Here is a 41,365-nt window from a genome sequence, read left to right as displayed (position 1 = left end):
ACCGGCGCCGCTGTCGCCTCCGGCGCCGCCCTCACCTCGACACCGCCCGCTCGGCCGCGTCCAGCATCCTGCCGTAGTCACCGGTGTGTATCCGGTCGGCCGACATCACATAGGCGTCGGCTCCGGACGGCTGATAGTAGCCCCGGCGCACTCCGAGCTCGACGAACCCCAGCCGCCGGTACAGGGACTGGGCCACGGCATTGTCGGTGCGTACCTCCAGCTCGCAGCGGCGGGCGCCCCGGGCGCGGGCGTGGCGCAGCAGCGCGACCAGCAGCCGGGTGGCGACACCACCGCCACGGGCGTCCGCGGCGACCCCGAGAGTCTGTATGTAGGACTCGTCGTCATGGATGGCGAGCCCTCCGTAACCGATGACCCGGTCGTCGCGGACGGCGGCCAGATAGTGCCGCGCCGCGCCCTGGGCCAGCTCGGACCAGAACAGCTCGGGCGTCCACGCGTCCTCGGCGAAGATCTCCCGCTCCAGAGCGACGACGTCGCCAAGGTGCCACCAGCGCAGCGGCTCGAACTCGACATGGCCGGCCTGGCCGCGCCGGACGGCGTCCGCGGCGGAAGCGGCCCGCGCGGGAGGCAGCGTCTCCCCAGGAGGCACTGTGCCCGCGGAGGGCACTGCGTCCGCGGAAGGCACTGTCCCCGCTCCCCCGGCGGGAGCGGCGCCGTCCCCGGGAACGCTGTCTCCGTCCCCCGGGACGGAGACATCCCCGGGAACGCCAACTCCGTCATGGGGGCCGGCAACTCCGTCATGGGGGCCGGCAACGTCCTGCGGGCTTCTCGCGTCCGGACGGAGACCATCGGTGGCGGGAACGTCGTTCCCGGTCTGCTGGACGTTGTCCGCGCCGTCCGGCGGTACGGGGGAGTTCACGATCGTTCTCCGGGTGGGGCCCAGGCGAGGGCAGGCCGATGATCGGACAGCCAGCGCGTCAGGACCGCCGCATCCGCCCGATGATCATTCATGCTGTCCGGGCAGCGCGCACGGCCGCTCCTCACCCGGGCGCTCGGATGGCCCGCCCGGGCGCTCATACGGCGACCGTTTTCGGTGGGTGCGGCTCGGCCGCGTCCGGCCGGCGCAGGTACAGCGGGACCAGCGGTGCCGGTGGCCGGCGGGCGAGGACATCGGCGGCGGCCAGCCGGGCGAGAACGACCGGTGAGGGATAGCCGGGATCGGCCGTCCGTGGCGGCCCGCAGCCCTGGGGCGGATCCGCGGCGACGCGGACGCCCACCGATGACGTCTCGCCGGACAGGACGCGGCCGGCTGCCGTCCGCGCACCCAGGTCCGTACCGGCCCGCGTGCCCGCTGCCGGGGCCGTTGCGGGAGCCGGCGGCGGCTGAGGGCCGGCGAGACCGGTGAACACATCCGGGTACAGCACGGCTCCCGGGCCGACCAGCCGGCTGACGGACATCTCGCGCAGCGTGTCGACGACGGCCTGTGGCCGGTCCACGAAGGGCCCGGCGACGCGGGCGCCGTCCTCATAGACCGCCCAGTAGACCTCACGGCGTCGCGCGTCGGTCGCCACGGCCACCCGGCCCGCGAGGGCGGCGCCGACACCGTCGAGCGAACAGACGCCATAGGCGGGCCTGCCGAGAGCGTCCGCGAACGCGCCGGCGGTCACCACCCCCACCCGCAGGCTCGTGAACGGGCCGGGCCCGATGCCCACCACCACACCGTCGAGATCGGCGGGACGTACCGCCGCCTCGTCGAGAACCTCCCGGACCAGCGGTACGAGCAGTTCGGCATGCCGCCGCGGATCGACGACCCGGCGCGCCGCCCGGCCTGTCACGACGACGGCCTGCCCGCCCGCGGCCGCCCCCGCCGCGGGCCCGCTGGCCGCGGCCGCCCCTGTGGGCTGCCCCACTCCGGCCGGCACGACCGGCACAGCCGCCGCGGCCGACGTGCCGGGCGAGTACCCGTGAGCCACGTCGACGAGCGCGACGGAGCAGGCGGGTGTCGCCGTGTCAAGAGCGATGAGCAGCACGTCCGCCAGCCTAGCCGGTCACCAACCGCAAGATCGCCCCTTGATCCCTCACAGCCAGCCCGGCTCCGGCCGGTGCGGCCGGGCCGGCGAAGCCGGTGGAGTTGACGAAGCCGGTGGAGTTGGTGGAGCCGGCGGGCTCACGGTTGTCTGCGCTGATGATGGCAATGGCACCAACAACGACAGGCGCCGCGGCCAGTCCCCGCCGCTGCCGAGCAGACGGATCACGCGCCGCCCCCCGGCATCGGGCACCCCGCCCGTACCGGCGACGCCGATGGCTTCCGCCCGGCCGGCGGTATCCACGCTGCCACCGGCATCCGCACCGGTGGGGGCGTCGCTGACGGAGGCGTCCGCGCCGGCGGGAACACCCACGCTGGCGCCGATATCCGTGCTGATATAGGTGCCCGTGGCGGGAGCCGCCGGCGCCGCGTCCTCGGGACGGGCGATCTCCACCCGCAGATGTGTGCCGGCCAGCCCCTCCACCAGGCCCGAGCCCCATTCGACCACGGTCACGGACTGCTCGACATCGGCGTCGAGATCGATGTCCTCGACCTCGGCGAGCCCGCCCAGGCGGTAGGCGTCCACATGCACCAGGGGCACCCGGCCGCCCGGGTGTACCCGGGCGATCACGAAGGTCGGGGAGGTGACCGCCCCGGCAACGCCCAGGCCCACGGCAACGCCCTGGACAAAAACGGTCTTGCCGGCGCCGAGCGGCCCGGCCAGGATCACGAGGTCGCCCGCGCGCAGCACGGCGGCCAGCTGCCTGCCCGCCTCGCGGGTACTGTCGGCGTCCGCGGCCTCGACCACCAGACCGCCATCCTCGGCTCTGATCGCAACGCTGGCGCGAAGGGACTCACCAGTGCGCAGCCAAGGGGGCAGTGGTGTATCCGGGCCACTCACAACGTCCACCTCACGAGATCACGTTCATACCTGTCGCACGCACGCCGTCACGTGCAGGCCGTCACGTGCAGGCCGTCACGTGCAGGCCGTCACGTGCACGCCCGCGGGCCACAACTTCGTCCCCACGGATGCTGTGGGTGCCGCCCGCCGCCCGCGTCCTGCCGGTTTCGTTCGTTCCCATTACACACAGACATCAACATCAGGGCTGGTCAGGACCGCCTGGACGACGTCGCTGTCGTGCCCACGGGCGTCCGCCGCGGAGCGCTCATGCGTGGATGTCGTCTATGCCGTGCTCCCGAGGGGCGGGCACGACCGGGTTGTCCGGGGGTGGCCGATGGGCCCTCGCCCGCTGGACGAGGGTACGTAATGCCGCGTTGACCTCGTCCGGACGCTCCAGCGGGACGCTGTGGCCGGCGCCGGGTACGACCACCAGATCCGCCTCGGGGAGCGCCGCGGCGAGCGTGCGGCTGTGCTCCACCGGGGTCATCACGTCGGCGTCACCGACGAGGATCAGTGTCGGCGTCGCCACCAGCACCGCCGCGGCAAGCAGCTTGTCATAAGAGATCAGCGCGGGCAGGAAGGCCGCGACCACGTGCAGTGGCGTGGCGGCTATCGTCTTCTCCAGGAACGACACCACGGCCGGCTCCACCTCGTTCGAGCCGAAGCCGATCCGGCGGGTGATGACCCAGGCGAGGTCACCGCCATGGCGGCGTCCCCGTTCCAGCAGCGACGGAGCGTAGCGCATACCGATCGCGAGGCCGGGCAGGCAGGCCCGCAGTGCCAGCGTGGCCGTCGCGGGCAGACCGAAGGTGACCGTCGCCAGGCCGCCGGCGCTGGTCGACACGAGCGCGACCCCGACGATCCGGTCCTCGAACAGCTCCGGATGGGCGTCGGCCAACGCGAGGATCGTCATCCCGCCCATCGAGTGCCCGACGAGCAGCACCGGGCCGGTCGGCACCACCTCGCCGAGCACCCGGTACAGATCGTCACCAAGCTGCTCGATCGTGCACCCCGCGAGATCCGAGGGGCCCGAGGCACCATGCGCCCGCTGGTCGTAGAACACCAGCCGGCCGCAGCCGGCCAGGTCCCGGCGCTGGAACGTCCAGCAGTCGAGGCTGACGCAGAAGCCGTGGACGAACACGAGGGTGAGCGGCGCGTCGGCGTCACCGACGATCTCCACATGTAACGGCACCCCGTCGGAGGTGATCACCGTGGCCGGCCGCCCGCCGACCGGGTCGACCGGGTCGACCGGGTCCTTCTCGGCCGCGCCGGCCCGCTCGGCACGGATGCGTGCCAGCCGCCGTTCCGCCGCCGTACCTATGACGGCCGCCGTGACCAGGCCCGTGACCCCCGCCGCACGCACTGCCCGCGTCCGGGTGACGGCACGGCTCGCCCGGACGACACCGCCGCCGATGCCGAGGAACCGGCCGGCCATCATGGCCCGCGCGGCGCCGCCCGCACCGTCCGCTCCTACATCCTCTGTTGCCTGGGACGTGCTCATGACGGAAGCCGTCCTGACGCTGACGGGCCGGCGCCGGGAAGACCCGGACCGGACGAACCGGCGCCGAACGAACCAGCGCTGGACGAACCGGCGTCAGACTGACTGACAGCGGGCGGCGGGCTGCCGGTCACCCCGGGAGCGGGCCGGCCGGTGTCCGGCATGCCCGCGCCCCACCGACCGGTGTCCCGCGGCCCGCCGGAGGCGTTCAGGTGAATGCGGGGCACCCGGGCGCCAATCCTGGTGACGATCTCGTAGCTGATCGTGTCGAGAGCGTCCGCCCAGTCCTGCGCGGTGGGCTCGCCGTGCTCCCCGGGCCCGAACAGGATCACCTGGTCGCCGGCCTGGACCGGATCATCGCCGACGTCGACCACGAACTGGTCCATGCAGACGGTTCCGGCTATCCGCCGGCGCCGGCCCGCGAGCAGCACCTCGGCGGTGTTGCCGGCCGCCCGCGGGACGCCGTCGGCGTACCCGAGCGGCACCAGCCCAAGGGTCGACGCCGTGGCGGTGGTGTACCGGTGGGCATAGGACACGCCGCTGCCCGCCGGCACCCGTTTGGCCAGCGCGAGCCGGGCGGTCAACGTCATGGCCGGCCGCAGGCCCAGGGCCGCGGGCGGACCGACCTGCGGCCCCGGTGACAGCCCGTACACGGATATCCCCGGACGCACCATGTCGAAATGGGCGTCCGGGCTGACCAGGGTCGCCGCCGAATTGGCCAGATGACGCACCTGCGGACGCAGACCGGCCTTCTCGGCGATGGTGACCGCGTCGGTGAAACGCCCGATCTGGCCGCGGACGGTCGGATGGCCGGGCGAGTCGGCGAAGGCCAGATGGCTCCACACGCCGGTCACCTCGATCAGGTCCTCGGCGACCAGCGCCGCCGCCGCGTCGCACAGGGACGGCCAGTCCGCCTCGGTGGCGCCGCTCCGGCCCAGGCCGGTGTCGGCCTTGAGGTGGACGCGGGCTCGCCGGCCGGTGTGCCGGGCAGCCTCGGCGATCTCCGCCAGCATCCAGGGAGCCGACGCGGAGAGGTCGATGTCGGCGGCGAGCGCGTCAGCGAGCGGTTCCCCCGGGGCGGTGAGCCAGGCGAAGACCGGGACGCTGCAGCCGGCGGCGCGCAGCGCGAGCCCTTCTTCGATGACGGCGACCCCGAGCCAGCTCGCGCCCGCCTCCACGGCGGCACGCGCGCACGCGGACATCCCGTGCCCGTAGCCGTCGCTCTTCACCACCGCCATGGTCGCGGCGTTCCCGGCGCGGGCGACCAGGGCTGCCACCGACTCACGGACCGCGTCCAGGTCCACGATGGCACAGGCGCGCAAGCCTTCACTCTGCGTTGTCATCCGGAGCCTTCCTGACCTGTCCGGCCAGTTGTGCCGACCCGTGTCGGGATGTCGCGGCGCGCCGCACCTCGACGGTAACAAGATCTTCCGAGTCGCCGGTGCTCCGGCAGGAGACCCTGAGATCATCTCACCTCACCTCGTCGCGGCCGGTGGGCCGTGGCGTGTTGCGACGCTCGGGCCCGGCGGCTGGGCCCGGTGCCGGCCACCGGGCTCGTCGTCGGTAGCCCCGGCCGGGTGGCCGGAATGCCAGCGCCGGGATGTCGATGACAGCACAGCCGACGGCACCGTGCCGAGGCCACCGGCCGGGGCTGTGGACAACTGCCGGCTCGCTGCTGGTTATCCACAGATACGCCGCGAGGCTGGCGCGCCAGGGACGCGGAGCGCACCGTCGAGGCACGCCCTGGGCGGCTCGCCCAGGCGGCAACGGACAGCACGAGCGCTTTTCCACACCCGGGATCCCCGCCGGCCACCGGCTGCCCTCCGGCGCTCCGGCTGCCGGTCCGATACGCCACAGGAACCGGGCCACGAAGTCGCGGCAACCGGAATTCACTGATCACCAACAGGAGGGATCATGCGACGGACAGGACGGCGGGCAGGAGAAGCCACGGCCGTCGACGCCGACGGCCGGCCGTCACCGCGTCCGGCGCTGCCGCAGCAGCGCGGGCAGGTCGGACGCCGCCAGCGGATGGCCCGCGCGCGCGGCCGCTCGGCCGTGCAGGTGGGCGCCCACGCTGCCAGCGTCCAGCGCGTCGCTGCCGCCGGCGAGCAACGAGCCGCACAGGCCGGTCAGGACGTCCCCGCTGCCGGCCGTGGCAAGCCATGGCGTGCCCGTGGTGTTCACCCGCGCCCGCCCGTCCCGGTCGACGACCAGGGTGCGGCTGCCCTTCAGCAGGACGGTCACGCCGAGTTCGGCGGCGCAGCGGCGCACCACCGCGAGCCGGTCCGCGGCCAGTTCGCCCACGGTCGTCTCCGCGTCCCAGCCGAGTGCCGCCGCGAGCCGGACGAACTCGCCTTCGTGCGGTGTGAGCAGGGCCGGCGCGGCGCGCTTCCGCAGCGCGCGGGCGCTGCGGGCATCCTGGGCCAACACGCCCAGAGCGCCGGCGTCGAGCAGCACGGGAACGTCGGTGGCCAGCAGGGCGGCCACTATCCGGGCGGTGTGTCCGTCCGCGGGCAGCCCCGGGCCGACGGCCCATGCCTGTACCCGTCCGGCCGCGAGGACGGCGTCGGCGTCACCGGGGCCGATCTCGGTGACCACCGCTTCGGGATGCGCCCGGCGCACGTGGTCGGCGGCCACCCTGGTGCTCACCACCCGCAGGTAGCCCGCGGCCGCGCGCAGCGCCCCGCCGGTGGCGAGCACGGCCGCGCCCGGGTAGCTGTCGCTGCCCGCGACCAGGCCGAGCACCCCGCGGGTGTACTTGGAGTCCGTCGGCACGGGGACGGGCCGGAGGCGGTCCGCGTCGGCGTCGTCCAGCGCGACAAGGTCCGCGGCCGGGAGAGTGAGGCCGATGTCGACCAGCTCCACCTCGCCCGCGTGCTCCGCCCCGGCCCCGACCAGCAGGCCAGGCTTGTAGGTGCCGAAGGTCACCGTGCTGCTCGCGCGGACCGCCGGGCCGACCACCGCCCCGGTGTCGCTGTCCACCCCGCTCGGGACGTCCACGGCGACGGTCCGTTCCCGGGGGGCGCGTACCGCCAGCCGGGCGTGCCCGGGCCGCAGGCCGCCTCTGCCACCGATGCCGAGCAGGCCGTCGAGGACGAGGTCGGCCGCTGCGAGCAGCCGCGCGGCCGTGTCGTCACCGGCCGGCGTCCCAGGTCCTGGTGGCTGCTCGTCAGCCGCTTCTGGCCCGGGCAGCGTGTGCAGGCGGCCGCCCGCGGCGAGCAGCGCCGCCGTCCCGGCGGAATGTGTCCGGCCCGGGGCGAGCGCGTCCACCCGGGCGCCCCGGGCGGCCAGCCGCGCGCCCGTCCACAGCGCGTCGCCGCCGTTGTCGCCGCCACCGGCCAGCACGACGACCCGGGCGCCGTACACCCGCCCGAGCCGGCGGGCCGCGTGGGACAGCAGCCCGTGCACGGCCCGCTGCATCAGCAGGCCCGGAGGCAGGCTGGCGAGCAGCCGCGCCTCGGCCTGACGGACCTGAGCGACCGTGTGCGCAGACCTCATGCCGCCATGCTCCCGTCTTCCCCAGCGGGCCGTCCCGCCCATCCCGTCGATACCTGCTGGTACCCATGGAGGCGATGCCTTCGGCAGACGGCCGGTGGCCACGTCACGGCGCCCGCGGCCGGCCTTCCGCGACGGCGGGCGCCACAGCCGCGCGCCCGAGCCTCCCACGCACGATCACGACGGCGGTTCGTGCCACGGCCGGTCACCGGCCGCGGCCGTGGCGCGGGCGCACGGCCGTCGCGAGACCACGTCGGCCGTCAGCCGCGGCCGCGGGCGCGGGCCAGGACGCGCACCATGGCCGTGAGCTGTGGCAGACCGCCAGGGCCCCGCACCCGTAGACGGTATGTCTCGTAGAATTACCCGATGATCGTCAACCAGTCGGGGCCAAACGGACATGACGACATCGCCATCACACCGTTGCACGCAGTCTTCGACGAGGACGAGTGCGCACGCCTCGCGGGCCTGGGCGAGTTCACCCGTGGCGTCGCTCTCGCGCTGCAGGGACGGGTCGGCGACCTGAGAATCCGCCCGAGCAGCGCGTCCGGCACCGTGGACGGCGACCAGCTCACCCACACCCAGCTCTCGGTGATCGACGGAACACCGGGCTCGACCTGCACCTGTCCGACCGGCGCCGTCGAACAGTTCTGCGCGCACGCCGTCGCGCTGGCGCTGGTGGCCACGGGTGCCATCGACCCCAACGAGGACAGCGACGACGTCGACCACACCGACGACGGCTTCTACGACGCCGACGGCCAGCCCATCGACCTGCGTGACTTCCTCGAGAGCCTGGACGGGCCGGCACTGGTCGACCTGGTGGTCGACCTCGCCGCCGTCAACGACATTCTGGCCATGGACCTACGCGAGGCCGCGGCGCGCTGGCGGCGTCCGCACCCGACCGGATGAGCCCGAGGGCCGGCCCGGCCCGAACCAGGCCCACCGGCCACGGGCTGTGGCGGGTTCATCGACATCCGCCGACAGCGACCTCCTACCCGGCAGGCCCAGCAGACGACCGGACAGATGACCAGAAGGGATGCTTTCTCCCGGCAGCCCATCGCCTTCGGTGGCAGCCTGTCGCCGCGGACGCGGGGTCACGGCGCCCGCGGCGACGGTCGGCAGTCCCGCCGGACACGGGACCTGGACCGCCAGGGTGGGGCGTGCGCGAACGGCCGGACGATCCAGCCGTATGACCCTGATGATCATCGGCTGGCCGGGCCACCCGCGGACACGCCCGCGGCACGGACGGCGGCAGCGGCCGTTGGCCTGCCATGGGCCGGACGCCCGCGGCTGACCACAGCCAGCGAAGCAAGCGGCGGCGCGATCACGTCCTTCCCGCGCCCGCTGAGCCCGCCGGATCCGCTCCACCGGCAGGGCGAGCCCGGGAACCGGCCCGGCCGCCCCGGGAATCCGCGGGAGCTGGGCCGCCCGGGCCGCTCGCGGGAGCCGGCGCATCTGGTTCTGTTCCCCTTACGGCCCTCGGGCGGCGCTCCTCATGCCCGGGGAGCCGGCCAGTCCGTCCGTGAGCCTGGAGAAAGTTTCTTAGCCGACACTGTTTCAGGTCAACAGAAGAACATCAATCGACGCGATTTGTCGCCGAACTCACTCTGAAAACCAAATATCCGACAACTTGTCGTGCGGCTCTCGGCGATCCCTTGATGAATCCTCAACAGGACCTCAGCAGGCCAGCGGAACGGATCAGCGGCGAGGCCCGGCGAAGATATGCCCTCGAGCACCTGGATGCGCCGGGCCAGCATATCCGCCGCCCCGGCGCCGCATCTCCCACCATCCGGAGCCTCACCACCCGGAGCCTCTCGTGGCCCGGCCGGCATGGGCTTCGAGAGGCTCCGGATACGGCGGCTATTCGACGGTGACGGACTTGGCGAGGTTGCGCGGCTGGTCGACGTCGAGGCCGCGGGCAAGGGCCAGCTCGCAGGCGAAGACCTGCAACGGCAGCGTCGTCACCAGCGGGGCGAACAGGGTCGGCGTCGCCGGCACCCGGATCAGGTGCTCGGCATAGGGCTCCACGACGGTGTCACCCTCCTCGGCGATGACGATGGTCCGGGCACCGCGGGCCCGGACCTCCTGGATGTTGGAAACAATCTTGCTGTGCAGGTGCGAACGCCCCCGCGGGGACGGCGCCACGATGACAACCGGCAGCCCCTGCTCGACGAGCGCGATCGGGCCGTGCTTGAGCTCCCCGGCGGGGAAGCCCTCCGCGTGCATGTAGGCGAGCTCCTTGAGCTTGAGAGCGCCCTCGAGAGCGACCGGGTAGCCGACATGCCGGCCGAGGAAGAGCACGGCCCTGGCGTCGGCGAGGGTGCGCGCGAGCGCCCGCATCGGTTCGATCGTGGCCAGGGTCTCGCCCACCAGGGCCGGCATGGCCTGCAGCTTCTCGACGTACCGGGCGACCTCGTCGCCGTAGAGCACCCCCCGGACCTGCGCCAGGTACAGCCCGACCAGCAGGCACGCGGCCACCTGGCCGAGGAAGGTCTTCGTCGAGGCCACCCCGACCTCGGGGCCGCAGCGGGTGTACAGGACGGCGTCGGACTCCCGCGGGATCGTCGACCCGTTCGTGTTGCAGATCGCCAGCACCCGGGCCTTCTGCTCCCGCGCGTGCTTGACCGCCATCAGGGTGTCCAGCGTCTCACCGCTCTGGCTGATGGCGATGACCAGCGTGGAACGGTCCAGGACCGGGTCGCGGTAACGGAACTCCGAGGCCATCTCCACCTCGCAGGGCAGCCGCGTCCAGTGCTCGATGGCGTACTTGGCGATGAGCCCGGCGTGGTAGGCCGTGCCACAGGCGACGATGAACACCTTGTTCACATCACGGAAGTCCTGGGCGGACAGGCGCTCCTCGTCGAGGACGATCTCGGCGTCGCCGGACAGACGGCCGCGCAGGGTGTCGGCGAGGGCGGCCGGCTGCTCGCTGATCTCCTTGAGCATGAAGTAGGGGTGGCCGCCCTTCTCCGCGGCGCTGGCGTCCCAGCCGACGTGGTACGGGCGTCCCTCGACCTGGTTGCCGGCGAAGTCGGTGATGGTCACGCCGTCGCGGCGGGCCTCGACGATCTGGTCCTGGCCGATCTCCACGGCGCTGCGGGTGTGCGCGATGAAAGCCGCGACGTCACTGGCCAGGAAGGCCTCGCCGGCACCGACACCGACTACGAGCGGGCTGTTACGCCGCGCCCCGACCACCACGTCGGGATGGTCCCGGTGCACCACGACCAGCGTGAAGGCGCCTTCCAGGCGGCGGCACACCCGGCGGAATGCCTCGGTCAGCCGGCTCGCCCCGGCCGCTGCGGCCTCCTCGCCGGGCCCGGCGGCCCCAGCCCCCCCGGCCGCTGCCGCGGGCCCGTCCGAGGCGTTCACCGTGGCGAGCTCGTCCTCCAGCAGGTGCGCGACGACCTCGGTGTCGGTCTCGCTGACGAGCTCGTGTCCGTCGCGCTCCAGGCCGGCCCGCAGGCTCGCGAAATTCTCGATGATCCCATTGTGGATCACGGCGATGGCACCGGTGCAGTCGGTGTGCGGATGCGCGTTGCCGTCCGTCGGCCCGCCGTGCGTCGCCCAGCGGGTATGGCCGATACCGACGGTTCCCTGTGGACTGGTCTCCGATTCGGCGAGCGCCTTTTCCAGGTTGGCCAGTTTGCCCGCTCTGCGCAGAGTACGCAGCCCGCCGTCGACGACCACGGCCACGCCCGCCGAGTCGTAGCCCCGGTATTCCAGCCGGCGAAGCCCGGCCAGAGCCACCTCGAGCGCGGGCTGTCCCCCGATGTACCCGATGATCCCACACATGCGGTCAGCGTACGCAATCAGCGGCCCGCGCCCACCGGGGAGGACTCATTACACGCCTTTGCGTCTACTGGTGGTGATAGCGGTGTTCGCTGCCGGTAATAACGCTTCGGACGCAGGCAGGGCCCGCGGGCACCACGCCGGGCATCCCGGCAGGCGCCTCGCGGGGTGTCTCAGCCCAGGGCGCCGCGGACGACCGCCGCCAGGCGGGTGGCGACCCTCCGGGCCTGCTCCCCGGTCGGCGCCTCCACCATGACCCGGACCAGCGGCTCCGTGCCGGACGGGCGCAGCAGGACCCGGCCGTCGTCCCCGAGTTCGGCCTCGGCCGCGGCGACCGCGGCGGCGAGCTCCGGTGACGTGGACACCTTCGACCGGTCCACACCCGGGACGTTGACGAGCACCTGCGGCAGCCTTGTCATGACCTTGGCGAGCTCCGCGAGCGGACGTTGTGTCTCGGCCATCCGGCCGAGCACCTGCAGGGCGGTCAGCAGCCCGTCCCCGGTCGTCGCGTGCTGGAGGAAGACGACGTGCCCGCTCTGTTCCCCACCTAGGGCGAGCCCCCGTTCACGCATGGCCTCCAGGACGTAGCGGTCGCCGACCGGGGTCGCGACCACGTGGATCCCGGCGTCCCGCATCGCGTGGTGGAAGCCCAGGTTCGACATCACCGTCACCACGACCGTGTCGTCGGTGAGCTTGCCGTGCTCGCGCAGCCCCAGCGCGGACAGGGCGAGGATCTGGTCGCCGTCGACCATCTCGCCGTTGGCGTCCACGGCCAGGCAGCGGTCGGCGTCGCCGTCGTGCGCGATACCGACGTCGGCGCCGTGCTCGAGCACCGCCGCCTGGAGCGCCTGCAGATGGGTGGCGCCGCAGCCGTCGTTGATCCGGGTGCCGTCACCGTCCGCGTGCAGGGCGATCACGTCGGCCCCGGCGTCCCGCAGCACGCGCGGCGCCAGCGTGTACGCGGCCCCCTGCGCGCAGTCGACCACGACCCGCAGGCCGGTCAGCGCGACGGGAACGGCCGCCAGCAGGAACCGCGCGTACCGTTCGACAAGGTCCTGATCGTCACGGATCCGGCCGATGGCCGCACCGGTGGGACGGTTGGGCACCGGCGCGGCGAGGCGTTCGGCGATCTCGTCCTCGATCTCGTCCGGCAGCTTCTGCCCGCCCGCGGCGAACAGTTTGATGCCGTTGTCCGGCATCGGGTTGTGGCTCGCCGAGAGCATCACGCCGAGGTCCGCCCCCGAGCTGGCGACCGCGTGCGCCACCGTGGGCGTGGGGACCACCCCGATGCGCAGCACGTCCGCACCGGCCGACGCGAGCCCCGCGACGACCGCCGCCTCCAGGAACTCCCCCGAGGGACGGGTGTCCCGCCCGACCACCACGGCCGGGCGCCCGGAGCCGGCTGGACGGTGCTCGGTGAGCACCCTCACGGCCGCTGCCGACAGCCCCAGCGCCAGTTCGGCCGTAAGATCGACGTTGGCGACTCCGCGAACGCCGTCGGTACCGAAAAGCCTCACCATAGTGGTCACCGCCGTCAGTTCATCCCGTGTCGGACGCCGCCCGCGGACCGCGGTCCCGCCGGATTCCCCGGGACCTGCCGAGGGCGTGAGAAAGACCATGGCCGCGCGCTCTTGCGGGCCACCGGCATCGTGACGGCCCGTGGGCACGCGAGGAAAAGCACGAACGCGCTCTTCGTACACGCTCCTTCGCCTGGCGGATGCCCTGGGACTCCCGGATGCGCGCGAAAAGACTCGATCACGCGTTCGCCATCCTGGAGAGACGCTCCGGAGTACGCGACCACGTGATGAGAAGCATAGCCGCGCACTCCGCAGCCCGGGCGGATGCCACGCGGGCTACGGAGCGCGCAAACAATATTCCGAACGAACAGGACGAAGGCGGGTGGCGGTCCGTCCCGGAACGTCAGCGCTTGCTGTACTGAGGTGCCTTCCGGGCCTTCTTCAGGCCGTACTTCTTCCGTTCCTTGACCCGGGCATCCCTGGTCAGGAAACCGGCCTTCTTCAGCACCGGGCGGGATTCCTCCTCAGCGGTGATCAGCGCCCGGGCGAGCGCGAGCCGCAGTGCGCCGGCCTGGCCGGAGACCCCACCGCCGTGCAGCCGGGCGACCACGTCGTAGGACTCGGCCCGGTCCACCGCCTTGAGCGGCTCGTTGACCAGCTGCTGGTGCACCTTGTTGGGGAAGTAGTCCTCCAGGGAGCGCCCGTTGAGAATCCACTTGCCGCTGCCCGGCAGCAGGCGTACCCGGACAACAGCCTCCTTGCGCCGGCCGGTGGCGCGGGGATTGCCCTGGGCGTCGGTCACGACAGCCACGTCGTCTGTCCTTCCTGGTCAGATGGTCCGCGGCTTACTGCGCGACCTGGGTGATTGCAAACGGCTGGGGCTGCTGGGCCTGGTGCGGATGCGTCGGCCCGGCGTAGACCTTCAGCTTGGTGCCCTGCGCCCGGCCCAGCTTGCTCTTCGGCAGCATGCCCTTGATGGCTTTCTCGATGATGAGCTGCGGCCGGGTGTCCAGCAGCGACCCGTAGGAGACGCTGCGCAGACCGCCGGGATAGCCGGAGTGGCGGTGGTATTTGGCCTGCTCGCGCTTGTTGCCGCTGAGGGCCACCTTGCCGGCGTTCACGATGATGACGAAGTCGCCGGTGTCGATGTGCGGAGCGAACGTCGGCTTGTGCTTGCCACGCAACAGCTGGGCGGCCTGGCTGGCCAGCCTGCCGAGCACCACGTCCGTGGCATCGATGACATGCCAGGCACGCTGGACGTCTGTGGGCTTGGGCTGGTACGTGCGCACAGGTCTGCCTTTTCTTGTCAGCGGATGCGTATCGTGCCTGCGAACCGCTCAGATGAGTGGCTCAGAAGCCGCCGGCTGCGCCAGGACGCGCGGCCAACACAGGCCTCGCCACCTGACAGGAGCGGCAGTCCTTGAGGCTACCAGGCGATCGGCACGACCGGCCGGGGACCCCCATGCACCGATCCATGCACTGATCATCCATACACTGATCATTCATGTAATGATCATCCAACACTACAAAGATCTGTCGGACATCGTAGTCTACGGGGGATGGACGAGAAGCCAGAGCAGCCGCCAGGCGCCTCGGGGGACGCCGTAGAGGCTGTGGATGCAGCCGAGGATCCCGCCGAGACAGCGGATCCCGCGGATCCCGCGGATCCGTGGGTCCCGGCAGCAGACGACCCGCTGTTCGGCCCCCTGAACACGCTGCCGGCCTCCATCCGCAGACCCGTGTGGACGTCCGACGCCGGGATCTTCGACCGGGCGGCCACGGTCCAGCCGCTGGACAGCGCGCTCGTGCCAGCCGCCACCCCGCCCACGGCCCGCGAGACCGGCTCCGTGCCACGGGAGAACCAGCCCGCGGACGAACAGCCAGCGGACAGCCAGCCGGCGGACAGCGCACCGCCGACCATCCCCGGCGGCTCACCGGAGCCGCCGGCCGGCACCCCGCCGGAGACGCCGAGCACCGGCACAACGCTGGAGACACCGAGCACCAGCGAGGCGCCGGAGACGCCAGACGACGGCGGGGTGACGCCAAGCAGGGATACGGTGCCGGTCGGCAGAAAGAACGGCGCCTCCGGCAAGCCGGCACCCGCCACGGCCCAACCGCCGGCCGGGGAGCCGAAACCGTCCGAAATCTCGGCGGCACCGCAGGCCTCGGCGGCACCGGAAACCCCGACGGCACCGAAGACCTCGGCGACGGCCTCGGCATCGTCAGGGTCCTCAGCGCCCTCGCCCCCCTCGAAGATCGCGGCGCTACCGACGGTCCCGAACTCCTTGAAAGCCCCGGCGTCGCCGGGGAACCCGGTGCCCTCGCCGGAAACCTCGACGGCGCCAGTGGCCCAGGCGTCGCCCGAGAGCCCCGCGGGCATGCCCTCCGTCGGCGGGGACGCACACCGCCAGCGCAACCAGACCGTCCCGTCTGTCCCGCGGGCAGCCGCGCCCGGCGTCGACGGCACCGGCCGCGGCCCCTCCGGCGGCACCGCTCCCAGCGGACGGCTCCTGTCCGCGGGCCGCCTCACCAGACCGGCTGTGATCATCGGTGTCGTCGTGCTCGTGGCCGTCGCGGCCATCGCCGTCCTGGCAGGCCGTGACCAGGACGACGCCAAGGGCCCGTCAGCCACGCCCGCCACCGTGTCGGCGGCCAGCCCCACCTTCGTCAACAGCGCCCGGACGGACTCCGACCCGGTCACGGCCGCCGAGTTCTTCGGCGCTCCCCGGGCCACCCTCAACCTGCACACCTACACCCGGCTGGCGCAGAAGCTGGACACGGGCTGCCCGGGCCTGACCGGCGAACTCGTCAACACGCTCCCGGGTGACCGGTGCCGGCAGCTCGTCCGGGCGGTCTACCTGTCCGAGCCGGACACCTCCGGACGCCGGGTGCTCGCGGCCACTTCGGTACTCGTCCTGGACGAGGCGAGCACAGCCGCGAGCGCGGCCAAGGCCGTCACCGAGGGCCGGGGCGGCGTACCAGCCCTGCCGGTGCCGGCCGAGTCGCTTCCCGGCGCGGCGGTGACGAACCCGACCGCTGACAACTCCTGGCGGACCGCCCCCGTGAGCGGGCACTACCTGATCGTGATCCAGCTGGCCTACACGGACGGGGCCGAGGGCGCCCCCACCGACCCGGCGCTGACCACGGCGCGCCGCGACCTCGCCCTGTTGGCCAGCCAGCCGATCTCGCAGCGGGTCCTCGTCGGCCACGGGCCACGCTGACCCCGCCTTCCCGCCCCGGGCCGCTACCCCGCCAGGCGCCGCCGGCCGGGAGGGACGGCCGTGCGGACAGGCAGCGCCGCACGGACAGGCAGCGCCGTGCGGACAGGCAGCGCCGTGCGGACAGGCTGTATGGACGGCCGCGCGGGCAGGCCTGTGCGGGCCAGGGTCATCCGGACGAGCTCGTCGGCACCCGCACCGCCCGGGTCACCGCCGCCCGGGCCGCCAGCTCTGCGTCGGGCGGGTAGCGGACCTCGACGAGGGTCAGGCCGTGGGGCGGGGCCACCGTCACCGCCGGGTCACGGGCACCGCGAGCGAGGACGTCCGCCGGCCAGTGGCGGGGGCGCCGCCCCTCCCCCACCGCCAGCAGCGCACCGGCCAGGGCCCGCACCATGGAGTGGCAGAAGGCGTCCGCCTCCACGTCCGCGACGACCACACCGTCATGGCCGTCGGGCACCCGTGCCACGTCCAGGCGCAGCAGTGTGCGCACCGTGGTCGCGCCCTCCCTGCGCCGGCAGAAGGCGGCGAAGTCGCGCTCCCCCACCAGGGCCAGGGCCGCGTCGGCCATCCGCTCGGCATCCAGGGGACGCGGCCAGGCCAGCGTGTCGTGCCGGCGCAGCGGATCGACCCCGTACGGTGCGTCAGCGATCCGGTAGACGTAGCGGCGGGACAGCGCGGAGAAGCGGGCGTCGAAACCCGGCGGTGCCGGTGCCAGGGCCGTGATCCGCACAGCACGGTCGAGCACGCCGTTGAGCCTGCGCGCAAGCCCACCGAGCGGGACGTCGTCGGGGATGTCCACGTGGGCCACCTGGCCGCGGGCGTGGACGCCGGCATCGGTACGCCCGGCCACGGTGAGCCGGACCGCCGGCAGCCGCGCCACCCGCATCAGCGCGTCCTCGACGTCACCCTGCACGGTGCGCTGCCCGGGCTGACGTGCCCACCCCGCGAACGGGGTGCCGTCATAGGCGAGGCCGAGACGGAGCCGGAGCAGGCCGTCGACAGCGCTCACCGCTTCCTGACGATTCGGGTCACACAGTTGTCGATCATACTTCGGGTCATATCGTCCCGCAGGACACAAAGAAGATGGTGTAAGCACATCGGATATCACCGGAATCACGGCGGCACGCGAAACATGAGGTCCACCATCCTCCGCCAGATGGTGGACCGGTGCGATGCGGGTCCCGTCGAGGCGGCCGGAGCCCCTCCCCGAAGCAATCCCAGGACAACCATTGCGCAACCATGGGCCACCCGGCGCAACGCGGCGGACGTTGGGACGTACGAGCCGACGGGAGGAGCGTACGAACCGTCGGGAAGATCGCGGGAAGACCCTGTCAGCCTGTTGGCCTGTCGCCGGTAGGCCTACCGGCCTGTCGGCCGGATCAGGCTCCCCCTGGAGCGGGGCTGCGCACGGGCTCTGACCGCGGACGGGGCCCATGCTGTCTGACCGATGCCAGCAGGCCAGTAGCTGACAACGACCAAGCCGGACGAGCGGCCCGGGGACGGACCCCCGATGCTCGTCCGGCTTCAGCTGGTTCCGGCCTGTCGGCCAGGCTCAGCCAGCCCGGTCGGTCCCGGAAAGCCGGCCCGGTCGACCCCTGAAAGCTCAGTCGGCCCTGGGGCTCTTCGGCGTGTCGTCGGCGTTCTCCTCCACCGGCTCCTCCACCGGCAGCGCCGGTGCCGACTCGGTGCCGGCATCGGTGTCAGCGGGCGTGGCGACGGCCTCGACAACGGGAGCGTCGGCCTCGGCGGCCGCCTCGGCTTCGGCGGCAACCGCTGCCGCGGTGGGCGACTCCTTCGCCAGGTCGGCCGCGGCCTCGGCCGTCGCGCCGGTGGGGCGGCGACGGGGGGCGAAGCGGGTGCCCCGGGCCTGCTCGGCCTCCCGGACCGCCTGCTGGGCGAACGTCAGCGCCTCGACCAGCTCGATGCGGGCCAACGGGGCGTTGTCTCCCCTGCGGGGCCCGAGCTTGACGATGCGGGTGTAGCCACCGTTGCGGTCCGCGTAGCGTGGGCCGATCTCGGTGAACAGGACGTGCACCACCGACTTGTCGCGGACGAACCTGAGCACCCGCCGACGGGCGTGCAGATCGCCGCGCTTGGCGAAGGTGACCAGCCGCTCGGCGTACGGACGCAGCCGCTTCGCCTTGGTCTCGGTCGTGGTGATGCCGCCGTGCTCGAACAACGCGGTGGCGAGGTTGGCCAGCAACAGCCGCTCGTGCGCGGGGCTGCCACCGAGCCGGGGGCCCTTGGTAGGCGTGGGCATGACAGGTGCTCCTCGATCCTTCTATCCCGCCGGATGGCTTCGCCGGAATCCCTAGGAAGACCCCGAGCTCGTGGGCGGGCCACCGCCTGGGGGCCACGCAACCGCCGTCGACGATCACGCAAAAACCAAGATCAGTAGACGCGGAGCATCGGGCGGCGCGGCAATGATACCGCGCCGCCTTCAGCCCGAGCGCCGCTGCTTCTTCGGTGCTGCCTGCTGGGTGCCGCTGTTCCCTGGTGCCTGTTCATCAGTACCGCTCCGGCTGGTACCGCTCCGGCTGGTACCGCTCGGTCAGTACTGCTCGGTTTCGACGAACTCCGAGCCGTCGTCGGCAGAGTCGCTGAACGGCGCCGACGAGTAGGTGTCGGTGCCGTAGGTGTCCACCGCGTGCCGCGGGTCGAACCCGGGCGGGGAGTCCTTGAGCTGGAGAGCCATCGCGGCGAGCTTCGTCTTGACCTCGTCGATCGACTTCTGCCCGAAGTTGCGGATGTCGAGCAGATCCGCCTCGCTGCGGGACACCAGCTCACCGATGGTGTGGATGCCCTCGCGCTTGAGGCAGTTGTAGGAGCGGACGGTGAGGTCCATCTCCTCGATCGGCAGCGCCAGGTCCGCGGCGAGCGCGGCGTCCGCGGCGGACGGGCCGATGTCGACGCCCTCCGCCTCGGCGTTCAGCTCCTGCGCGAGGCCGAAGAGGCCGACGAGCGTCTTGCCGGCGCTGGCCATCGCGTCCCGCGGCGAGATCGACTGCTTCGTCTCGACGTCCACGATGAGCCGGTCGAAGTCGGTGCGCTGCTCGACACGGGTCGCCTCGACCTTGTAGGTGACCTTGAGCACCGGGGAGTAGATGGAGTCCACCGGGATCCGGCCAATCTCCTGCCCCGGCTGCTTGTTCTGGGCGGCGCTGACGTAGCCGCGACCGCGCTCGACGGTCAGCTCGATCTCGAGCTTGCCCTTGTCGTTGAGGGTGGCCAGCAGCAGGTCGAGGCTGTGGACCTCGACGCCGGCCGGCGGGGCGATGTCCGCCGCGGTCACCGCTCCCGGGCCCTGCTTGCGCAGGTACATCACGGTCGGCTCGTCGTTCTCCGAGCTGACGACCAGCTCCTTCAGGTTCAGGATCAGGTCGGTGACGTCCTCCTTCACGCCGGGAACGGTGGAGAACTCGTGCAGCACCCCGTCGATACGGATGCTGGTCACCGCCGCGCCGGGGATGGAGGACAGCAGGGTCCGGCGCAGCGAGTTGCCGAGGGTGTAGCCGAAACCCGGCTCCAGCGGCTCGATGACGAACCGCGAGCGGAACTCCGAGATCGGCTCCTCGATCAGCGTCGGACGCTGGGCGATAAGCATGGTGTACGTCCTTCCGAACACGACGACCGCTATATGACGCCGTGACTACGGCTCCAGTCGGAGCCCGTGGGCGGGACCTCTGTCCGTCCCGTCCACGTCGTACCCGTTCCAGTGTGGACCATCCGGAACGGGATGTCCGCACCGGGCCCGGCGGTGGGCCCGGTGCGGTGCGGCCTGCCCGAGGCATGGCCTGCCCCGGTATGGCCTACTTGGAGTAGAGCTCGACGATGAGCTGCTCCTGCACCTGGGTGTCGATCACCTGCCGGGCCGGCAGCGAGTGCACCAGCACCCGCAGCTGGCTGGGAATGACCTCCAGCCAGGGCGGCGGGGTGCGCTGGCCCGCGGTCTCCCGGGCGATGATGAACGGGGTCAGCTCGCGCGCCTTGGGCGCGATCTCGACGATGTCGTTCTCGCTGACCCGGTAGCTGGGGATGTCGACCTTGCCACCGTTGACCACGACATGGCCGTGGCGGACGGCCTGGCGCGCGGCGTCCCGGGAGGGAGCGAAGCCGGCGCGGTACACGACGTTGTCCAGCCGCGACTCGAGGATCTTCAGCAGCTCGTCACCGGTCTTGCCGGTGCGCCGGTTGGCCTCGTCGTAGTAGCCGCGGAACTGCTTCTCCAGGACGCCGTAGATGCGCGCGCACTTCTGCTTCTCACGCTTCTGCAGCAGGTACTCGGAGTCCTTGGTACGGCCGCGGCCGTGCTCACCCGGGGGGTAGGGGCGGATCTCGATCGGGCACTTGGGCGATTCGCACTTGCTGCCCTTGAGGAACAGTTTCGTCTTCTCACGGCGGCAGCGCTTGCAGTCCGCGCCGGTGTAGCGGGCCATGCTTGTCCTTCTCTCCTTTTTCGGCCAGGGGTGGCGCGAGGATGTGCTTCTTCGCGCCACCGGAGGCCTTCGAGGCCCTGGTGCTGCTGGCGCGAACCCGACCGGAGGTGGCGCGGTCATGCTCCGTGTCGCGCCACCGACAGCCGCGGTACTGCTCTGTTGTCAGATCCTGTCTGTCACCGGATCCCGCTGGTCAGACCCGGCGCCGCTTGGGCGGCCGGCAGCCGTTGTGCGGGGTCGGGGTGACGTCCTGGATCGCGCCGACCTCGAGACCGGCCGCCTGCAGGGAGCGGATCGCGGTCTCCCGTCCCGAGCCGGGGCCCTTGACGAAGACGTCCACCTTGCGCATTCCGTGTTCCTGCGCCTTGCGGGCGGCGTTCTCCGCGGCCATCTGGGCGGCGAAGGGGGTCGACTTGCGCGATCCCTTGAATCCGACGTGGCCGGCGCTCGCCCAGGAGATCACGTTCCCGCTGGGGTCGGTGATCGACACGATCGTGTTGTTGAAGGTGCTCTTGATGTGGGCGTGGCCGTGCGCGACGTTCTTCTTCTCCTTGCGCCGGACCTTCTTGATGCCGGCGGCACGCGTCTTTGGCGGCATATGCTTTCGTGATCTCCGTTTACGAGGTCGTCGGTCAGCGCCTGGCCATGGCCACCGTCGACGGCTGCCGGCCGGGGCGGCTGACTACTGGCTTACTTCTTGCCGGCCTTCTTCTTACCGGCGATGGCGCGGCGCGGGCCCTTGCGGGTACGCGCGTTGGTGTGCGTCCGCTGGCCGTGGACGGGGAGGTTGCGCCGGTGCCGCAGGCCCTGGTAGCAGCCGATCTCCATCTTCCGGCGGATGTCCTGGCGCACCTCCCGCTGCAGGTCACCCTCGACCCGGTAGTTCGCGTCGATCCACTCCCTGAGCCGGACGATCTCCTCGTCGGTCAGGTCCCGGACGCGCGTGTCGGGGCTGACCCCGGTGGCGGCAAGAGTCTCCAGGGAACGGCTGCGGCCGATCCCGAATATATAGGTCAGAGCGATCTCCACCCGCTTGTCACGCGGGAGGTCTACGCCGGACAGGCGTGCCATGCCAGGTGTTTCCTTCCTTTACCGGAGGTCTTGAGCGTCTCCGTCCCGTGCCGACGACGTGTGCGCCGGCCCGGGCCCCGGCCTCCGACCGGGGGTGGATACCGCGTACCGCGGCCTGGTGACGCTTGGACGGGCGTCGCCCCGGCAGCAGATGGCCGTGGCCGTGGACACCGGCCTCAGGCCATCCGCCGAGGCTGTCAGCCCTGGCGCTGCTTGTGGCGCAGGTTGTCGCAGATGACCATCACGCGGCCATGGCGACGGATCACCTTGCACTTGTCACAGATCTTCTTGACGCTCGGCTTGACCTTCACGGCTGCACGGACCTCCCTTGCGCAGCCGCTTCAGGTGCGTCTGCGAATGGCTGTGGTGTCACAGGCTGCCGACGACGTCGAGAAGCAGCGTCACGCCGCCGGTAGCCAGAGAGCTTACTTGTAGCGGTAGACGATCCGACCACGGGACAGGTCGTAGGGCGACAGCTCCACCACGACCCGGTCCTCTGGAAGGATCCGGATGTAGTGCTGACGCATCTTGCCACTGATGTGGGCGAGTACCCGATGACCGTTCTGGAGCTCGACCCGGAACATCGCGTTCGGGAGTGGCTCCACGACTCGGCCCTCGATCTCGATAGCCCCGTCCTTCTTCGGCATGTCCTCCGCTGTCCTACCCTCGAGTGTCCGACGGTGGACACAGACGAACATCAACATCTCGCGAACATCAATATCTCGCGAACATCGATGTCCCGCTAACCGTCGGCTTTCAAGTGTACGTGGCCCACTCGTCAAGGGCCAACCTGGCTCCGTCACCAGCGTCGATCAGCAGCGTCGATCACTGCCGTCGGCGGCGACCGGAGGACAGCGATCGTGCCGGCAGCGGATCACGGCGAGCTACCGGTGACGGCCTCAGGACGCGGGCGTCCCGACCGGCTGTCCGCAGGCGACCCCCAGTTCGGCGAACTTCGCCGCGCCACCGTCGAGGGCCGTCAGCACCCAGGGCCCGCGTGGGGTCACCGCGACCGTGTGCTCGGTGTGCGCGGCCCAGGAGCCGTCCGTGGTGGCGACGGTCCACTCGTCACCAAGCACCCGGGTGTCCGGCCGCCCTATCGTGATCATTGGCTCGATCGCCAGCGCGAGCCCCTCGACCAGGCGGATCCCCCGGCCCGGCCGCCCGTGGTTGAGCACGTGCGGCGGCTGGTGCATCTCGGTCCCGATGCCGTGGCCGCCGTAGTGGTCCACGATGCCGTACCCCCGCGGGCGGACGTGGCGCTCGACCGCCGCCGAGATGTCGGTCAGCTTCCCGCCGAGCTGCACGGCCGCCAGGCCCTGCCACAGCGACTGCTCGCACACCTCGATCAGGTCGAGGAACTGCTGGGGCACCGTCCCGACCGGTACCGTGATCGCGGAGTCGCCGTGCCAGCCGTCCACGATCGCGCCGCAGTCGATGGAGATGATGTCCCCCTCGCGCAGCGCCCGTCTGCGGTGCGGTATCCCGTGGACGACCTCGTCGTTGACGGACGCGCAGATCGACGCGGGAAAGGGCGGCCGGCCGTAGCCCTTGAAGGAGGGAATCCCGCCGTCGCCGCGGATCGACTTCTCTGCGATCGTGTCAAGCTCCGCAGTGGTGATCCCCGGCTCGACCGCCGCTCGCAGCTTCTCCAGGGCGCGCGCGACGACAAGCCCCGCCACCCGCATCTTCGCGATCTCACCCGCGGTCTTGATCTGGACATGCTCTCGTCGCGCCACGCTCGTCGCCCCGGTCCGTATCCCTAGTAACCCTGTGATATCGCTGGTAGCTCTGTGGTCCCGTCCGCCTGTGACGGCGGCCGTCCCGTAGGCCTCCGGTGGCGCGAACAGTGAGGACACGCTATCGGAGCCACTTGGCGGCGCGTCCGTGAGCTTGCCATCGGTACCCCACCCCGCCCTAGTGTGCCTGCCACGTCGCCGGTAGCACCACAGCCGGCCACCCCTGATGCCCCACACGGAGCCAGGGCCACACCGGGGCGGGTGGCACCAGGCCAGCCGCGGAACGGGCCGGCCGCGCACCAGGCCGGCCGCGGAGGGGCGGGCCGAAGCGGCCGGCGGGCGTCAGCTCGCGTAGTGGCGCAGGGCGTCGAGAGCGCGGTCGGTGACATTGTCCACCGGGCCGGTCGCGTCGATACCGATCAACAGGCCCTTCGCCGCGTAGTAGGCGACCAGGGGTGCGGTCTGCTCGGCGTAGACCTCCAGCCGGTGGCGTACCGTCTCGGAGCGGTCGTCGTCCCGCTGGAACAGCTCGCCGTTGCAGCGGTCGCAGACACCTTCCAGCGCGGGCGGGTCGAAGTCGATGTGCCAGATGTGACCGCAGTTACGACACGTCCGCCGCCCGGACAGGCGCAGCACCACCTCGTCGTCGTCGACGACGAGCTCCAGGACGACGTCCAGGCGCGTGCCCATCTCCTCGAGCAGCTGGCCCAGCACCTCGGCCTGGGGCACGTTGCGGGGGAAGCCGTCGAGCAGGAAGCCCTTGGCCGCGTCGTCCTCGGCCAGCCTGTTGCGGACCATGCCGATGGTGATCTCGTCGGGGACGAGGTCGCCGGCGTCCATGTACTGCTTGGCGAGCACCCCCAGCTCGGTGCCCTCCCGGACGTTCGCCCGGAAGATGTCGCCCGTGGAAATCTTGGGAATCGACCGTGCCTGGGCGATGAAGGCGGCCTGGGTGCCCTTGCCAGCGCCCGGCGGTCCGACCAGTACGAGGCGCACTACCGCAGGAAGCCTTCGTAATTGCGGAGCATGAGCTGGCTTTCGATCTGTTTCACCGTCTCCAGCCCCACTCCGACAATGATCAGTACTGACGTTCCGGCGAACGGGAAGGGCTGCTGTTTGGTGAGGTTCAACAGCGCCAGCGGAAGGACCGTGATGGCACCGAGGAAGAGCGAGCCCGGGAGCGTGATCCTGGACAACACGCGATCGAGGTACTCCGCGGTGGGTCGTCCTGGCCGGATGCCGGGGATGAAACCGCCGTACTTCTTCATGTTGTCCGCCACCTCGGTCGGGTTGAAAGTGATGGCCACGTAGAAGTAAGTGAAGAAAACGATCAGCGCGGCATAGCTGACGAGATACAGTGGGTGGTCGCCGCGAGCCAGATAGCGCTGCTCGAAGTCCTGGAAGGCCTTGTTGTCCCAGACCTGCCCGAGCAGCTGCGGCAGCTGCAGCAGCGCGGATGCGAAGATCACCGGGATGATGCCGGCCTGGTTGACCTTGATGGGCAGGTAGGTCGAGGTGCCGCCGTACATCCGGCGGCCGATGAGACGCTTGGCATACTGCACCGGGATGCGGCGCTGCGACTGCTCGACGAAGACGACGAACACGACGATCACCAGCCCCAGCAGGCAGACGAGGGCGAAGACCACGCCACCGGCCACCTGGAGGATCCGGCTGCCCTGGGAGGGCAGCGCCGCCGCGATCGACGTGAAGATCAGGAGAGACATCCCGTTGCCCACCCCGCGGGCGGTGATCAGCTCACCCAGCCACATGATCAGGGAGGTGCCGGCGGTCATCGTGATCACGATGACCGCGATCCGGAACAGGCTGGTGTCCGGAATGATCGGCGCGGCGCAGCCGGGGAACAGGTTGCCGCTGCGGGCGAGGGCGACGATGCCGGTCGCCTGCAGAACCGCCAGCCCGATCGTCAGATAACGGGTGTACTGGGTGAGTTTCTGCTCACCGGAACTGCCTTCCTTCTTCAGCTGCTCAAGCCTGGGGATCACCACCACCAGCAGCTGAATGATGATGCTCGCCGTGATGTACGGCATGATCCCGAGCGCGAAGATGGACAGCTGCAACAGAGCGCCACCGCTGAAAAGGTTGATCAGCGAGTAGACGTTGCTGCTGTCGGCGCTCGCCGAGGACAGACAGGCGTTGATCGCCTTGGTCGACACCCCGGGGGAAGGCAGTACGCTGCCGATCCGGAACAGGATGATGATCCCGAGAGTGAAAAGCAGCTTTTTGCGCAGGTCAGGCGTGCGGAAAGCCCGTGTGAAGGCGGTGAGCACGACTCCTCCTGCTGATCGTCACGGCAAACGCACCCGGTGGACGACTGCCCTGACCGAAGATAGGACCGGCAGTGCGCGGTGTGCCGACTGTAACAGTAGAGACGGTCCACTCGTCCCGACATGGGCCTGCGGCAGGCCCGTCATCCCCGGTCACCGCGGATACGGAAGGGTGTGGAACTGTCCTCCACCTCCGGTAGCCGGCGACATCAGGCATCAACCTCGGCGTTCGAGGCGTTCGGGGTAAGGGTAACGGCAGTGCGCCGCCCGAAGCCAGCGGACTCGGGCGACGCGACGGCTCCAGCAGATCCTGGCTGCCCCGCCAGCCGTGGCCGACGGGGCAGCGGGACACCGGAGGGCAGCCCTCCAGCACCTCCGAGGCCCCGGTGGGCCAGGTCGTGTCCGGTGGATCCCTGGCCGGCGCGGGCGGCGCCCGCGCCGGCCGGCACCCACCGGATGTGGCCTAGATCTCGGTGACGCTGCCACCGACAGCGGTGATTTTTTCTTTGGCGGACGCGGAGAAAGCGTGGGCGCTCACACTCAGCGCGATCCCGATCTCTCCGTCGCCGAGCACCTTGACCAGGCTGTTACGACGGACGGCACCGGCCTGGACGAGATCGTCCAGGCCGATCTCCCCCCCGTCGGGGAACAGCTCGGCGAGCGTCGCGACGTTGACGACCTGGTACTCGGTGCGGAAGCGGTTACGGAACCCCTTGAGCTTGGGCACCCGCATGTGCAGCGGCATCTGGCCGCCCTCGAAGCGGGCCGGGACCTGCTTGCGGGCCTTGGAGCCCTTGGTGCCGCGGCCGGCGGTCTTGCCCTTGGAGGCCTCACCACGGCCGACCCGGGTCTTTGCCTTGTGGGCACCCGGCGCGGGCCGCAGGTGGTGGATCTTCAGGCTGGGCTCCCGCCGGGCATCGGCGGTCTCCGGCTCGGTTGTCTTGGTCAGCTCGCTCACGCGTCCACCTCCTCGACCCTGACGAGATGACTCACAGTAGCGATCATCCCGCGCACCTCCGGACGGTCGTCCCGTTCGGTCGTCGCGTTGATCCGGCGCAGGCCGAGGGTCCGCAGCGTCTCACGCTGGTTGCGGGTCCCGCCGATCCCCGAACGGATCTGTGTGATCTTCAGACGGGCCATCACGCACCGGCCCCGACCGTGCGGGCACGCAGCATCGCCGGCGGCGCCACGTCCTCGATGGGCAGGCCACGGCGGGCGGCGATCTCCTCGGGGCGCATCAGGCCCCGCAGCGCCGCGACAGTGGCGTGCACGATGTTGATGGGGTTCGACGAGCCAAGTGACTTCGACAGCACGTCGTGGACGCCCGCGCACTCCAGCACCGCGCGGACCGGGCCGCCGGCGATGACGCCGGTACCCGGGGATGCCGGCTTGAGCAGCACGATCCCCGCGGCGGCCTCGCCCTGGATCGGGTGCGGGATCGTCGAACCGATCCGCGGCACCTTGAAGAAGTGCTTCTTGGCCTCCTCCACGCCCTTGGCGATGGCGGCCGGCACCTCCTTGGCCTTGCCGTAGCCGACACCGACGGTGCCGTCGGCGTCCCCGACCACGACCAGGGCGGTGAAGCTGAACCGCCTACCGCCCTTGACGACCTTCGCCACCCGGTTGATGGCGACCACTCGTTCGACGTACGCGTTCTTGTCCTGGGCCGGACCGCCGCCCTGGCGGTCGCGGCGTTCCCGACGGTCAGAGCCGCCGGAGCCGCCTCCGCGGCGCTGCTGGCCTGGCATCAGTGAATCTCCCTGTTCGTTGAATATCCGCGCGTGCAGGCCCGAGGCATCAGAACTCCAGCCCACCTTCCCGGGCCGCGTCCGCCAGCGCGGCGATCCGCCCGTGGTAGGTCCGCCCGCCGCGGTCGAAGACCACCGCGGTGACGCCGGCCTTGCGGGCGCGCTCGGCGACCAGCTGGCCGACGGCCTTCGCCAGCTCGGTCTTGTCGCCGTCCACGGTACGCAGCGCGAGGTCCAGCGTGGACGCCGAGGCCAGGGTGTGGCCGGCGACGTCGTCGATGACCTGGGCGTAGATGTGGCGGGTCGAGCGGGTGACCACGAGGCGCGGGCGGACGGGCGTGCCCGAGACCTTCTTGCGTATCCGCGCGTGCCGGCGGAACTTCGCCGTACGCCGCTGGGCGCTGACACTGACAGCCATGATCCGTTCCCCTACTTCCCGGACTTGCCGACCTTGCGGCGGACGACCTCGCCCTGGTACCGCACGCCCTTGCCCTTGTACGGGTCGGGCTTGCGCAACCGCCGGATCTTGGCTGCCACCTCGCCGACCTGCTGCTTGTCGATCCCGTGAATGACGAAACGGGTCGGCGTCTGCACCTCGAACCTGATGCCCTCGGGGGCCTTCACCGGGACCGGGTGGCTGAAACCCAGAGCAAACTCCAGATCCGAGCCCCGGGCCTGCACGCGGTAGCCGACACCGACGATCTCAAGCGTCTTGGAGTAGCCGGCGGTGACGCCGGTCACCATGTTCGCCACCAGGGTGCGGGTCAGCCCGTGCAGGGCGCGCGAGCGGCGCTCGTCGTCCGGGCGGGCGACGAGCAACTGCCCGTCCTGCGCGCTGACGGTGATCGGCTCCGCCACCGAGTGGCTGAGCGTGCCCTTCGGGCCCTTGACCACGACCTCCGTGCCGTCGACGGAGACATCCACACCGCTTGGCACCGGAATCGGTAGACGTCCGATACGTGACATCGCGCGACTCCTTACCAGACGTAGGCGAGGACTTCCCCGCCTACTCTGCGCTTGTTCGCCTGCTTGTCGGTCAGCAGGCCCGACGATGTGGAAATGATCGCCACACCGAGCCCACCGAGCACCTTGGGAAGGTTGGTCGCCTTGGCGTAGACCCGCAGGCCCGGCTTGCTGATGCGCTTCACGCCGGCGATGGAGCGCTCCCGGTTCGGGCCGTACTTCAGCTCCACGACGAGGGACGCGCCAACGGTCCCGTCCGGGGGCTCCTCGACGTGCCACCCGGCGATGTAGCCCTCCTGCTGGAGGATCTCGGCGATATGCGTCTTGATCTTGCTGTTCGGCATGACCACTCGATCGTGGTATGCCCGGTTGGCGTTGCGGACACGGGTCAGCATGTCCGCAATCGGGTCTGTCATCGTCATGGGGCTGGAACCTTCCTCGCGACGGTTCCCCGCGGCGCGTAGCCGTGGGGCCTACCGCGAACGGTGGGTGGTGTGCGTCAGCTTCCGTGGCCCGCGCGGCCCGCGTCGGCGCGGCCCGTCAGGTACGACGCCCGGCGGGCTGGACGGCATCCCCGTCACGCCGGCACGACGCGCCGGGGAGCCGTTCCCGCGGGCTCTACCACGAGCTCTTGGTGACCCCGGGAAGCTCGCCGCGGTGCGCCATCTGCCGCAGGCAGACCCGGCAGAGGCCGAACGCGCGGTATACCGACCGCGGACGCCCGCACCGCTGGCAGCGGGTGTAACCCCGCACGCCGAACTTCGGCTTGCGGATCGCCTTCTCAATCAGTGCTTTCTTCGCCATCTGACCTGTTTCCTCCAGGGCCGCCGGCCGTATGAAAAAATCTTCGCACAGCCTTTGGCCGGCACTTCTTCCAGGGCCGCCGGCCGTACGAAAAAATCTTCGCACAGCCTTTGGCCGGTATCTCCTAGCGGAGGGCCGCCGGCTAGCTCTCGCGGAACGGGAAGCCCAGCGCCCGCAGCAGCGCGCGGCTCTCGTCGTCAGTGGTCGCGCTCGTGACGACCGTGATGTCCATCCCGCGGACCCGGTCGATCCGGTCGATGTCGATCTCGTGGAAGATCGACTGCTCGGTGACGCCGAAGGTGTAGTTGCCGGCGCCGTCGAACTGCTTCGGCGAGAGCCCCCGGAAGTCACGGATACGCGGGAGTGCGACCGAGACCAGCCGGTCCAGGAACTCCCACATGCGGTCGCCGCGCAGGGTCACCTTCGCCCCGATGGGCATGCCCTCACGCAGCTTGAACTGCGCGATGGACTTCTTCGCCCGCCGGACGGCCGGCTTCTGGCCGGTGATCGAGGCAAGGTCCCGCAGCGCACCGTCGATGAGCTTGGCATCCCGGGCGGCGTCCCCGACGCCCATGTTGACCACGACCTTGACCACGGTCGGGATCTGCATCACGTTCGCGTACTGGAACTGCTCGCGCAGGCCCGCCGCGATCTCCTCGCGGTACCGCTGCTTCAGCCGCGGCAGCGGACGGGCTTCAGTGGTGGTTGTCATCTCTCGTTTCCTTGCAGCCTCGGCCCAACGGACGGCGATCCCCACCGCGATCCGACAGGAACGCCGTCGGCGGCCACCCGAACGCCACCGACGGCCCCTTCGATCACACCGGCTCCGCTCACACCAGCCATGCCGGCTACAGCTCGGTGCCGGTACGGCGGGAGATCCGCACCTTCGTACCGTCGTCGTTGACGCGGTAGCCGATCCGGGTGGGACGGTTGTCGGAGGGATCCACGATCATGACATTGCTGACGTGGATGGGCGCCTCCTGGGTGATGATCCCCCCGGACTGCGAACCGCGGGCCGAGGTGTCCACCCGGGTGTGCCGGGTGACCCGGTTGGCACCCTCGACGAGCACCTTGTTCTCGGTCGGGAAGGCCCTGATGACCTTCCCCCGCAGGCCCCGGTCCTTACCCGTGATGATCTGGACCGTGTCACCCTTCCTGATCTTCATTCCGGCCACGGTCACAGCACCTCCGGCGCCAGTGAAATGATCTTCATGAACTTCTTGTCACGCAACTCGCGACCAACCGGCCCGAAGATACGCGTGCCTCGGGGATCCCCGCCGTCCTTGATGAGCACGGCGGCGTTCTCGTCGAACCGGATGTAGGAGCCGTCAGGACGACGACGCTCCTTGGTAGTGCGTACGACGACCGCCTTGACCACGTCACCACGCTTGACGCCGGCCCCGGGCAGGGCGTCCTTCACGGTCCCGACGATGATGTCGCCGATGCCGGCATAACGACGCCCCGAACCACCGAGCACGCGGATGCACAGCAACTCCCTGGCACCCGTGTTGTCGGCGACCCGAAGTCGCGACTCCTGCTGGATCACTTCCCGCTCCCGAACTGCGTCGGCGCCCGCCTGCCGGCGGCCGGCTCGCTGGACCTACTGTGCGGCCCGCGGCGACACGCCGGACTCGTCGCGTCGCCGTCGGGCCATCTATCCGTCGCCTGCCACTGCCCGGGCGACGCGCCAGCCATCGTCGCGTCGCCGTCAGCGGGTCGACCTATTTGGCTTTCTCCAGAATTTCCACCACGCGCCAGCGCTTCGTCGCCGACAGCGGCCGGGTCTCCATGAGCAGGACCCGGTCGCCGACGCCGCTGGTGCTGTTCTCGTCGTGTGCCTTGATCTTCTTGGTGCGCCTGATCGTCTTACCGTAGAGCGGGTGCTGCACCCGGTCCTCGACGGCGACGACCACGGTCTTGGTCATCTTGTCGCTGACCACCAGGCCCTCGCGGACCTTGCGGAAACCGCGGCCGGCCTCCGCCGCCGGCGCGTCGTGCCCCGCGCCCGTCGCCGCGCCGTCCGTCGCCGCGCCGTCCGTTGCCGGGGTGTCCGTTGTCGGGGTGTCGTCCGTTGTCATCCCACTCACGCCCGTTCCGCCTGGGTAGCCGTCTGTGCCTGCTCGGCCTGCGCCTGGTCAGTGTCAGCCGCGACCGCCACGCCGGTTCCCACCAGCTCCGGGTCCTCGGAAAGACCCAGCTCGCGCTCGCGCAGCACCGTGTAGATACGCGCGATGTCACGCCGGACGACCCGCAGCCGGTGGTTGCTGCTGAGCTGGCCGGTCGCGGCCTGGAAACGGAGGTTGAACAGCTCCTCCTTGGCCTCCCGCAGCTTGTCCCCCAGATCCTGCCGGGACAGTGCCCGCAGCTCGTCCGCGGTCGCGGTCGCCATCACGCACCTCCCTCACGGGTGACGAAGCGGCACTTCATCGGCAGCTTGTGGATGGCGCGCCGCATCGCCTCGCGGGCCACCGGCTCGGCGACACCGGACAGCTCGAACAGCACACGCCCGGGCTTGACGTTGGAGACCCACCACTCGGGCGAGCCCTTGCCGGAGCCCATCCGGGTCTCGGCCGGCTTCTTCGTCAGCGGACGGTCCGGGTAGATGTTGATCCAGACCTTGCCGCCACGACGGATGTGACGGGTCATCGCGATACGCGCCGACTCGATCTGCCGGTTCGTCACGTAGGCCGGCTCGAGCGCCTGGATGCCGAACTCGCCGAACGCGAGCCTGGTCCCGCCCTTGGCCGCGCCGTCACGGCTAGGGTGATGCTGCTTGCGGTGTGCGACCTTACGAGGAATCAGCATCGTTCTAGCCCTCCGTCTCCTGGGTGGCCGCGCCAGCGGCAGGCCCGGCGGTGTCGGCCGGAGACGCGGCCGGTGCCGTGGAGGCCGTGGCCTCGGAGCTCGCCGGTGCCGACGTGGCCTCGGCCGCGCCGCCCGCGCCAGCGCCGCCGCCGCCGCCGCGGCCACGGCGCTCGCCCTGGCGGGCCGCCGCCCGGCCGGCGTCGGTGCCACCGGTGGTGGTACCGGACGAGCCCGACCGCGGCCCGCGGCGCGGACGCTCCCGGCGGTGCTGCCGCTGCAGCGCCTCCTGGGCCTCCCGCTCCGCCCGGCTCTGCACGACGTCACCCTTGTAGATCCAGACCTTCACGCCGATGCGCCCGAAGGTGGTCCGGGCCTCGTAGAACCCGTAGTCGATGTTGGCGCGCAGCGTGTGCAGCGGCACCCGGCCCTCACGGTAGAACTCCGAGCGGCTCATCTCGGCGCCGCCGAGGCGTCCCGAGCACTGCACCCGGATGCCCTTGGCGCCGCCCTTCATCGCCGACTGCATGGCCTTGCGCATCGCCCGCCGGAAACTGACCCGGCTGGAGAGCTGCTCGGCCACGCCCTGCGCGACGAGCTGGGCGTCCACCTCGGGGTTCTTCACCTCGAGGATGTTGAGCTGGACCTGCTTGCCGGTCAGCTTCTCCAGGTCACCACGGATGCGGTCGGCCTCGGCGCCACGGCGTCCGATGACGATCCCCGGACGGGCGGTGTGGATGTCCACCCGCAGCCGGCCCTGGGTGCGCTCGATGTCGACCCGGCTGATACCCGCGCGCTCCATGCCCCGGGACATCATCTTCCGGATCTTCACGTCCTCGCCGACATACGCCTTGTACTGCTTGTCGGCGTACCAGCGGGAGGTGAACTCCGAGGTGATACCCAGCCGGAACCCGTGCGGGTTGACTTTCTGACCCACTACCGGGTCCTCCCTGTGCTCTTCGCGCCGCGGGTTCCCGCGACCGGCGGCCGGCTCTCCACGACAACCGTGATGTGGCTGGTCCGCTTGCGGATCCGGTAGGCACGGCCCTGGGCCCGCGGCCGGATACGCTTGAGGGTCGGGCCCTCGTCGACGAAGGCCTCACCGACCCAGAGCGTGGCCGGGTCGAGGCCGTGGTTGTGCTCGGCGTTGGCCACCGCGCTCGCGACCACCTTGTAGACGTCCTCGCTGGCCGCCTGCGGGGCGAACCGGAGGATGTCGAGGGCTTCGCGGGCCGAGCGGCCACGCACCAGGTCGATGACCCGACGGGCCTTCGTCGGCGACACCCGGACGTAACGGGCCGACGCGCGGGCGCCCGCCAGCCCGGAACGGGTCACCCCGTCGACAAGAGCGTCAGCCACGGCGTGACCTCCGGTCCTCCTTGACATGGCCACGGAAGGTCCGCGTCGGCGCGAACTCGCCGAGCTTGTGGCCGACCATTCCCTCGGTGATGAACACCGGGACGTGCTTGCGACCGTCGTGCACGGCGATCGTGTGACCGAGCATGTCCGGGATCACCGTCGAACGTCGCGACCAGGTCTTGATGACGTTCTTCGTGCCCTTGGCGTTCTGCACGTCCACCTTCTTGAGCAGGTGGTCGTCGACGAACGGGCCCTTCTTCAGACTGCGTGGCATGGCGTGTGTCTCCTCCTTCCCGCTCAGAATCGGTGGTCGGACGTTGGGTGCCGCCGGGTGTGCGCCATCGTGATCACCGCCGCCTGTTCTGCTTCCGACGACGGACGATCAGCGCGTCGCTCGCCTTTCGGGTCCTGCGGGTGCGCCCCTCCGGACGGCCCTTCGGGTTCACCGGGTGGCGGCCACCGGAGGTCTTGCCCTCACCACCACCGTGCGGGTGGTCGACCGGGTTCATCGCCACGCCGCGGACGGTGGGGCGACGGCCCTTCCAGCGCATCCGGCCGGCCTTGCCCCAGTTGATGTTGCTCTGCTCGGCGTTGCCGACCTCCCCGACCGTGGCCCGGCAGCGGACGTCGACGTTGCGGATCTCCCCGGACGGCATCCGCAGCTGGGCGAAGGGACCGTCCTTGGCGACCAGCTGGACGCTCGCCCCCGCACTGCGCGCGATCTTCGCGCCGCCACCGGGACGCAGCTCGATGGCGTGCACCACGGTGCCGGTGGGGATGTTGCGCAGCGGGAGGGCGTTGCCGGGCTTGATGTCGGCGGTCGGGCCCGAGGCGACCACGTCACCCTGCCGGAGCTTCACCGGGGCGAGGATGTAGCGCTTCTCCCCGTCGGCATAGTGCAGCAGGGCGATCCGGGCGGTGCGGTTCGGGTCGTACTCGATGTGGGCGACCTTGGCCGGCACGCCGTCCTTGTCCCGCCGGAAGTCGATCAGACGGTAGGCGCGCTTGTGGCCACCGCCCTGGTGCCGGGTGGTAATGCGCCCGTGGACGTTGCGGCCGCCCTTGGAGTGCAGCGGGCGGACCAGCGACTTCTCCGGGTGGTCACGAGTGATCTCGACGAAGTCGGACACGCTCGCACCGCGGCGCCCCGGCGTCGTCGGCTTGTACCTACGAATCCCCATCGTCACCCACCGTGTCCTCGTCCCCGCGGGCCAGGCCCGGTGAGGCCCTGGCCGCGGACGGCTGCGTACTCGTCGGTCTGCATGTCACGCACCGGGACCCCCGAAGATCTCGATGGAGTCCCCCGGCGCCAGCGCGACCATGGCCCGCTTGGTGGACTTGCGCTGCCCCCAGCCGGTGCGGGTGCGCTTGCGCTTGCCCACCCGGTTGCTGGTGTTGACGCTGAGGACCCGGACGTTGAATATCCGCTGGACCGCGATCTTGATCTCGGTCTTGTTCGCGTCCGGGCGGACGATGAAGGTGTAGACGTTCTCGTCCAGCAGGCCGTAGCTCTTCTCGGAGACGACCGGCTTGATGATCACGTCACGCGGGTCGGCACTCACTTGGTCTCCTCCTCGGCTACCGCGTCCTCGGCTGCCGCGTCCGCGTCGGCACCGGCCGGTGCCGACGGCTCGTCGGAAGCGGTCCGCGCACCGCGGGAGACCGGCGTCAGCGCCCGGTCCACGAACGTGGCCAGTGCGCCGCGGGTGAACACCACGTCGTCGCTGACCAGCACGTCGTAGGTGTTGAGCTGGCCGGGGTCGAGCAGGTGCACGCTGGGGAGGTTGCGCAGGCTCTTCCAGGTGCGCTCGTCGGCGTGGTCGACCACCACCAGCACCCGCCGGACGTCCGCGATCGTCCGCAGCGCGACGCGCGCGGCCTTCGTCGACGGCGCGTCACCGCTGACGAACGATGACACGACGTGCACCCGGCCGCCGCGCGCCCGGTCGGACAGGGCCCCGCGCAACGCGGCGGCCTTCATCTTCTTCGGCGTCCGCTGGTCGTAGGAACGCGGCTTGGGGCCGTGCACGACGCCACCGCCGGTGAACTGCGGGGCGCGCAGCGAGCCCTGCCGGGCCCGGCCGGTGCCCTTCTGCCGGTACGGCTTGCGCCCACCGCCGCGGACCTCGCCGCGGGTGCGGGTGGAGTGGGTCCCCTGCCGGGCCGCGGCGAGCTGCGCCACCACCACCTGGTGGATGAGCGGCACGTTCAGCGGCACGTCGAAGATCTCACCCGGCAGGTCGACGCTGCCGCCCTCGCCACCGGCGGGGGCGTGCACGACGACCGTGCGGGTCTGTGGCAGCGCGCTCCGCTCGTCGTCGGCGGCCCGTGACCGCCGGCGCGCCGTCACTGCGCTCATGCCGATACCTCCTCGCTGGACGTCGCGGCGTCACCGGTGGCGGATGCCGCGGCCGGCTCGGCGACGGGCTCGAAGTCCGCCGGCGCGGGCCGCTTGGCCGCGCTGCGGACGAGCACCAGGCCGCCGTCCGGGCCGGGAACCGCGCCCTTGATCAGCAGGAAGCCGCGCTCGGTGTCGACGGCATGGATGGTCAGGCCGGCGATGGTGACCCGCTCGTGCCCCATCCGCCCGGCCATCCGCAGGCCCTTGAAGACGCGGCCGGGGGTGGCGCACCCGCCGACCGAGCCGGGCGAGCGGTGCTTGCGCTCGACGCCGTGGCCGGCGCCGAGGCCCTTGAAGCCGTGCCGCTTCATCACACCGGCGAAGCCCTTGCCCTTGGACGTGCCGGTCACGTCCACGATGCCGCCCGCGGAGAAGATCTCACCGGTCAGTTCCTGGCCGGGGCGGTAGTTGGTGGCGTCCGCGGTGCGCAGCTCCACCAGATGCCGCCGCGGCGGGACCCCGGCGCGCGCGAAGTGACCGCGCAGCGGCTGGGTCACCCGGCGGGAGTCGATCTCGCCGTAGCCGAGCTGGACCGCCGAGTAGCCGTCCCGGTCGGATGTCCTGACCTGCGTCACCACGTTCGGCCCGGCCTTGACGACCGTGACCGGGACGACGCGGTTGTTCGCGTCCCATACCTGGGTCATCCCGAGCTTGGTGCCCAGGAGCCCCCTGTAGTTGCGATTGAGCATGACTGCGCCGGCCCCTTTAAAGCTTGATCTCGATGTCGACACCGGCGGGAAGGTCGAGGCGCATCAGCGAGTCGACCGTCTTCGGTGTCGGGTCAAGAATGTCGATCAGCCGCTTGTGCGTACGCATCTCGAAGTGCTCGCGGCTGTCCTTGTACTTGTGCGGCGACCGGATCACGCAGTAGACGTTCTTCTCCGTCGGCAGCGGCACCGGTCCCGCGACCTGCGCACCAGTCCGCGTCACCGTCTCGACGATCTTGCGGGCCGAGCTGTCGATGATCTCGTGGTCGTAGGCCTTGAGCCGGATGCGGATCTTCTGTGCCGCCATGGTGGGCTTCGCCTGTCCTGTCTGTCTCGTCCGGCTGGCAGGCCCCACAGGGTCCGTTCCTTCGCCGGAGCTGCCGCCGGATGTACCGCTTGTTGTCAGGTGCGTGCACCGTGCAAGCGGCGGGCCGTATGCCCTGGATGAGGCATAGTGGGCCCGCCGCCGCGGTGGCTACTTCAGGATCTTGGTGACGCGACCGGCACCGACGGTACGACCGCCCTCGCGGATGGCGAACCGCAGGCCTTCCTCCATGGCGATCGGCTGGATGAGCTCGACCGTCATCTCCGTGTTGTCGCCCGGCATGACCATCTCGGTGCCCTCGGGGAGGGTCACCACACCGGTCACGTCGGTGGTACGGAAGTAGAACTGCGGGCGGTAGTTGTTGAAGAATGGAGTGTGACGACCACCCTCGTCCTTGCTGAGGATGTAGACCTGAGCCTCGAAGTTGGTGTGCGGCGTGATCGACTTCGGCTTGGTGACGACCTGGCCGCGCTCGACGTCCTCGCGCTTCACACCGCGCAGGAGCAGGCCGACGTTGTCGCCGGCACGCCCCTCGTCAAGCAGCTTGCGGAACATCTCCACGCCGGTGACGGTCGTCGTGGTGACGTCCGGCCGGATGCCGACGATCTCGACCGTCTCGCTGACCTTGACCACACCGCGCTCCACACGACCAGTGACGACCGTGCCACGACCGGTGATCGTGAAGACGTCCTCGATCGGCATGAGGAAGGGCTTGTCGATGTCACGCTCGGGCTCCGGGATGGAGTCGTCGACAGCCTGCATGAGCTCGAGGAGCTTGGCTCCCCACTCCTTGTCGCCCTCCAGCGCCTTGAGCGCCGAGACCCGCACCACCGGCACGTCGTCGCCGGGGAACTCGTACGAGCTCAGCAGCTCCCGGACCTCCAGCTCGACGAGCTCGAGGATCTCCTCGTCGTCGACCATGTCGGCCTTGTTCAGCGCCACGACGATGTAGGGCACGCCGACCTGGCGGGCGAGCAGCACGTGCTCCTTGGTCTGCGGCATCGGGCCGTCGGTCGCCGAGACGACGAGGATCGCGCCGTCCATCTGCGCCGCGCCGGTAATCATGTTCTTGATGTAGTCGGCGTGGCCGGGGCAGTCGACGTGAGCGTAGTGCCGGTTGTCGGTCTGGTACTCGACGTGGGCGATCGAGATCGTGATGCCGCGGGCCTTCTCCTCCGGCGCCTTGTCGATCTGGTCGAACGGCGTGAAGGGGTTCAGGTCCGGGTGCGCGTCGTGCAGGACCTTGGTGATGGCCGCGGTCAGCGTGGTCTTGCCGTGGTCGATGTGACCGATGGTCCCGATGTTGACATGCGGCTTGTTCCGCTCGAACTTCTGCTTCGCCACGGGTGTCCCTCCAAGGACGGGTGGTGTCGTGCCGTGCTGGTGGTCCTGGGACCGCCGGCGGCGCGGGAGAAGGGATCGCGCCGCCTGCCGGCCACTTGTAGCCTGCTAATGATCAATAGTGGCGCCGGGCCCGTGAGTGGCCCCCGGACGGGGCCGCCGCGCCCGGCCACCGGTCACTCCCCGCGCGCCTTCGCGATGATCTCCTTCGCGACTCCCGCCGGAACCTCGGCGTAGGAGTCGAACTGCATCGAGTAGACGGCCCGTCCCGAGGTCTTCGAGCGCAGGTCCCCGACGTAGCCGAACATCTCCGACAGCGGGACGATCGCCTTGACGATGCGCGCGCCGGACCGTTCGTCCATCGCCTGGATCTGCCCGCGCCGCGAGTTCAGGTCGCCGATCACGTCACCCATGTAGTCCTCGGGGGTGGTGACCTCGACCGCCATCATCGGTTCGAGCAGCACCGGGTCGGCCCGCCGCGCCGCCTCCTTGAACGCCATCGAACCGGCGATCTTGAAAGCGAGCTCGGACGAGTCGACGTCGTGGTACTGGCCGTCGAGCAGGGTGACCTTTACGTCGACGAGGGGGTAGCCGGCGAGCACGCCGAACTCCATCGCCTCCTGGCAGCCGGCGTCGACCGAGGGGATGTACTCACGCGGGATGCGGCCACCGGTGACCTTGTTCTCGAACTCGTAGCCGCCGCCGTCGCCGCCGGAGGGCTCGAGATCGATGATCACGCGGGCGTACTGCCCGGAGCCACCGGTCTGCTTCTTGTGCGTGTAGTCGACCTTCTCGACCTTGCGCCGGATGGTCTCCCGGTAGGCGACCTGCGGCTTGCCGACGTTGGCGGCGACACCGAACTCGCGGCGCATCCGGTCGACGAGCACGTCCAGGTGCAGCTCGCCCATGCCGGCGATGATCGTCTGCCCGGTCTCGTCGTCGGTGCGGACCTGGAAGGTCGGGTCCTCCTCGGCCAGCCGGCCGATGGCCGTGCCCAGCTTCTGCTGGTCGGCCTTGGTCTTCGGCTCGATCGCGACGCTGATGACCGGCGCCGGGAAGGTCATCGACTCCAGGATGACCGGAGCGTTCGGGTCACACAGCGTGTCACCGGTCGTGGTGTTCTTCAGACCGACGACCGCGACGATCTGGCCCGCGCCGACGCCCTCGCGGTCCTCCCGGTGGTTGGCGTGCATCTGGAGGATGCGGCCGATGCGCTCCTTGCGGTCCTTGGTGGAGTTCAGCACCGGGGAGCCCGAGGTGAGCCGGCCGGAGTAGACCCGGATGTAGGTCAGCTTCCCGACGTAGGGGTCAGTCATGATCTTGAAGGCGAGTGCGGCGAACGGCTCGCTCTCGTCCGGCTCACGGGAGACCTCGGTGTCCTCCCGGCCGATGGCGTGACCGACCGTGACACCGATGTCCAGCGGGCTCGGGAGGAAGTCGACGACGGCGTCGAGCATGGGCTGCACGCCCTTGTTCTTGAACGCCGACCCACACAGCACCGGGTTGAGCGAACCGGCCAGCGTGCCCCGGCGCAGCGCCGCCCGCAGCTGCTCCTCGGTCGGTTCCTCGCCCTCGAGGTAGAGCTCCATCAGGGCGTCGTCGTTCTCGGCGACGGTCTCGATGAGCTTGTCCCGCCACTCCTGCGCGGCCTCCAGGTGGTCACGCGGGATGTCGACGGTCTCGTAGGAGGCGCCCTTGTCCTCGGTGTGCCAGAGCAGGCCCTTCATCTGGATCAGGTCGATGACGCCCTTGAAGTCGGCCTCGACGCCCCAGGGCAGCTGGATGACGGCCGGGGTCGCGGCGAGCCGGTCGACCATCATCTCCACGCACCGGTGGAACTCCGCGCCGACCCGGTCCATCTTGTTGACGAACGCGATCCGCGGGACGTTGTAACGGTCGGCCTGGCGCCAGACGGTCTCGCTCTGCGGCTCCACACCGGCCACGGCGTCGAAGACGGCGACCGCACCGTCGAGCACCCGCAGCGACCGCTCCACCTCGACGGTGAAGTCGACGTGCCCCGGAGTGTCGATGATGTTGATGGTGTGGCCGCGCCAGGTACAGGTGGTGGCGGCGGAGGTGATGGTGATCCCCCGCTCCTGCTCCTGCTCCATCCAGTCCATCGTGGCGCCGCCGTCGTGGACTTCACCGATCTTGTAGTTGACGCCGGTGTAGAACAGGATCCGCTCGGTGGTCGTGGTCTTGCCCGCGTCGATGTGGGCCATGATCCCGATGTTGCGGGTCGCGGCCAGCGCGGCACGTACGTCAGCAGACATTGTTGGTTACCAGCGGTAGTGGGCGAAGGCTCGGTTGGACTCCGCCATCTTGTGGGTGTCCTCGCGCCGCTTCACGCTCGCGCCGAGACCGTTACTGGCGTCGATCAGCTCGTTCATGAGGCGCTCGGTCATGGTCTTCTCGCGGCGCTGCCGGGCGTAGCCGACCAGCCAACGCAGCGCGAGGGTGGTGCTCCGGCTCGTGCGCACCTCGACCGGTACCTGGTAGGTGGCGCCACCGACCCGGCGGCTGCGCACCTCCAGCGTCGGCTTGACGTTGTCGAGAGCGCGCTTGAGCGTGACCACGGGGTCGTTGCCGGTCTTCTCCCGAGCGCCCTCGAGCGCCCCGTAGACGATCCGTTCGGCCAGCGACTTCTTACCGCTGAGCAGAACCTTGTTGACCAGCGCTGTCACCAGCGGTGAGCCGTAGACCGGATCGACGACGACGACGTGCTTGGGAGCCGGGCCCTTGCGTGGCATCAGGCCTTCTCCTTCTTTGCTCCGTACTTGCTGCGCGCCTGCTTGCGGTTGCGGACACCCTGCGTGTCCAGCGTCCCGCGAACGATCTTGTAGCGGACGCCCGGAAGGTCCTTCACCCGGCCGCCGCGCACCAGGACGATCGAGTGCTCCTGCAGGTTGTGCCCCACCCCCGGGATGTAGGCGGTGACCTCTATCCCGCTGTGGAGCCGGACCCGGGCGACCTTGCGCAGCGCCG

General features: G+C 70.6%; 48 protein-coding genes and 1 pseudogene. 2 read left to right on the top strand and 47 right to left on the bottom strand.

Features of this window, described 5'->3' with window-relative positions:
- Positions 1–31: 31 nt before the first annotated feature.
- From rimI to AC5LSR_RS01365, 6 genes and pseudogenes are all read right to left on the bottom strand, one after another.
- Positions 32–877 carry a ribosomal protein S18-alanine N-acetyltransferase gene (gene rimI / locus AC5LSR_RS01390; RefSeq protein ID WP_445548539.1) on the bottom strand — a complete coding sequence of 282 codons (846 nt, stop codon included), beginning with the start codon at positions 875–877 and terminating at the stop codon, positions 32–34.
- 154 nt (positions 878–1,031) lie between these two features.
- Positions 1,032–1,988: a tRNA (adenosine(37)-N6)-threonylcarbamoyltransferase complex dimerization subunit type 1 TsaB gene (tsaB, locus tag AC5LSR_RS01385; RefSeq protein WP_493468067.1), complete on the bottom strand. Its 957-nt coding sequence runs from the start codon at positions 1,986–1,988 to the stop codon at positions 1,032–1,034.
- Positions 1,989–2,036: 48 nt separating this feature from the next.
- Positions 2,037–2,885, bottom strand: coding sequence for a tRNA (adenosine(37)-N6)-threonylcarbamoyltransferase complex ATPase subunit type 1 TsaE (gene tsaE / locus AC5LSR_RS01380; protein ID WP_493468066.1), 849 nt, complete (start codon positions 2,883–2,885; stop codon positions 2,037–2,039).
- 265 nt (positions 2,886–3,150) lie between these two features.
- Positions 3,151–4,386 (bottom strand): alpha/beta fold hydrolase, encoded by a 1,236-nt coding sequence (locus AC5LSR_RS01375; protein ID WP_250282639.1) that lies wholly within the window; start codon positions 4,384–4,386, stop codon positions 3,151–3,153.
- Between the two features lie 206 nt (positions 4,387–4,592).
- Positions 4,593–5,726, bottom strand: a pseudogene (gene alr, locus AC5LSR_RS01370) (alanine racemase); the annotation flags it as partial.
- Between the two features lie 631 nt (positions 5,727–6,357).
- Complete coding sequence (locus AC5LSR_RS01365; protein ID WP_493468065.1) at positions 6,358–7,881, bottom strand: NAD(P)H-hydrate dehydratase; 1,524 nt, start codon at positions 7,879–7,881, stop codon at positions 6,358–6,360.
- 363 nt (positions 7,882–8,244) lie between these two features.
- Between AC5LSR_RS01365 and AC5LSR_RS01360 the strand changes: the two genes are divergently transcribed.
- Complete coding sequence (locus AC5LSR_RS01360; protein WP_250282636.1) at positions 8,245–8,784, top strand: SWIM zinc finger family protein; 540 nt, start codon at positions 8,245–8,247, stop codon at positions 8,782–8,784.
- A 951-nt stretch (positions 8,785–9,735) separates the two neighbouring features.
- On the opposite strand, the gene glmS is transcribed toward AC5LSR_RS01360, so the two are convergent.
- From glmS to AC5LSR_RS01335, 5 genes are all read right to left on the bottom strand, one after another.
- Entirely contained in the window at positions 9,736–11,667 is a 1,932-nt protein-coding gene (glmS, locus tag AC5LSR_RS01355) for a glutamine--fructose-6-phosphate transaminase (isomerizing) (protein ID WP_250282634.1), read from the bottom strand.
- Positions 11,668–11,837: 170 nt separating this feature from the next.
- Entirely contained in the window at positions 11,838–13,184 is a 1,347-nt protein-coding gene (glmM, locus tag AC5LSR_RS01350; protein ID WP_250282645.1) for a phosphoglucosamine mutase, read from the bottom strand.
- Between the two features lie 400 nt (positions 13,185–13,584).
- On the bottom strand, positions 13,585–13,992 hold the full coding sequence (gene rpsI, locus AC5LSR_RS01345) for a 30S ribosomal protein S9 (protein WP_250282632.1): 408 nt from the start codon (positions 13,990–13,992) through the stop codon (positions 13,585–13,587).
- Positions 13,993–14,026: 34 nt separating this feature from the next.
- Positions 14,027–14,470 carry a 50S ribosomal protein L13 gene (gene rplM, locus AC5LSR_RS01340; RefSeq protein ID WP_250282630.1) on the bottom strand — a complete coding sequence of 148 codons (444 nt, stop codon included), beginning with the start codon at positions 14,468–14,470 and terminating at the stop codon, positions 14,027–14,029.
- Positions 14,471–14,694: 224 nt separating this feature from the next.
- Positions 14,695–15,561 (bottom strand): hypothetical protein, encoded by an 867-nt coding sequence (locus tag AC5LSR_RS01335; RefSeq protein WP_250282628.1) that lies wholly within the window; start codon positions 15,559–15,561, stop codon positions 14,695–14,697.
- Between AC5LSR_RS01335 and AC5LSR_RS01330 the strand changes: the two genes are divergently transcribed.
- The gene (locus AC5LSR_RS01330; protein ID WP_250282626.1) at positions 15,560–16,402 is read left to right on the top strand and encodes a hypothetical protein; all 843 of its coding nucleotides are present in this window, start codon (positions 15,560–15,562) and stop codon (positions 16,400–16,402) included. The genes AC5LSR_RS01335 and AC5LSR_RS01330 overlap by 2 nt on opposite strands.
- A gap of 166 nt (positions 16,403–16,568) precedes the next feature.
- Here the strand turns inward: AC5LSR_RS01330 and truA are convergent, their stop codons facing one another.
- The 36 genes from truA to rpsL form a co-directional block, all read right to left on the bottom strand.
- A complete protein-coding gene (gene truA, locus AC5LSR_RS01325) occupies positions 16,569–17,408 on the bottom strand; it encodes a tRNA pseudouridine(38-40) synthase TruA (protein WP_250282624.1) in 840 nt (279 codons plus the stop codon).
- Between the two features lie 594 nt (positions 17,409–18,002).
- Entirely contained in the window at positions 18,003–18,659 is a 657-nt protein-coding gene (gene rplQ / locus AC5LSR_RS01320) for a 50S ribosomal protein L17 (RefSeq protein WP_250282622.1), read from the bottom strand.
- 291 nt (positions 18,660–18,950) lie between these two features.
- A complete protein-coding gene (locus AC5LSR_RS01315) occupies positions 18,951–20,003 on the bottom strand; it encodes a DNA-directed RNA polymerase subunit alpha (RefSeq protein WP_250282620.1) in 1,053 nt (350 codons plus the stop codon).
- Between the two features lie 205 nt (positions 20,004–20,208).
- The gene (gene rpsD, locus AC5LSR_RS01310) at positions 20,209–20,835 is read right to left on the bottom strand and encodes a 30S ribosomal protein S4 (RefSeq protein ID WP_047221581.1); all 627 of its coding nucleotides are present in this window, start codon (positions 20,833–20,835) and stop codon (positions 20,209–20,211) included.
- Between the two features lie 193 nt (positions 20,836–21,028).
- Positions 21,029–21,433, bottom strand: coding sequence for a 30S ribosomal protein S11 (gene rpsK, locus AC5LSR_RS01305; RefSeq protein WP_013875088.1), 405 nt, complete (start codon positions 21,431–21,433; stop codon positions 21,029–21,031).
- Positions 21,434–21,525: 92 nt separating this feature from the next.
- Positions 21,526–21,906, bottom strand: a complete 381-nt coding sequence (gene rpsM / locus AC5LSR_RS01300; RefSeq protein ID WP_250282618.1) for a 30S ribosomal protein S13 — start codon at positions 21,904–21,906, stop codon at positions 21,526–21,528.
- A gap of 197 nt (positions 21,907–22,103) precedes the next feature.
- Entirely contained in the window at positions 22,104–22,217 is a 114-nt protein-coding gene (rpmJ, locus tag AC5LSR_RS01295; RefSeq protein WP_003956441.1) for a 50S ribosomal protein L36, read from the bottom strand.
- Positions 22,218–22,331: 114 nt separating this feature from the next.
- The gene (infA, locus tag AC5LSR_RS01290; RefSeq protein ID WP_006541558.1) at positions 22,332–22,553 is read right to left on the bottom strand and encodes a translation initiation factor IF-1; all 222 of its coding nucleotides are present in this window, start codon (positions 22,551–22,553) and stop codon (positions 22,332–22,334) included.
- A gap of 252 nt (positions 22,554–22,805) precedes the next feature.
- On the bottom strand, positions 22,806–23,645 hold the full coding sequence (gene map / locus AC5LSR_RS01285) for a type I methionyl aminopeptidase (RefSeq protein WP_250282616.1): 840 nt from the start codon (positions 23,643–23,645) through the stop codon (positions 22,806–22,808).
- A 342-nt stretch (positions 23,646–23,987) separates the two neighbouring features.
- Positions 23,988–24,641, bottom strand: a complete 654-nt coding sequence (locus AC5LSR_RS01280; RefSeq protein ID WP_250282614.1) for an adenylate kinase — start codon at positions 24,639–24,641, stop codon at positions 23,988–23,990.
- The gene (gene secY / locus AC5LSR_RS01275) at positions 24,641–25,933 is read right to left on the bottom strand and encodes a preprotein translocase subunit SecY (RefSeq protein WP_250282612.1); all 1,293 of its coding nucleotides are present in this window, start codon (positions 25,931–25,933) and stop codon (positions 24,641–24,643) included. Before secY ends, AC5LSR_RS01280 begins: the two co-directional genes overlap by 1 nt.
- Before the next feature lie 460 nt (positions 25,934–26,393).
- Positions 26,394–26,888: a 50S ribosomal protein L15 gene (gene rplO, locus AC5LSR_RS01270; protein ID WP_250282610.1), complete on the bottom strand. Its 495-nt coding sequence runs from the start codon at positions 26,886–26,888 to the stop codon at positions 26,394–26,396.
- Positions 26,885–27,070: a 50S ribosomal protein L30 gene (rpmD, locus tag AC5LSR_RS01265; RefSeq protein WP_250282642.1), complete on the bottom strand. Its 186-nt coding sequence runs from the start codon at positions 27,068–27,070 to the stop codon at positions 26,885–26,887. Before rpmD ends, rplO begins: the two co-directional genes overlap by 4 nt.
- A complete protein-coding gene (gene rpsE, locus AC5LSR_RS01260; RefSeq protein ID WP_013875095.1) occupies positions 27,070–27,678 on the bottom strand; it encodes a 30S ribosomal protein S5 in 609 nt (202 codons plus the stop codon). The genes rpmD and rpsE overlap by 1 nt, the downstream gene beginning before the upstream one ends.
- Positions 27,679–27,727: 49 nt before the next feature.
- Positions 27,728–28,096 carry a 50S ribosomal protein L18 gene (gene rplR / locus AC5LSR_RS01255; protein ID WP_250282609.1) on the bottom strand — a complete coding sequence of 123 codons (369 nt, stop codon included), beginning with the start codon at positions 28,094–28,096 and terminating at the stop codon, positions 27,728–27,730.
- An 11-nt stretch (positions 28,097–28,107) separates the two neighbouring features.
- Positions 28,108–28,644, bottom strand: coding sequence for a 50S ribosomal protein L6 (gene rplF / locus AC5LSR_RS01250; protein WP_250282606.1), 537 nt, complete (start codon positions 28,642–28,644; stop codon positions 28,108–28,110).
- A gap of 11 nt (positions 28,645–28,655) precedes the next feature.
- On the bottom strand, positions 28,656–29,063 hold the full coding sequence (gene rpsH, locus AC5LSR_RS01245) for a 30S ribosomal protein S8 (protein WP_250282604.1): 408 nt from the start codon (positions 29,061–29,063) through the stop codon (positions 28,656–28,658).
- 196 nt (positions 29,064–29,259) lie between these two features.
- Positions 29,260–29,445: a type Z 30S ribosomal protein S14 gene (locus tag AC5LSR_RS01240; RefSeq protein WP_131748532.1), complete on the bottom strand. Its 186-nt coding sequence runs from the start codon at positions 29,443–29,445 to the stop codon at positions 29,260–29,262.
- A 142-nt stretch (positions 29,446–29,587) separates the two neighbouring features.
- Positions 29,588–30,157, bottom strand: a complete 570-nt coding sequence (rplE, locus tag AC5LSR_RS01235; RefSeq protein WP_250282602.1) for a 50S ribosomal protein L5 — start codon at positions 30,155–30,157, stop codon at positions 29,588–29,590.
- Positions 30,158–30,293: 136 nt separating this feature from the next.
- Positions 30,294–30,620: a 50S ribosomal protein L24 gene (rplX, locus tag AC5LSR_RS01230; RefSeq protein ID WP_493464369.1), complete on the bottom strand. Its 327-nt coding sequence runs from the start codon at positions 30,618–30,620 to the stop codon at positions 30,294–30,296.
- A gap of 2 nt (positions 30,621–30,622) precedes the next feature.
- On the bottom strand, positions 30,623–30,991 hold the full coding sequence (rplN, locus tag AC5LSR_RS01225; RefSeq protein WP_013875102.1) for a 50S ribosomal protein L14: 369 nt from the start codon (positions 30,989–30,991) through the stop codon (positions 30,623–30,625).
- A 175-nt stretch (positions 30,992–31,166) separates the two neighbouring features.
- Complete coding sequence (rpsQ, locus tag AC5LSR_RS01220) at positions 31,167–31,532, bottom strand: 30S ribosomal protein S17 (protein ID WP_493464364.1); 366 nt, start codon at positions 31,530–31,532, stop codon at positions 31,167–31,169.
- Complete coding sequence (gene rpmC / locus AC5LSR_RS01215) at positions 31,529–31,834, bottom strand: 50S ribosomal protein L29 (RefSeq protein ID WP_250282598.1); 306 nt, start codon at positions 31,832–31,834, stop codon at positions 31,529–31,531. Before rpmC ends, rpsQ begins: the two co-directional genes overlap by 4 nt.
- Positions 31,834–32,250, bottom strand: a complete 417-nt coding sequence (rplP, locus tag AC5LSR_RS01210; protein ID WP_250282597.1) for a 50S ribosomal protein L16 — start codon at positions 32,248–32,250, stop codon at positions 31,834–31,836. Before rplP ends, rpmC begins: the two co-directional genes overlap by 1 nt.
- Positions 32,251–32,254: 4 nt before the next feature.
- On the bottom strand, positions 32,255–33,184 hold the full coding sequence (rpsC, locus tag AC5LSR_RS01205; RefSeq protein WP_493464363.1) for a 30S ribosomal protein S3: 930 nt from the start codon (positions 33,182–33,184) through the stop codon (positions 32,255–32,257).
- Complete coding sequence (gene rplV / locus AC5LSR_RS01200) at positions 33,184–33,606, bottom strand: 50S ribosomal protein L22 (RefSeq protein ID WP_250282092.1); 423 nt, start codon at positions 33,604–33,606, stop codon at positions 33,184–33,186. Before rplV ends, rpsC begins: the two co-directional genes overlap by 1 nt.
- Complete coding sequence (rpsS, locus tag AC5LSR_RS01195; protein ID WP_239310550.1) at positions 33,599–33,880, bottom strand: 30S ribosomal protein S19; 282 nt, start codon at positions 33,878–33,880, stop codon at positions 33,599–33,601. The genes rplV and rpsS overlap by 8 nt, the downstream gene beginning before the upstream one ends.
- Before the next feature lie 73 nt (positions 33,881–33,953).
- A complete protein-coding gene (gene rplB, locus AC5LSR_RS01190) occupies positions 33,954–34,787 on the bottom strand; it encodes a 50S ribosomal protein L2 (protein ID WP_250282091.1) in 834 nt (277 codons plus the stop codon).
- A gap of 84 nt (positions 34,788–34,871) precedes the next feature.
- A complete protein-coding gene (gene rplW / locus AC5LSR_RS01185; protein WP_250282089.1) occupies positions 34,872–35,168 on the bottom strand; it encodes a 50S ribosomal protein L23 in 297 nt (98 codons plus the stop codon).
- The gene (rplD, locus tag AC5LSR_RS01180; protein WP_250282088.1) at positions 35,165–35,965 is read right to left on the bottom strand and encodes a 50S ribosomal protein L4; all 801 of its coding nucleotides are present in this window, start codon (positions 35,963–35,965) and stop codon (positions 35,165–35,167) included. Before rplD ends, rplW begins: the two co-directional genes overlap by 4 nt.
- The gene (gene rplC, locus AC5LSR_RS01175; RefSeq protein ID WP_250282086.1) at positions 35,962–36,696 is read right to left on the bottom strand and encodes a 50S ribosomal protein L3; all 735 of its coding nucleotides are present in this window, start codon (positions 36,694–36,696) and stop codon (positions 35,962–35,964) included. The genes rplD and rplC overlap by 4 nt, the downstream gene beginning before the upstream one ends.
- 16 nt (positions 36,697–36,712) lie before the next feature.
- Positions 36,713–37,021: a 30S ribosomal protein S10 gene (gene rpsJ / locus AC5LSR_RS01170; protein WP_013875113.1), complete on the bottom strand. Its 309-nt coding sequence runs from the start codon at positions 37,019–37,021 to the stop codon at positions 36,713–36,715.
- A 168-nt stretch (positions 37,022–37,189) separates the two neighbouring features.
- A complete protein-coding gene (tuf, locus tag AC5LSR_RS01165; protein WP_131768537.1) occupies positions 37,190–38,383 on the bottom strand; it encodes an elongation factor Tu in 1,194 nt (397 codons plus the stop codon).
- Positions 38,384–38,556: 173 nt separating this feature from the next.
- Complete coding sequence (fusA, locus tag AC5LSR_RS01160; protein WP_250282084.1) at positions 38,557–40,653, bottom strand: elongation factor G; 2,097 nt, start codon at positions 40,651–40,653, stop codon at positions 38,557–38,559.
- A gap of 6 nt (positions 40,654–40,659) precedes the next feature.
- The gene (gene rpsG, locus AC5LSR_RS01155) at positions 40,660–41,130 is read right to left on the bottom strand and encodes a 30S ribosomal protein S7 (RefSeq protein ID WP_250282083.1); all 471 of its coding nucleotides are present in this window, start codon (positions 41,128–41,130) and stop codon (positions 40,660–40,662) included.
- A partial coding sequence (gene rpsL / locus AC5LSR_RS01150; RefSeq protein WP_493468064.1) for a 30S ribosomal protein S12 occupies positions 41,130–41,365 on the bottom strand: 236 nt, incomplete at its 5' end. The genes rpsL and rpsG, both read right to left, overlap by 1 nt.

The organism is Protofrankia sp. CiP1_Cm_nod4 (assembly GCF_982290645.1).
This window is presented reverse-complemented; position numbering and strand designations above follow the sequence as displayed.

Coding starts and splice junctions, on each gene's coding strand:
- rpmC (WP_250282598.1), bottom strand. CDS start 31,834: ATGGCGACCGCGACCGCGGACGAGCTGCGGGCACTGTCCCGGCAGGAT.
- AC5LSR_RS01360 (WP_250282636.1), top strand. CDS start 8,245: ATGATCGTCAACCAGTCGGGGCCAAACGGACATGACGACATCGCCATC.
- rplR (WP_250282609.1), bottom strand. CDS start 28,096: ATGGCTGTCAGTGTCAGCGCCCAGCGGCGTACGGCGAAGTTCCGCCGG.
- rplB (WP_250282091.1), bottom strand. CDS start 34,787: ATGGGGATTCGTAGGTACAAGCCGACGACGCCGGGGCGCCGCGGTGCG.
- rpsH (WP_250282604.1), bottom strand. CDS start 29,063: ATGACGATGACAGACCCGATTGCGGACATGCTGACCCGTGTCCGCAAC.
- rpsK (WP_013875088.1), bottom strand. CDS start 21,433: ATGCCGCCAAAGACGCGTGCCGCCGGCATCAAGAAGGTCCGGCGCAAG.
- fusA (WP_250282084.1), bottom strand. CDS start 40,653: ATGTCTGCTGACGTACGTGCCGCGCTGGCCGCGACCCGCAACATCGGG.
- glmS (WP_250282634.1), bottom strand. CDS start 11,667: ATGTGTGGGATCATCGGGTACATCGGGGGACAGCCCGCGCTCGAGGTG.
- rpsG (WP_250282083.1), bottom strand. CDS start 41,130: ATGCCACGCAAGGGCCCGGCTCCCAAGCACGTCGTCGTCGTCGATCCG.
- AC5LSR_RS01315 (WP_250282620.1), bottom strand. CDS start 20,003: ATGCTTATCGCCCAGCGTCCGACGCTGATCGAGGAGCCGATCTCGGAG.
- rplC (WP_250282086.1), bottom strand. CDS start 36,696: ATGCTCAATCGCAACTACAGGGGGCTCCTGGGCACCAAGCTCGGGATG.
- rplE (WP_250282602.1), bottom strand. CDS start 30,157: ATGACAACCACCACTGAAGCCCGTCCGCTGCCGCGGCTGAAGCAGCGG.
- rpmD (WP_250282642.1), bottom strand. CDS start 27,070: ATGGCCCGTCTGAAGATCACACAGATCCGTTCGGGGATCGGCGGGACC.
- AC5LSR_RS01335 (WP_250282628.1), bottom strand. CDS start 15,561: ATGCCCGCGGGGCTCTCGGGCGACGCCTGGGCCACTGGCGCCGTCGAG.
- rpsM (WP_250282618.1), bottom strand. CDS start 21,906: ATGGCACGCCTGTCCGGCGTAGACCTCCCGCGTGACAAGCGGGTGGAG.
- rpsS (WP_239310550.1), bottom strand. CDS start 33,880: ATGCCACGCAGTCTGAAGAAGGGCCCGTTCGTCGACGACCACCTGCTC.
- rplF (WP_250282606.1), bottom strand. CDS start 28,644: ATGTCACGTATCGGACGTCTACCGATTCCGGTGCCAAGCGGTGTGGAT.
- rplQ (WP_250282622.1), bottom strand. CDS start 18,659: ATGCCCACGCCTACCAAGGGCCCCCGGCTCGGTGGCAGCCCCGCGCAC.
- glmM (WP_250282645.1), bottom strand. CDS start 13,184: ATGGTGAGGCTTTTCGGTACCGACGGCGTTCGCGGAGTCGCCAACGTC.
- AC5LSR_RS01365 (WP_493468065.1), bottom strand. CDS start 7,881: ATGAGGTCTGCGCACACGGTCGCTCAGGTCCGTCAGGCCGAGGCGCGG.
- rplD (WP_250282088.1), bottom strand. CDS start 35,965: ATGAGCGCAGTGACGGCGCGCCGGCGGTCACGGGCCGCCGACGACGAG.
- AC5LSR_RS01375 (WP_250282639.1), bottom strand. CDS start 4,386: ATGAGCACGTCCCAGGCAACAGAGGATGTAGGAGCGGACGGTGCGGGC.
- infA (WP_006541558.1), bottom strand. CDS start 22,553: ATGCCGAAGAAGGACGGGGCTATCGAGATCGAGGGCCGAGTCGTGGAG.
- rpsE (WP_013875095.1), bottom strand. CDS start 27,678: ATGCCAGGCCAGCAGCGCCGCGGAGGCGGCTCCGGCGGCTCTGACCGT.
- rpsD (WP_047221581.1), bottom strand. CDS start 20,835: ATGGCCCGCTACACCGGCGCGGACTGCAAGCGCTGCCGCCGTGAGAAG.
- AC5LSR_RS01330 (WP_250282626.1), top strand. CDS start 15,560: ATGCCCTCCGTCGGCGGGGACGCACACCGCCAGCGCAACCAGACCGTC.
- rpsJ (WP_013875113.1), bottom strand. CDS start 37,021: ATGGCGGCACAGAAGATCCGCATCCGGCTCAAGGCCTACGACCACGAG.
- rplP (WP_250282597.1), bottom strand. CDS start 32,250: ATGCTGATTCCTCGTAAGGTCGCACACCGCAAGCAGCATCACCCTAGC.
- AC5LSR_RS01240 (WP_131748532.1), bottom strand. CDS start 29,445: ATGGCGAAGAAAGCACTGATTGAGAAGGCGATCCGCAAGCCGAAGTTC.